The 54,762-nt window shown below is 68.0% G+C and carries 56 protein-coding genes, 2 tRNA genes and 1 riboswitch (2 of these 59 only partly in view); of the genes, 20 read left to right on the top strand and 38 right to left on the bottom strand.

Annotated features, from left to right (window positions below; genetic code table 11):
* The 4 genes from Ga0609869_RS05960 to Ga0609869_RS05945 form a co-directional block, all read right to left on the bottom strand.
* A protein-coding gene (locus Ga0609869_RS05960; protein WP_125405615.1) for an efflux RND transporter periplasmic adaptor subunit crosses the window boundary here: on the bottom strand, positions 1-581 show its 5' end (the start). 886 nt of this gene lie to the left of the window's left edge; the window shows 581 of its 1,467 coding nt (coding positions 1-581); its start codon is at positions 579-581; its stop codon lies beyond the left edge, outside the window.
* Positions 582-678: 97 nt separating this feature from the next.
* Entirely contained in the window at positions 679-1,221 is a 543-nt protein-coding gene (gene moaB / locus Ga0609869_RS05955; protein WP_125405618.1) for a molybdenum cofactor biosynthesis protein B, read from the bottom strand.
* Between the two features lie 3 nt (positions 1,222-1,224).
* On the bottom strand, positions 1,225-1,848 hold the full coding sequence (locus Ga0609869_RS05950) for a LysE family translocator (protein WP_125405621.1): 624 nt from the start codon (positions 1,846-1,848) through the stop codon (positions 1,225-1,227).
* 3 nt (positions 1,849-1,851) lie between these two features.
* On the bottom strand, positions 1,852-2,631 hold the full coding sequence (locus tag Ga0609869_RS05945; protein ID WP_125405623.1) for a uracil-DNA glycosylase: 780 nt from the start codon (positions 2,629-2,631) through the stop codon (positions 1,852-1,854).
* Between the two features lie 102 nt (positions 2,632-2,733).
* Between Ga0609869_RS05945 and Ga0609869_RS05940 the strand changes: the two genes are divergently transcribed.
* The 4 genes from Ga0609869_RS05940 to plsY are packed head-to-tail and all read left to right on the top strand — an operon-like array spanning position 2,734 to position 6,003.
* Entirely contained in the window at positions 2,734-3,690 is a 957-nt protein-coding gene (locus Ga0609869_RS05940; protein WP_125405625.1) for an aspartate carbamoyltransferase catalytic subunit, read from the top strand.
* Positions 3,683-4,117, top strand: a complete 435-nt coding sequence (locus tag Ga0609869_RS05935; protein ID WP_125405628.1) for a hypothetical protein — start codon at positions 3,683-3,685, stop codon at positions 4,115-4,117. Before Ga0609869_RS05940 ends, Ga0609869_RS05935 begins: the two co-directional genes overlap by 8 nt.
* Positions 4,114-5,391 (top strand): dihydroorotase, encoded by a 1,278-nt coding sequence (pyrC, locus tag Ga0609869_RS05930; RefSeq protein ID WP_125405631.1) that lies wholly within the window; start codon positions 4,114-4,116, stop codon positions 5,389-5,391. The genes Ga0609869_RS05935 and pyrC overlap by 4 nt, the downstream gene beginning before the upstream one ends.
* Before the next feature lie 3 nt (positions 5,392-5,394).
* Positions 5,395-6,003, top strand: a complete 609-nt coding sequence (plsY, locus tag Ga0609869_RS05925; protein WP_125405634.1) for a glycerol-3-phosphate 1-O-acyltransferase PlsY — start codon at positions 5,395-5,397, stop codon at positions 6,001-6,003.
* A gap of 7 nt (positions 6,004-6,010) precedes the next feature.
* Here the strand turns inward: plsY and Ga0609869_RS05920 are convergent, their stop codons facing one another.
* From Ga0609869_RS05920 to Ga0609869_RS05905, 4 genes are all read right to left on the bottom strand, one after another.
* Entirely contained in the window at positions 6,011-6,262 is a 252-nt protein-coding gene (locus Ga0609869_RS05920; RefSeq protein WP_125405637.1) for a hypothetical protein, read from the bottom strand.
* A 129-nt stretch (positions 6,263-6,391) separates the two neighbouring features.
* The gene (locus tag Ga0609869_RS05915) at positions 6,392-7,762 is read right to left on the bottom strand and encodes a glutamate--cysteine ligase (protein WP_125405640.1); all 1,371 of its coding nucleotides are present in this window, start codon (positions 7,760-7,762) and stop codon (positions 6,392-6,394) included.
* Between the two features lie 63 nt (positions 7,763-7,825).
* The gene (locus tag Ga0609869_RS05910; RefSeq protein ID WP_125405643.1) at positions 7,826-8,347 is read right to left on the bottom strand and encodes a hypothetical protein; all 522 of its coding nucleotides are present in this window, start codon (positions 8,345-8,347) and stop codon (positions 7,826-7,828) included.
* On the bottom strand, positions 8,344-9,081 hold the full coding sequence (locus Ga0609869_RS05905; protein WP_125405646.1) for a 16S rRNA (uracil(1498)-N(3))-methyltransferase: 738 nt from the start codon (positions 9,079-9,081) through the stop codon (positions 8,344-8,346). Before Ga0609869_RS05905 ends, Ga0609869_RS05910 begins: the two co-directional genes overlap by 4 nt.
* A gap of 13 nt (positions 9,082-9,094) precedes the next feature.
* On the opposite strand from Ga0609869_RS05905, the gene ubiA reads away from it, so the two are divergent.
* From ubiA to Ga0609869_RS05890, 3 genes are all read left to right on the top strand, one after another.
* A complete protein-coding gene (ubiA, locus tag Ga0609869_RS05900; RefSeq protein WP_125405649.1) occupies positions 9,095-10,060 on the top strand; it encodes a 4-hydroxybenzoate octaprenyltransferase in 966 nt (321 codons plus the stop codon).
* Positions 10,061-10,125: 65 nt separating this feature from the next.
* Positions 10,126-12,066 (top strand): OmpA family protein, encoded by a 1,941-nt coding sequence (locus Ga0609869_RS05895; protein WP_125405652.1) that lies wholly within the window; start codon positions 10,126-10,128, stop codon positions 12,064-12,066.
* A complete protein-coding gene (locus tag Ga0609869_RS05890; RefSeq protein WP_125405655.1) occupies positions 12,063-12,389 on the top strand; it encodes a hypothetical protein in 327 nt (108 codons plus the stop codon). The genes Ga0609869_RS05895 and Ga0609869_RS05890 overlap by 4 nt, the downstream gene beginning before the upstream one ends.
* A 129-nt stretch (positions 12,390-12,518) precedes the next feature.
* On the opposite strand, the gene Ga0609869_RS05885 is transcribed toward Ga0609869_RS05890, so the two are convergent.
* From Ga0609869_RS05885 to aroC, 10 genes are all read right to left on the bottom strand, one after another.
* Positions 12,519-12,965: a molybdenum cofactor biosynthesis protein MoaE gene (locus Ga0609869_RS05885; protein WP_125405658.1), complete on the bottom strand. Its 447-nt coding sequence runs from the start codon at positions 12,963-12,965 to the stop codon at positions 12,519-12,521.
* Position 12,966: 1 nt separating this feature from the next.
* Positions 12,967-13,215, bottom strand: a complete 249-nt coding sequence (moaD, locus tag Ga0609869_RS05880) for a molybdopterin converting factor subunit 1 (RefSeq protein ID WP_125405660.1) — start codon at positions 13,213-13,215, stop codon at positions 12,967-12,969.
* Entirely contained in the window at positions 13,212-13,775 is a 564-nt protein-coding gene (gene pgsA / locus Ga0609869_RS05875; RefSeq protein WP_125405663.1) for a CDP-diacylglycerol--glycerol-3-phosphate 3-phosphatidyltransferase, read from the bottom strand. The genes moaD and pgsA overlap by 4 nt, the downstream gene beginning before the upstream one ends.
* Before the next feature lie 17 nt (positions 13,776-13,792).
* Entirely contained in the window at positions 13,793-15,682 is a 1,890-nt protein-coding gene (uvrC, locus tag Ga0609869_RS05870) for an excinuclease ABC subunit UvrC (RefSeq protein ID WP_125405666.1), read from the bottom strand.
* A 306-nt stretch (positions 15,683-15,988) separates the two neighbouring features.
* Positions 15,989-16,783 carry an SDR family oxidoreductase gene (locus Ga0609869_RS05865; protein WP_125405669.1) on the bottom strand — a complete coding sequence of 265 codons (795 nt, stop codon included), beginning with the start codon at positions 16,781-16,783 and terminating at the stop codon, positions 15,989-15,991.
* Complete coding sequence (locus Ga0609869_RS05860; protein WP_125405672.1) at positions 16,780-17,745, bottom strand: calcium/sodium antiporter; 966 nt, start codon at positions 17,743-17,745, stop codon at positions 16,780-16,782. The genes Ga0609869_RS05865 and Ga0609869_RS05860 overlap by 4 nt, the downstream gene beginning before the upstream one ends.
* Before the next feature lie 9 nt (positions 17,746-17,754).
* A complete protein-coding gene (locus Ga0609869_RS05855; protein WP_170168819.1) occupies positions 17,755-17,931 on the bottom strand; it encodes a hypothetical protein in 177 nt (58 codons plus the stop codon).
* 3 nt (positions 17,932-17,934) lie between these two features.
* Entirely contained in the window at positions 17,935-18,738 is an 804-nt protein-coding gene (locus Ga0609869_RS05850) for a S49 family peptidase (protein WP_125405675.1), read from the bottom strand.
* Between the two features lie 73 nt (positions 18,739-18,811).
* On the bottom strand, positions 18,812-21,037 hold the full coding sequence (locus Ga0609869_RS05845; RefSeq protein ID WP_342772226.1) for a glycosyltransferase family 2 protein: 2,226 nt from the start codon (positions 21,035-21,037) through the stop codon (positions 18,812-18,814).
* A 94-nt stretch (positions 21,038-21,131) separates the two neighbouring features.
* The gene (aroC, locus tag Ga0609869_RS05840; protein WP_125405678.1) at positions 21,132-22,235 is read right to left on the bottom strand and encodes a chorismate synthase; all 1,104 of its coding nucleotides are present in this window, start codon (positions 22,233-22,235) and stop codon (positions 21,132-21,134) included.
* Positions 22,236-22,328: 93 nt separating this feature from the next.
* Positions 22,329-22,431, top strand: a riboswitch (TPP riboswitch).
* Between the two features lie 39 nt (positions 22,432-22,470).
* Here aroC and Ga0609869_RS05835 point away from each other — a divergent pair.
* From Ga0609869_RS05835 to thiQ, 4 genes are read left to right on the top strand one after another with little or no spacing between them, the layout of a single operon-like run.
* Positions 22,471-23,454: a thiamine ABC transporter substrate-binding protein gene (locus Ga0609869_RS05835; RefSeq protein WP_125405681.1), complete on the top strand. Its 984-nt coding sequence runs from the start codon at positions 22,471-22,473 to the stop codon at positions 23,452-23,454.
* Positions 23,455-23,469: 15 nt separating this feature from the next.
* Entirely contained in the window at positions 23,470-24,462 is a 993-nt protein-coding gene (gene thiB, locus Ga0609869_RS05830) for a thiamine ABC transporter substrate binding subunit (RefSeq protein ID WP_125405683.1), read from the top strand.
* The gene (locus Ga0609869_RS05825) at positions 24,438-26,009 is read left to right on the top strand and encodes an ABC transporter permease family protein (protein WP_125405686.1); all 1,572 of its coding nucleotides are present in this window, start codon (positions 24,438-24,440) and stop codon (positions 26,007-26,009) included. Before thiB ends, Ga0609869_RS05825 begins: the two co-directional genes overlap by 25 nt.
* A complete protein-coding gene (gene thiQ, locus Ga0609869_RS05820; protein ID WP_125405689.1) occupies positions 25,996-26,688 on the top strand; it encodes a thiamine ABC transporter ATP-binding protein in 693 nt (230 codons plus the stop codon). Before Ga0609869_RS05825 ends, thiQ begins: the two co-directional genes overlap by 14 nt.
* A 59-nt stretch (positions 26,689-26,747) precedes the next feature.
* Here thiQ and Ga0609869_RS05815 read toward each other — a convergent pair whose 3' ends face one another.
* From Ga0609869_RS05815 to petA, 3 genes are read right to left on the bottom strand one after another with little or no spacing between them, the layout of a single operon-like run.
* A complete protein-coding gene (locus Ga0609869_RS05815; RefSeq protein ID WP_125405692.1) occupies positions 26,748-27,539 on the bottom strand; it encodes a cytochrome c1 in 792 nt (263 codons plus the stop codon).
* Positions 27,540-27,556: 17 nt separating this feature from the next.
* Positions 27,557-28,900 (bottom strand): cytochrome b, encoded by a 1,344-nt coding sequence (locus Ga0609869_RS05810; protein ID WP_125405695.1) that lies wholly within the window; start codon positions 28,898-28,900, stop codon positions 27,557-27,559.
* 11 nt (positions 28,901-28,911) lie between these two features.
* Positions 28,912-29,469 (bottom strand): ubiquinol-cytochrome c reductase iron-sulfur subunit, encoded by a 558-nt coding sequence (petA, locus tag Ga0609869_RS05805; protein ID WP_125405698.1) that lies wholly within the window; start codon positions 29,467-29,469, stop codon positions 28,912-28,914.
* 292 nt (positions 29,470-29,761) lie between these two features.
* Here petA and Ga0609869_RS05800 point away from each other — a divergent pair, with 292 nt between their 5' ends.
* On the top strand, positions 29,762-30,385 hold the full coding sequence (locus Ga0609869_RS05800; RefSeq protein ID WP_245972286.1) for an outer membrane protein: 624 nt from the start codon (positions 29,762-29,764) through the stop codon (positions 30,383-30,385).
* A gap of 3 nt (positions 30,386-30,388) precedes the next feature.
* Here Ga0609869_RS05800 and Ga0609869_RS05795 read toward each other — a convergent pair whose 3' ends face one another.
* Genes Ga0609869_RS05795 through dapF form a run of 5 tightly spaced genes read right to left on the bottom strand, consistent with a single transcriptional unit; the run spans position 30,389 to position 34,061 of the window.
* Positions 30,389-30,994, bottom strand: coding sequence for a glutathione S-transferase (locus Ga0609869_RS05795; RefSeq protein ID WP_125405704.1), 606 nt, complete (start codon positions 30,992-30,994; stop codon positions 30,389-30,391).
* On the bottom strand, positions 30,994-31,284 hold the full coding sequence (locus tag Ga0609869_RS05790) for a hypothetical protein (protein ID WP_125405707.1): 291 nt from the start codon (positions 31,282-31,284) through the stop codon (positions 30,994-30,996). The genes Ga0609869_RS05795 and Ga0609869_RS05790 overlap by 1 nt, the downstream gene beginning before the upstream one ends.
* Before the next feature lie 57 nt (positions 31,285-31,341).
* Complete coding sequence (locus tag Ga0609869_RS05785) at positions 31,342-31,953, bottom strand: FMN-binding negative transcriptional regulator (protein WP_125405710.1); 612 nt, start codon at positions 31,951-31,953, stop codon at positions 31,342-31,344.
* A 3-nt stretch (positions 31,954-31,956) separates the two neighbouring features.
* Positions 31,957-33,225, bottom strand: a complete 1,269-nt coding sequence (gene mtaB, locus Ga0609869_RS05780) for a tRNA (N(6)-L-threonylcarbamoyladenosine(37)-C(2))-methylthiotransferase MtaB (protein ID WP_125405713.1) — start codon at positions 33,223-33,225, stop codon at positions 31,957-31,959.
* Positions 33,225-34,061, bottom strand: a complete 837-nt coding sequence (dapF, locus tag Ga0609869_RS05775; RefSeq protein WP_125405716.1) for a diaminopimelate epimerase — start codon at positions 34,059-34,061, stop codon at positions 33,225-33,227. The genes mtaB and dapF overlap by 1 nt, the downstream gene beginning before the upstream one ends.
* Positions 34,062-34,170: 109 nt before the next feature.
* On the opposite strand from dapF, the gene Ga0609869_RS05770 reads away from it, so the two are divergent.
* The 5 genes from Ga0609869_RS05770 (at position 34,171) to Ga0609869_RS05750 (ending at position 37,392) form a co-directional block, all read left to right on the top strand.
* Positions 34,171-34,246: transfer RNA gene (locus Ga0609869_RS05770), tRNA-Lys, on the top strand.
* Positions 34,247-34,660: 414 nt separating this feature from the next.
* Positions 34,661-34,737: transfer RNA gene (locus Ga0609869_RS05765), tRNA-Met, on the top strand.
* Positions 34,738-35,014: 277 nt separating this feature from the next.
* Positions 35,015-35,437, top strand: coding sequence for a hypothetical protein (locus Ga0609869_RS05760; RefSeq protein WP_125405719.1), 423 nt, complete (start codon positions 35,015-35,017; stop codon positions 35,435-35,437).
* A 122-nt stretch (positions 35,438-35,559) separates the two neighbouring features.
* Positions 35,560-35,988 (top strand): hypothetical protein, encoded by a 429-nt coding sequence (locus Ga0609869_RS05755; protein WP_125405721.1) that lies wholly within the window; start codon positions 35,560-35,562, stop codon positions 35,986-35,988.
* A gap of 705 nt (positions 35,989-36,693) precedes the next feature.
* Complete coding sequence (locus Ga0609869_RS05750; protein ID WP_125405724.1) at positions 36,694-37,392, top strand: sugar transferase; 699 nt, start codon at positions 36,694-36,696, stop codon at positions 37,390-37,392.
* A gap of 843 nt (positions 37,393-38,235) precedes the next feature.
* Here the strand turns inward: Ga0609869_RS05750 and Ga0609869_RS05745 are convergent.
* From Ga0609869_RS05745 to Ga0609869_RS05735, 3 genes are all read right to left on the bottom strand, one after another.
* Entirely contained in the window at positions 38,236-39,015 is a 780-nt protein-coding gene (locus Ga0609869_RS05745; protein ID WP_125405727.1) for an ATP-binding cassette domain-containing protein, read from the bottom strand.
* Positions 39,012-40,091: an ABC transporter permease gene (locus Ga0609869_RS05740; protein ID WP_125405729.1), complete on the bottom strand. Its 1,080-nt coding sequence runs from the start codon at positions 40,089-40,091 to the stop codon at positions 39,012-39,014. Before Ga0609869_RS05740 ends, Ga0609869_RS05745 begins: the two co-directional genes overlap by 4 nt.
* Before the next feature lie 110 nt (positions 40,092-40,201).
* Positions 40,202-41,224, bottom strand: coding sequence for a sugar ABC transporter substrate-binding protein (locus Ga0609869_RS05735; RefSeq protein ID WP_125405731.1), 1,023 nt, complete (start codon positions 41,222-41,224; stop codon positions 40,202-40,204).
* Between the two features lie 205 nt (positions 41,225-41,429).
* Between Ga0609869_RS05735 and Ga0609869_RS05730 the strand changes: the two genes are divergently transcribed.
* Complete coding sequence (locus Ga0609869_RS05730; RefSeq protein WP_245972288.1) at positions 41,430-42,662, top strand: ROK family transcriptional regulator; 1,233 nt, start codon at positions 41,430-41,432, stop codon at positions 42,660-42,662.
* 127 nt (positions 42,663-42,789) lie between these two features.
* On the opposite strand, the gene Ga0609869_RS05725 is transcribed toward Ga0609869_RS05730, so the two are convergent.
* From Ga0609869_RS05725 to Ga0609869_RS05715, 3 genes are all read right to left on the bottom strand, one after another.
* The gene (locus tag Ga0609869_RS05725) at positions 42,790-43,398 is read right to left on the bottom strand and encodes a ferric reductase-like transmembrane domain-containing protein (protein ID WP_125405734.1); all 609 of its coding nucleotides are present in this window, start codon (positions 43,396-43,398) and stop codon (positions 42,790-42,792) included.
* A 20-nt stretch (positions 43,399-43,418) separates the two neighbouring features.
* Positions 43,419-43,907, bottom strand: coding sequence for a peptidase associated/transthyretin-like domain-containing protein (locus tag Ga0609869_RS05720; RefSeq protein ID WP_125405737.1), 489 nt, complete (start codon positions 43,905-43,907; stop codon positions 43,419-43,421).
* A gap of 325 nt (positions 43,908-44,232) precedes the next feature.
* Positions 44,233-45,288, bottom strand: a complete 1,056-nt coding sequence (locus tag Ga0609869_RS05715; protein ID WP_125405739.1) for a glycosyltransferase family 4 protein — start codon at positions 45,286-45,288, stop codon at positions 44,233-44,235.
* Between the two features lie 131 nt (positions 45,289-45,419).
* On the opposite strand from Ga0609869_RS05715, the gene mdoH reads away from it, so the two are divergent.
* Positions 45,420-47,219: a glucans biosynthesis glucosyltransferase MdoH gene (mdoH, locus tag Ga0609869_RS05710; RefSeq protein ID WP_125405742.1), complete on the top strand. Its 1,800-nt coding sequence runs from the start codon at positions 45,420-45,422 to the stop codon at positions 47,217-47,219.
* A gap of 16 nt (positions 47,220-47,235) precedes the next feature.
* Here mdoH and Ga0609869_RS05705 read toward each other — a convergent pair whose 3' ends face one another.
* Genes Ga0609869_RS05705 through Ga0609869_RS05690 form a run of 4 tightly spaced genes read right to left on the bottom strand, consistent with a single transcriptional unit; the run spans position 47,236 to position 51,800 of the window.
* A complete protein-coding gene (locus Ga0609869_RS05705) occupies positions 47,236-48,432 on the bottom strand; it encodes an OpgC family protein (protein ID WP_125405745.1) in 1,197 nt (398 codons plus the stop codon).
* Entirely contained in the window at positions 48,429-50,018 is a 1,590-nt protein-coding gene (locus Ga0609869_RS05700; protein ID WP_125405748.1) for an ABC transporter permease, read from the bottom strand. The genes Ga0609869_RS05705 and Ga0609869_RS05700 overlap by 4 nt, the downstream gene beginning before the upstream one ends.
* The gene (locus tag Ga0609869_RS05695) at positions 50,015-50,812 is read right to left on the bottom strand and encodes an ABC transporter ATP-binding protein (RefSeq protein WP_125405751.1); all 798 of its coding nucleotides are present in this window, start codon (positions 50,810-50,812) and stop codon (positions 50,015-50,017) included. Before Ga0609869_RS05695 ends, Ga0609869_RS05700 begins: the two co-directional genes overlap by 4 nt.
* Positions 50,802-51,800: an ABC transporter substrate-binding protein gene (locus Ga0609869_RS05690; protein ID WP_125405753.1), complete on the bottom strand. Its 999-nt coding sequence runs from the start codon at positions 51,798-51,800 to the stop codon at positions 50,802-50,804. The genes Ga0609869_RS05695 and Ga0609869_RS05690 overlap by 11 nt, the downstream gene beginning before the upstream one ends.
* A gap of 234 nt (positions 51,801-52,034) precedes the next feature.
* Between Ga0609869_RS05690 and Ga0609869_RS05685 the strand changes: the two genes are divergently transcribed.
* On the top strand, positions 52,035-52,571 hold the full coding sequence (locus Ga0609869_RS05685; RefSeq protein ID WP_125405756.1) for a cytochrome b: 537 nt from the start codon (positions 52,035-52,037) through the stop codon (positions 52,569-52,571).
* A gap of 265 nt (positions 52,572-52,836) precedes the next feature.
* On the opposite strand, the gene Ga0609869_RS05680 is transcribed toward Ga0609869_RS05685, so the two are convergent.
* The gene (locus Ga0609869_RS05680) at positions 52,837-53,973 is read right to left on the bottom strand and encodes an iron-containing alcohol dehydrogenase (RefSeq protein WP_170168825.1); all 1,137 of its coding nucleotides are present in this window, start codon (positions 53,971-53,973) and stop codon (positions 52,837-52,839) included.
* Between the two features lie 5 nt (positions 53,974-53,978).
* Positions 53,979-54,762, bottom strand: partial view of a glycerol kinase GlpK gene (glpK, locus tag Ga0609869_RS05675; RefSeq protein WP_125405761.1) — the 3' portion only. It continues 704 nt past the right edge of the window; only the last 784 of its 1,488 coding nucleotides appear in the window; its start codon lies beyond the right edge, outside the window; its stop codon occupies positions 53,979-53,981.

Genomic DNA, 54,762 nt, shown 5'->3' with positions numbered 1-54,762 from the left:
GAGACCACCGCCTGCCGGGCCGAAACCGCGGCGAGTTCAACCTCGTCCACGGCCGCGTCGGTGCCAAAGCCGCGCGCCTGCAGATCCTTCTGCCGCTCAAGCGCCCGCTCGCGCAGCGCGGCCTGCGCCTCGGTCGCGGCCAACTCGTCGCGGGCAAGCTCCAGCGTGCGGCGGGCATCGCGCAACTCGGCCTCGGCATCGGCCAGATCGGTGCGCGCCAGTTCCAGCGCCGATTGCGCATCGGCCGGATCGACCCGAAGCAGCAGATCGCCCTTGTCCACATGCCCGCCTTCCTCAAAGGCCGGGTGCAGCTCGACCACGGTGCCGGTGGCCTTGGCGCGCAACTCCAGCGTGCGGCGGCTGCGCACCTCGCCAAAGGCGGTCAGCACCGGCACCACCCGCCCCGGCTGAACGGTGACGACATTGGCCGCGAAGACGCGCTCGCGTGCGGGGCGCTGGGGCGACTCTTCGGACAGCCGCGCCTGGATCGCCGAATAAACCGATTGCCCGGCATAGGCGAAAATGCCCAAAGTCACGGCGATCAGGAACAGCCCCACCAGGCTGCGGCGCAGAAATCGCATGTTTCGTCATCCTTCCCGGCCGGGAAAAGCAAGCCTGCTAGGTAGATAGGGTTACACGCCCCATCCTCCAAGCACGGTGCTGTTACGCGCGGCCCGGCTATTTCCGTCGCTGATGCTCGTCCAGCCGCGGAAATATCTCGACGAAGTTGCATGGCCGGTGGCGGTAGTCGAACTGCCATTTCAGGATCTCGTCCCATGCGTCGCGGCAGGCGCCGGGGCTGCCGGGCAGCGCGAAGAGGTAGGTGCCCAGCGCGACGCCCCCCGTCGCGCGGCTCTGGACCGCCGAGGTGCCGATCTTTTCCATCGACACCAGGGTAAAGACGGTGGCGAAGGCCTCGATCTCTTTTTCGTAGACGTCGCGGTGGGCCTCGACGCTCACGTCGCGCCCGGTCAGCCCGGTGCCACCCGTCGAGATGATGACATCGACATTCGGATCGGCGCACCACGCGCGCAGGCGTTCGGCGATGGTGTCTCGCTCGTCGGGCACGATCTGGCGGGCGGCGATGACATGGCCCGCGCCCTCGATCCGCTCGACCAGGGTCTGGCCCGAGCGGTCGTCCTCGATCTGGCGGGTATCCGACACGGTCAGCACGGCGATGCGGACCGGCACGAATTCCCGGCTATTGTCGATGCGCGACATCTCTCAGCTCCTCTGCAAAAGGGCCAGCCGCAGGGCCAGCCCGGTAAAGATTGCGGCCGTGACATAGCCCAGCCCGCGCTGCACCGCGCGCGAGCCTGTGAGCAGCCGCCGCGCGCCCCCGGCGAAGACGCCCACCGCACCGTTGACGATCAGCCCGCCCAGCGCCAGCACGGCGCCAAGGGTCACGAACTGCGCCAGGACCGCGCCGTTGGCGGGGTCGATGAATTGCGGCAGGAAGGCGAGCACGAAGAGGATCACCTTGGGATTGGTCAGGTTGACCGCCAGCGCCTCGCGGAACGCGCGGGCCGGTGCCACGGCCGGCAGGTCGGGCGCGGCGGGGCCTTGCCTGAGCGTAGCGGCCGCCAGCCACAAAAGATACGCCACCCCCGCCCAGCGGATCGCATCGAAGAGCCAGGGCCGCCCGGCGATCAGCGCGGCCAGCCCCAGCCCCGCAAGCGCCCCATGCACCAGCACCCCCAGTGCGATGCCCGCATCGGCCGCCAGCGCCGCGCGGGGCCCGCCGCGCAGCCCCTGGCCGAGGCAGAACATCATGTCCGCCCCCGGCGTGAGGTTCAGCGCCAGCGCGGCGGGCACGAAGGCGGCGAGCGTCAGCAAATCGACCGGCACCGCTCAGCCCCCTCTCAGCCGGGCCTGCACCATCAGCAGGTCGTGCCACGCCTCGCGCTTGGCATGGGGGTTTCGCAGCAGGTAGGCCGGGTGGAACATCGGCAGCGCCGGGCGGCCCAGCGCCTCGGCCCAGTGGCCCCTCAGCCGGGTGATGCCCTTGCGACCCAACAGCGCGCCGCAGGAATGGTTGCCCATCAGCACCAGCACCTCGGGGTCGGCCAGTGCCACGTGCCGTTCGACAAAGGGCAGCATCATCGCCGCCTCTTCGGGTTTCGGGTCGCGGTTCTGGGGCGGGCGCCAGGGCAGGACGTTGGTGATGTAAAGCGCGTGCGCCGGGTCTTGGGCGGCGCGGCTCATGCCGATGGCGGCGAACATCAGGTCCAGCAACTGCCCCGCCCGGCCGACGAAGGGCTTGCCCTGGATGTCCTCGTCGCGCCCGGGCGCCTCGCCGATGATCATCACCCGCGCCGCGGGGTTTCCGTCGGCGAAGACCAGGTTTTTCGCGCCGCGCTTCAACTCGCACATGTCAAAGGCGCCCAGCGCGGCCGCCAGCGCGGGCAGATCGGGCGCGGCCGCGGCCGCGTCGCGGGCCAGCGCCACCGCGTCTGCCGCGTGCGGGGCGGCCGGAGGCGGCGGCGCGGGGGGCCTTGGCGCGCCCGCCCGTTCGGGCACGCCCGCGGCAAAGCGGTCGATCGGCTCATCGCCGATCGCCTCTGTCGCGCCCAGCTCGATCTGCCATTCCAGCAGGGCAAGGGCGGTTCGGGAATCCATCTCCGGCTGCATCGCTTCAGACTATGCGCCCCACGGGGGCGCGGCAATGCCATGCCGCGCCTTGCCCGCCCGCCACGCCCTGCCTATAAGCGAGCCGACCAGGTCGGAGGCCCCATGACATTCCGCGCCCGCCATCTTTTGGGGATCGAGCACCTCAAGCCGGACGACATCCGCTGCATCCTGGACCTGTCCGAGCATTACGTCGGGCTGAACCGCCAGCCGGTGAAACATGCCGACGCGCTGGAAGGGCTGACCCAGATCAACATGTTCTTCGAGGCCTCGACCCGCACCCAGGCCAGTTTCGAGCTGGCCGGCAAGCGGCTGGGCGCGGACGTGATGAACATGGCGATGCAGGCCAGTTCGCTGAAAAAGGGCGAGACGCTGATCGACACGGCGCTGACGCTGAACGCCATGCACCCCGACCTCTTGGTGGTGCGCCACCCGCAGTCCGGCGCCGTCGACCTGCTGGCGCAAAAGGTGCATTGCGCGGTGCTGAACGCGGGCGACGGCCGGCACGAACACCCCACACAGGCCCTGCTGGACGCGCTGACCATCCGTCGCGCCAAGGGCCGGCTGCAACGGCTGACCGTGGCGATCTGCGGCGACATCGCGCATAGCCGTGTGGCGCGGTCCAACATCCTCTTGCTGGGCAAGATGGAAAACCGGGTGCGCCTGATCGGGCCGCCAACGCTGATACCGGCGCGGGCCGCCGAGTTCGGGGTCGAGGTCTATGACGACATGAAAGAGGGGCTGGCGGGGGCCGACGTGGTGATGATGCTGCGCCTTCAGAAAGAGCGGATGGACGGCGCCTTCATCCCGTCCGAGCGGGAATATTATCACCGCTTCGGGCTGGACGCCGACAAGCTGGCCTTTGCCAAGGACGACGCCATCGTGATGCACCCCGGCCCGATGAACCGCGGGGTCGAGATCGACGGGACGCTCGCCGACGACATCAACCGTTCGGTCATCCAGGAACAGGTCGAGATGGGCGTGGCCGTGCGCATGGCGGCGATGGACCTTCTGGCGCGCAACCTGCGGGCGACCCTCAGCCAGGGTGCCGGCCATGTATGAGACCAACGTCCGCGCCCCGCTGGAACCCGGCGAAACCGTGCTGGAAAGCTTTCACGCCGACCGGCGCGTCTATATCCGCGACCATGTCATCCTCGCCGCGATCGGCGCGGTCGGCACGATGGGGGTACTGGCCCTGATGGGCAATCCCGACTGGTGGGTGGGCAGCATCGCAGCGGTGGCGGCCATCGCGGTGCGTGGCTTTTACCTGGCATCGGAAGATGTGCACGCCCGCTGGGATCTGACCCAGGATCGGCTGCTGGGCCCCCAGGGCCGCGCGGTACGGCTGGATCAGGTCGCCAAGCTCAACAGCCTCGGCAGCGCGATCCAGATCGTGACCAAGGGCGGCGACAAGCACCTGATGAAATACCTCGCCGACAAGCCGGCGGCCAAGGCCCGACTCGAGGCGGTGACGGGGGTGGCGCGGTGAGCGTTCTTCTGACCAACGCAAGGCTGATCGACCCCGAGGCCGGGACCGAGACCAAGGGCGCGCTGCTGATCGAGGACGGGCGCATTGCCGCCTTGGGCCCGCAGGTCGATGCGCCCGCGGGAGCCGAGACCGTCGATTGCGCGGGCATGTGCCTTGCCCCTGGCATCGTCGATGTCGGGGTGAAGGTGTGCGAGCCGGGAGAGCGGCACAAGGAAAGCTTTCGCTCGGCCGGGCTGGCCGCCGCCGCCGGGGGCGTGACCACGATCGTCACGCGGCCCGACACGCTGCCGGCCATCGACACGCCCGAGGTGCTGGAATTCGTCACCCGCCGCGCGCGCGAGGCGTCGCCAGTGCGGATCAAGGCCATGGCCGCGCTGACCAAGGGCCGCGAAGGGCGCGAGATGGTCGAGATCGGCTTCATGCTGGATGCCGGCGCCGTGGCCTTCACCGATGGCGACCGGGTGGTCGAGAACACCAAGGTTCTCAGCCGCTGCATGACATATGCGCGCGGTTTGGGCGCGCTGGTCATGGCCCACCCGCAAGACCCGGTGCTGTCGGCCGGCGCCGCGGCGACCAGCGGAAAATTCGCCTCGCTCAAGGGTCTTCCGGCGGTCTCGCCGATGGCCGAGCGGATGGCGCTGGACCGCGATCTTGCCCTGGTCGAGATGACCGGGGTGAAATACCATGCCGACCAGATCACCGCCGCCCGCGCCCTGCCGGCGCTGGAGCGTGCCAAGGCCAACGGTCTGGACGTGACCGCGGGCGTGTCGATCCACCACCTGACGCTGAACGAGCTGGATGTCGGCGACTACCGCACCTTCTTCAAGGTCAAGCCGCCGCTGAGATCCGAGGACGACCGCAAGGCGCTGGTCGCCGCCGTGGCCTCGGGGCTGATCGACGTGATCTCGTCGATGCACACCCCCCAGGATGAGGAAAGCAAACGCCTGCCCTACGAAGAGGCGGCCAGCGGCGCGGTGGGGCTGGAAACCCTGCTGCCGGCGGCGATGCGGCTCTATCATGCCGGGGGCATCGGCCTGCCACAGCTCTGGCGGGCGCTGTCGCTGAACCCGGCGCGGCGGCTGGGGCTGGAAACCGGGCGGCTGGGCGTCGGCGCCCCGGCCGACCTGGTGCTGTTCGACCCCGACGCGCCCTTCGTTCTCGACCGTTTCACCTTGCGCTCCAAATCCAAGAACACGCCCTTTGACGGGGCCAGGATGCAGGGCCGCGTGCTGGGCACATGGGTCGCCGGCCGGCGTGTCTTCGGCGGGGTCTAGGCGATGCCTCCGTTCGACACCCCTGTGCTGTTGCTCGCCCTTGCGGCGTTTTTGGCCTACCTCCTGGGCGCGGTGCCCTTCGGCATCGTCATGGCGCGGCTCTTCGGGCTGGGCGATCTGAGGAAGATCGGGTCGGGCAATATCGGGGCCACCAACGTTCTGCGCACGGGCAACAAGCTGGCCGCGGCGCTGACGCTGGTGCTGGACGCTGGCAAGGGCGGCATCGCGGTACTGCTCGCCCGCGCCCTGCTGGCTGAGGACGCGGCGCAGATCGCGGGGCTGGCGGCGTTTCTGGGCCACCTCTTTCCGGTCTATCTGGGATTCAGGGGCGGCAAGGGGGTCGCCACCTTCCTGGGTACGCTCCTGGCGCTGGCCTGGCCCGTGGGGCTGGCCGCCTGCGGTAGCTGGCTCGCCGTGGCGCTGGCCTTGCGCTATTCCTCGCTCGCGGCACTCGTGGCCGCGGCGTCTGCACCGGTCTGGGCCCTGGCGCTGGGCCGGGCAGAGACGGCGGTGCTGACGCTGTGCCTGGCGGTGCTGATCTACATCCGCCACGCCGCCAACATCCGCCGCCTCTTCGCCGGCACCGAACCGAGGATCGGGAAAAGAGGCTGAGGCCCCGTTATTTCGCCAGCAGTTTCTCCACCGCGTCAGCGGTGCGTTTGGTGTTTTCCTGGATCCCGAGGAAGAGGTAGAGAACCCCCGCGGTCAGGATCACATAGGCGCCGCCGAAGATCAGCATGCCGATCCCCGAGAAGAACCCGCCATCGGCGCTGAACATCGTGGCGATGGACGCGATCAGCACCAGTAGGCCCAGCACTGCGACAAGTACGGAGACCAGCGTCTCCAGCGACTCGATGAAGAAGTTGCGCATCGTTATGCTCCCTGTTGCCGGCCCGTCGAAGGGGCCTGCGCAAAAAGGTGCATGCCGCGATTGAGTCGGGCAACAGTCAGCCTGTCGCGGCGGCAATCCCGCCGTCCCGCGGCGCCGGTCCGGGGCGCCCTAGTAACTGTATTCCTCGTAAATCTGCGACAGATCGCCCCGCCAGTCGCCGTGGTAGCGTTCCAGCAACTCGTCGGCGGGCGTCTTGCCGGTCTCGACGGTGTCTTCGAGCGCGTGCAGGAAGTGGCGCTCATCCTGCACCATGCCGCCGAGCCCCGGACGCGCCCGCGCCTTGAGTCCCGAGCGGGCGATATTGACGACCTCGGTGGCGAGCGATTGCATCGACCGGCCGTCGACCTCGGCCTGAAGCCCGTCCTTCGAGGCGGCGACGCGCCAGGCGTCGCGGGTCTCGGCATCCCAGCCCTTGACCAGGTCCCAGGCCGCATCGAGGGCGCCCTGGTCGTAGGTCAGTCCCACCCAGAACGCGGGCAGCGCGCAGAGCCGCCGCCAGGGGCCGCCGTCGGCGCCGCGCATCTCGATGAATTTCTTGATGCGAGCCTCGGGGAAGATCGTGGTCAGATGGTCGGCCCAGTCGCTGAGCGTGGGCGTCTCGCCGGGCAGGGCGGGCAGGCGTCCGGCCATGAAATCGCGGAACGACTGGCCCAGTGCATCGATATACCGCCCGTCGCGGTAGACGAAATACATCGGCACATCGAGCGCGTATTCGACCCAAGCCTCGAACCCGAACCCGTCTTCGAAGACGAAGGGCAGCATCCCCGTGCGCGCCGGGTCGAGGTCGCGCCACACGCGCGAGCGCCAGGACTTGAAGCCATTGGGCTTGCCCTCAAGAAACGGCGAATTGGCGAAAAGCGCGGTGGCCACGGGTTGCAGCGCCAGCGCCACGCGCAGCTTTTTCACCATGTCGGCCTCGGAAGCGAAGTCGAGATTCACCTGCACCGTGCAGGTGCGGTACATCATCGTCTTGCCCATGGTGCCGACGCGGTCCATGTAATCGGTCATCAGCCGGTAGCGCCCCTTGGGCATCATCGGCATGTCCTCGTGGCGCCAGATCGGCGCGGTGCCCAGCCCGATAAAGCCCACGCCGATCTCGTCGGCGACGCCTTTCACCTCGCGCAGATGTTCGTTCACCTCGTCGCAGGTCTGGTGGATGGTCTCCAGCGGCGCGCCGGACAGCTCCAGCTGCCCGCCCGGTTCGAGGCTGACATTCGCGCCGTCCTTTTCCAGCCCGATGATGTTCCCGTCCTCGACGATCGGGACCCAGCCGTGCCGGTCGCGCAGCCCTTCGAGCACGGCCTTGACCGAGCGCGGCCCGTCATAGGGGATGGGCTTGAGGCTGTCCTTGCAATAGCCGAATTTCTCGTGCTCGGTGCCGATGCGCCAGGCGTCCTTGGGCTTGCAGCCCGATGCCAGATACTCGGCCAGTTGCGCGCGGTCCTCGATGGGGCCGCCGCCGGATTGGGGGATGGACATCGGAAAGGGCGCTCCGGGCTTGTTCGCGTTTTCGTGGCCGTTAGACGTGCGCCGGTGCCGGGCTCAAGTCAAGGCCGGGCGTGGCCGCCGTCGCCAGAGCGTGATGTCGCCCTTTGCGGCAGGCCGGTCTAGGGCGGCCAGCATCTCGCCCGGCCGCGCGCCGGGCAGCGCGGCGAAGGCGTCGAACAGCGCCTCGGCGCCGGTCGTGTCCACCGGGATATGCAGGGTCGGCAGCGGCGCCTGGGCCAGCCGCCAATGGGGCCGGCCCGCCCCGTCGAAGACCAGCGCGATCTCTTCAAGCTCGCTCAGCGCCACGAAACCGCCGCCCTCGGCCGCAAGATACGCGATCTGGCCTTCATCCACCTCGACGACCCCCGGTGCCATGCCGCCGCCGCGAAACCGCATCCGGCGCAGCGCGACAAAGGCCAGCCCCGCGCCAGTCAGCACGAAAACCAGGCCGAGGCCCTGGTAGAACAGCCCGCCGAAGCCGAAGACCCAGATACCGCAACCGGCAATCGCCACCGCGCCGAAGAGATCGCGCCAGCGCATCAGCGCGGCCAGAGCCTCGGGGCGGAACGGGCTCATGCCCAATCCCCCAGCGCCTGCTGCCAGACGGTGAGCGCGGCCACCGCGGCGGTGTCGGCGCGCAGAACCCGCGGCCCCAGGCTGACCGGGTGCGCGAAGGGCAGCGCGCGCAGCCTTGCGCGCTCGGCCTCGGAAAACCCGCCCTCGGGCCCGATCAGGATCGCCCACGGCCCGCGCGGCGCGTCGCCCAGTGCCCGGCCCTCGCCCGCCAGCGCCTCGTCGCAGAACATCAGCCGGCGGCCCTCGGGCCAGGTGTCCAGCACGGCGCCCAGCCGTTGCAGCTCGGACACCTCGGGCACGTAGGTGCCGCCGCATTGCTCGGCCGCCTCCACGGCATGGGCCTGCAACCGGTCGCGGCGAATCCGCTCGGCATTGGTGAAATCGGTCTGCACCGGGCAGATGCGCGCCGCGCCCATCTCGGCCGCCTTTTCCACGATGAAATCGGTGCGCGCCTTCTTGATCGGCGCGAAACAGAGCCAGAGGTCGGGGGGCACCTGCAACGGCCGCGTCCGGGCCTCGCAGACCAGCGCGCCGGCGCGCTTGCCCGCGTCGGCCACGCGGGCGCGCCATTCGCCATTCAACCCGTCGAACAGCAGCACGAAATCGCCGACCGTCAGCCGCATCACGCCGAAGAGGTAATGCGCCTGCTCCCGCGACAGAGGAACCGTTTGCCCCGCCCCCAGCGGGTGCTCTACAAAAAGCCTGATCTTCGCCGCCGAACCTGCATCGCTCATGGGGGCCATTGATATGTCCGACAGCATCCAAACGCCAGAGGCCGAGGGCCAGGTCTTCGACGCGGTCAAGGGAAACTGGGTCGACCGGCTGGCCCCGCCCTGGGCCCGGCCCTATCTGCGGCTGTCGCGCGCCGACCGGCCGATCGGCACCTGGCTGCTGCTGCTGCCGTGCTGGTGGGGCGTGACGCTGGCCGCGGCCGGCACCGGGTTTCGCTGGATGGATATCTGGATCTTCGTCGGCTGCGGCATCGGCGCCTGGCTGATGCGCGGAGCGGGCTGCACCTGGAACGACATCACCGACCGAAATATCGACGACAAGGTCGCGCGCACCCGCTCGCGCCCCATCCCCGCGGGCCAGGTGACGGTGCAACAGGCCATCGCCTGGATGGTGATCCAGTCGCTGGTGGCGTTCTGCATCCTTCTGACCTTCAACATCGCGGCCATTGCGCTGGGCATCGCCTCGCTGGGGCTGGTGGCGATCTATCCGTTCGCCAAGCGGTTCACCTACTGGCCGCAGATCTTCCTCGGGCTCGCCTTCAACTGGGGGGCGCTTCTGGCCTGGACGGCGCACACCGGCAGCCTGGGCTGGCAAGCGGTCGTGCTCTACCTCGCCGGCATTGCCTGGACGATTTTCTACGACACGATCTACGCCCACCAGGACAAGGAAGACGACGCGCTGATCGGGGTGAAATCCACCGCGCTGCTGTTCGGCGAACGGACCGGCGAGCGGCTGCGCCAGTTCATGATCGGGGCGGTGGGGCTGATGGCGCTGGCGGTGCTGGGCGCGCTGGTTCCGTCGGCAGGGGCGGTTGCGGTCATTCTGGGGCTGCTGGGCGTGGCGGGCTTTGCCGCGCATCTCTACTGGCAACTCGCGCGTCTGGATATCGACGACGGCGATACCTGCCTGACGCTGTTTCGCGCCAACCGCGATGCCGGGTTGATCCCGGTTGTCTTTTTCGTGATCGCGATGCTCGCCTGATTGCGCCGTCCGCGTCGAGGCCGTAGAGAGGGTCACCGCCGAGAGACGAGGATTTCTAACGCGCCATGCGCCTGTCTGCCAACCTGATCGCCGGCCTTGCGATCGCGCTCGCCGCGCTTTTGTCCTTTGCCGCCGCAACCGTTGCCGTGACCCAGATCGAAACGCGCAGCGCCGCCGCGGTCGAGCGTATCCTGCTGGCCGAGGGCATCGACTGGGCCGCGGTCGAGACCAACGGGTTGCGCATGACGCTGAGCGGCACCGCCCCCGACGAGGCCGCGCGGTTCAACGCCCTCAGCCTGGCCGGGCAGGTGGTCGAATCCAGCCGTCTGATCGACGCGATGGACGTCACCCCGAGCGAGCCGATCGCGCCGCCGCTTTTTTCGCTGGAGCTTTTGCGCAACGATCAGGGCGTCTCGATGATCGGGCTGATCCCCGGCGACGGTGCGCATGAGCGCATCGCCGCGGCGGTGCAAGAACGCAGCGCCGGCCAGCCGGTGACCGACATGCTGGACGTGGCCGACCATCCCGTGCCCGCGGCATGGCCCGACGCGCTCGAGTTCGGTCTCGCGGCGCTCGAACGGCTGGAGCGCGCCAAGATCTCGATCTCGGCCGAGCGGGTGGCGGTGACCGCCATCGCCGACAGCCTGCCGGAAAAGCGCAAACTGGAAACCGCCCTGGCGCGGCGGGCGCCCGAGGGGCTGGAGATCTCGCTCGACATCTCGGCGCCGCGCCCGGTGATCACGCCGTTCACGCTGCGCTTTCTCATCGACGAGGACGGCACGCGGTTCGACGCGTGTTCGGCCGACACCCAAGAGGCCGCCGACCGCATCATTGCCGCTGCCGTTGCCGCCGGGTTCGAGGGCAAGGTGAATTGCATCCTGGGCCTGGGCACCCCCAGCCCGCGCTGGGGCGCGGCGGTGGAGACCGGCATAGCGGCGCTGGCCGAGCTGGGCCGGGGCACGCTGACCTTTTCGGATGCCGACGTGACGCTCGTCGCCGCCGACGACGTGCCGCAGGCCCTGTTCGACCGGGTGGTGGGCGAGCTCGATTCGGCTCTGCCCGAGGTGTTCTCGCTGCATGCCGTGCTGCCCGAGCCGGTCAAGGTCGACGGCAGCGGCGACGAGCGCGGGCCGGCCGAATTCTACGCCACGCTCAGCCCCGAGGGCCTGGTGCAACTGCGCGGCCGCATCCCTGACGCGATCGCCCGCGGCGCGACGGAAAGCTATGCCAGGTCGCGCTTCGGGCCCGGCAACGTCTACGCCGCGATGCGCCTCGATTCCGACCTGCCCGAGGGCTGGCCGCTGCGGGTGCTGGCCGGTCTTGCGGCGTTGTCGGACCTGCGCAACGGCGTGGTGATCGTTCAGCGCGACTACCTGCGCCTCAGCGGCACCAGTTTGGACGAGAACGCCGGCGACCGCATCACGCGGGAGTTGTCCGACAAGTTGGGCGAGGCGCAGAATTTCGAACTCGACATCCGCTACGAAAAGCCGCCTGCCGAGCCCGAGGCCGCCGCCGCGATCGACCCCGAGACCTGCGTCGCCCGGATCAACGAGATCATCGGAACGGAAAAGATCACCTTTGAACCCGGGGCGACGACGTTGGGCCCCGAGTCGGTGGGCGTGGTCAACCGCATCGCCCGCGAAATGCGCACCTGCCCCGATGCGGAAATGGAAATCGGCGGCCATACCGACAGCCAGGGCCGGGCGGAGATGAACCTCGACCTCAGCCAGAAACGCGCCGAGGCGGTGCTGAACGCGCTGATGGCGCGGCGCGTTCTGGTGGGAAACCTGACCGCCCGCGGCTATGGCGAAACCGAGCCCGTGGCCGATAACGGTACCGAAGAGGGGCGCGAGGCGAACCGGCGGATCGAATTCCGCCTGATCGGCGACAACGCGCCGCCGGCCGAAGACGAGACCGCAGACGCCGGGTCCGAGGAAGATACCGCAGACGATGCCGCAGAAGACGCCGGGACAGAGGCCGAGGCGGCCACGGAGGGCAGCGAATGAACCGCACCGAATTCATCATCGTCACGACGATCGTCCTGTTCGTTGCTTTCCTTCTGGGCTGGTTCGCCTCGTGGCTGATCCACCGGGTGGCGCGGGTGACGCAGTCGGACATGGGCGAGCTTGACCAGATGGCCAAGGCGCTGCACGAGGCCGAAGAAACCCGCGACCAGGCGATCACCTACCTGCAACAGCGCGAGGCGGAACTGACCAACCAGATGACCCAGACCGAGGCCGAATTGCGCGCCGCGATGGACGGGCTGAGAGAGGCGCGCCAGGAGGCCGAGGAACTGCGCGCCTATGTGGAGCGGATCAGCGCCCAATAACGCGCGGGCCAGGTCCTGGCGCGGATTTCCTGAAAAGAACTTTGCCGTGACTTTTCGAAAGCCTCGGGCCGCCTGGCGGCGGCGGGCCTGCGGCCCGGTTGGGTATTTGGGCCAAGAAGAAGGGGCGGGCTAGCCCCCGCTCCAGCGGCCGAGCGCCTGTTCGTCCTCGTCCCGGGCCGCTACCCAGGCGGCGCCGTCGGCGTCGTATTCCTTTTTCCAGAAGGGCGCGCGGGATTTGAGGTAATCCATCAGGAACTCGGCCGCGGCGAAGGCGTCGGCACGGTGGCGCGCGGCGGTGGCGACCATCATGATCATCTCGCCCGGTTCCATGGGCCCGTGGCGGTGGACGATCATGCAATCGGCCAGCGCAAAGCGGGCCATCGCCTCGGCCGCGATCTTTTCCAGCGCGCGCTCGGTCATGCCCGGGTAGTGTTCGATCTCCATGCGGGCGAGGCCGCCGTCGCGGCGCACGATGCCGGTAAAGGTGACGACGGCGCCGGCATCGGTGTGGCCGGCGGCGAAGGTCCCGGCCTCGGCGCCGAAATCGAAGCGGGCGGACTGGACCCGGATATCCATCTCAGCCCCCGGTCATCGGCGGGAAAAACGCGATCTCGCGCACGCCGGCGAGCGGCGCGTCGAAATCGGCAAGCTCCTGGTCGACGGCGACGCGCAGCGCCGAGAGATCGGCGAAGGCGGCGGCGTAGCGGTCTTCGCGTGCCTTGAGTTCCTCGACCAGCTCGGCCACCGTGGCCGCCGAGGTCTCGACCCGCTCTTTCGGCAGGCCGATCCTTTCGCGCACCCAGGCGAAATAGAGGATGTCGATCATCGTTTGTCCTCCCGCAGATGGGGCCAGGCCTTGGCGAAGTAATCGGCCCCGGTGATCAGGGTCAGCCCGGCGGCGGCGACAAGCAGCAGCGTGCCCAGGGTTCCCACCGCGGCGTGCGGCACCAGGCCGTGGGCCAGCAGCACCGTTATCGCGACCATCTGCACCGTGGTTTTCCACTTGGCGAGCCGCGTGACCTTGAGCTGGCCCGCCGCCGCGCCCAGGAATTCGCGCAGCCCCGAGACGAAGACCTCGCGGAACACGATCACCCCGGCGGCGGCGGTGATCCACGGGGCCATCCCGTAGGCCGCGACGACCACCATCAGCGCGATCAGCACCATCGCCTTGTCGGCGATCGGGTCGATCATGGCGCCGAAGCGGCTGGCGAGGTTCCATTTTCGGGCGATATAGCCATCGACCCAGTCGGTGGCCGAGGCCCCGACAAACACGCCGAGCGCCACGGCATCGGCCGCGGGCCTGTCCCAGAGAACGAAGATCAGCGGGAACAGCGGCGCCGCGACGAGCCGCAGGATCGACAGGATATTGGGCAGGGTCCATCTCATTTGCGCGTCATAGCCCGTCAGCCGCGCTCATGGAAGAAGCCGTGGATGGTTTCGGCCAGGCTGTCGGAAATACCGTCCACCGCCTTGAGATCGGCCAGGCCCGCGCGCGCCACCGCCTTGGCCGAGCCGAAATGGGTCAGCAGCGCGCGCTTGCGGGTGGCGCCGACGCCCGGGATCTCGTCAAGCGGCGTGGCGCCCACGGCCTTGGCGCGCTTTTGCCGGTGGGCGCCAATGGCAAAGCGGTGCGCCTCGTCGCGCAGGCGCTGGACGAAATAAAGCACGGGATCGTTGCGCCTGAGTGCGACAGGGCGGGCGCCGGGGCGGTGGAACTCTTCCTTCCCGGCGTCGCGGTCGATGCCCTTGGCCACGCCCACCACGGGAATGTCCTCGACCCCGAGATCGCCCATGATCTGCGCCACCGCCGATATTTGCCCGGCGCCGCCGTCGATCAGCAACAGGTCGGGCCAGGTTTCGCCCTCGCGGTCGGGGTCTTCTTTCAACAGGCGCTGAAAGCGGCGGCTCAGCACCTCTTTCATCATGCCGAAATCGTCGCCGGGGGTGAGGTTGTCGCCCTTGATGTTGAACTTGCGGTACTGGCTTTTGACAAAGCCCTCGGGGCCGGCCACCACCATCGCGCCCACCGCGTTGGTGCCCTGGATATGCGAGTTGTCGTAGATCTCGACGCGCCTGGGCGGGGCGTCGAGCGCGAAGGCCTCGGCGAGGCCGGCCAGCAGCTTGCCCTGGGCCGCGCTCTCGGCCAGCTTTCGGCCCAGGCTTTCCTTGGCATTGCGGGTGGCGCCGGCAACGAGGTCGAGCTTTTCGCCGCGCCGGGGTACGGCGATCGCGACCTTGCGACCCGCGCGTTCCGACAGCGCCTGCGCCATCAGGTCGCGGTCCTCGATGTCGTGCGACAGCAGGATCAGCCGGGGCGGCTCCTTGTTGTCGTAGAACTGGCCGAGAAAGCCTTGCATCACCTCCTCGGGTCCGGCGCCGGCGCCGGTGCGGGGGTAATAGTCTCGGTTGCCCCAATTCTGGTGGGCGCGGATGAAAAAGACCTGCACGCAGGCCTGCCCACCCTCAAGGTGCAGTGCCACCACGTCGGCCTCGGCCACGCCGCGGGGGTTGATGCCCTGCACGGACTGGACCTGGGTCAGCGCGCGGATGCGGTCGCGCAGCGCCGCGGCGCGTTCGAATTCCAGCCGTTCGGCGGCGGCCTCCATCTCGGCGGCGAGGCTTTCCTGCACGCCGGTGCTGCGCCCCTGCAGGAAACGCTCGGCGTTGCGCACCGAGGCGGCATACTCGGCCCGGTCGATCCGGCCCACGCACGGGCCGCTGCACCGCTTGATCTGGTACAGCAGGCAGGGCCGGGTGCGGCTATCGAACATCGAGTCCGAGCAGTTGCGCAGCAAGAACACCTTTTGCAACTGGTTGAGCGTCCGGTTGACCGCGCCCGCGCTGGCGAAGGGGCCGAAATAGGCGCCCTTCTCGGCCTTGGCGCCCCGGTGCTTTCTGATCTGGGGGAAGGGGTGGCCGGTAGTGATCAGGATGTTGGGAAAGCTCTTGTCGTCGCGCAGCAGCACGTTGTAGCGCGGCTTGAGCTGCTTGATCAGGTTCTGCTCCAACAGCAGCGCCTCGGTCTCGGTGCGCGTGGTCAGAAACATCATCGACGCGGTTTCCGAGATCATCCGGGCGATGCGCGGGGAATGGCCCGAGGGCTTGGCGTAGCTCGACACACGCTTTTTCAGGCTCTTTGCCTTGCCGACATAAAGCACCCGCGCCTGCGCATCGAGCATCCGGTACACGCCCGGAGAATTGTCCAGCGTGGCAAGATACGACTGGATGCAGGCATGGCCGCGGGGCCGCTCGGGCGGCGGAGTGTCGGTCTCGTGCTGGGGCGTGTCGCTCATCGGTCGCGCCGGTTCGATTCCATCTGTGTCGCTGCACAGATAAGGTCGCATATCGCAAGAGAAAACCTGTCCACGCGTTCTGTGGATAACCCTGCGTGTAACCATTAGGCCAGTGGAATTTATCCTTGAATTCTGGCGATTTCGTCGTCTTGCCTAATATTTGGGCATGGTCATACACCTTTGATTTTAAAGAAGAACTTTTTGCGCCTACGCAAATCACTGAAAACGTTAAAAATTATCTAACGGAAATGTGACGGTCTGGTTTCTGGTGGACAAGTTTCGGCAAAATCGACCGCGATGGCCCTGTCACTCCAGCCCCTGCACGTCCGGAGTTTGCCAGTTGAGGTGCTGGCCACCATCGACGCAGATCAGTTGTCCGGTCACCGCGCGGGCCTCCAGCAGATATCCCAGGGCGGCGCAGATATCCTCGGCATCGGCGCCGCGGGCCAGCGGCGTGGCGGCGCGCTGGCGGGCGAAATGCGCCTCGCTCTGGCGCCCGCCGCGCAGGGTCGGGCCGGGGCCGATGGCGTTGACGCGCACCCGCGGCGCCAGCCCCTGCGCGGCGGTGCGGGTAAAGGCCCATAGCCCCATCTTGGCGATGGTGTAGCTCATGAACTCGGGCGTCAGCTTGCGCACCCGCTGGTCGATCATGTTGACCACCAGCCCCCCGGCCACGGGCTCGCCCCGCGGGTCGGGCAGCGGCTCGGGCACCTGGGCGGCGAAATGCTGGGTCAGCACGACCGGCGCGCGCAGGTTCGACTCGATGTGCCGGTCCCAGCTTTCGCGGGTGGCGGTTTCAATGCGGTCGTGCTCGAAAATCGAGGCGTTGTTGATCAGGACGGCCAGCGACCCGCCCAGCGCCTCGGCCGCGCGGGGCACCAGGGTTTCGGTCTCGGCCTCGGTCAACAGGTCGGCGCCCAGCGCCACGGCGCGCAGGCCCAGCGATTGGATCTCGGCCACCGTCTCTTCCGCCCCGGCGGCCGAGCTGGCGTAATGCACCGCCACGTCGAACCCGCGCCGGGCGAGATCCAGCGCCATGGCGCGGCCCAGACGCCGGCCCGCGCCGGTCACCAGCGCACGTCCTCGCGGCGCGGCGCTCATGTCAGCACCATCACGATGTATGCCGCATAAAGCGCGACAAAGGCGGTGCCCCATCGCTTGCCCATCGACCAGCCGGCAAAGACGAAGGGTGCCAGCAGAACCGACGCGGCCAGCATCACCCAAAGATCGAAGCCGAGCATCTCGCGCGGCACCTCGATCGGGCCGACGAGGCTGGCGATGCCGACGATGGCCAGCAGGTTGAACATGTTCGAGCCGATCACGTTGCCCAGCGCCACATCGGCCTGACGGCGTATCGCGGCCATCACCGTCGTCGCCAGTTCGGGCAAAGAGGTACCTATGGCGACCAGCGTCAGGCCGATCACCGTCTCGCTGACGCCGATCTCGCGGGCGATGTTGATCGAGGCGTCGACCAGCAGATCGGCGCCCAGCGGCAGCCCGATCAGCCCCAGCACAAGGAACAGCGCGATCTTGGGCCCCGAGATCGTCGGGTCGGCCCCCTCGATCTCGGTCGGATCGTCGGCCTCGGCCAGCCGGGCCCGCGTGTCGCGCCGGTGGTTGCGGGCGGTATAGAACGCATCGCCCAGCACAAGGCCCAGCGCCGCCAGCAGGATCAGCCCGTGCCACCAGGTGAACACGCCCCAGAAGGCGAGCCCTATGAACAGGACCGAGGCGGCGATCATCATCACGTAGGTCCGCCGCGTGTCGCATTCATCGGTACGTAGCCCGCTGACGATGGCCGGGATGCCGAGAACCAACAGCACATTGGCCGTGTTGGACCCGACGACATTGCCCAGTGCAATGCCCGGCGCGTTGTCCATCACCGCCTTGATCGCGATCAGCAATTCGGGCGCCGAGGTGCCGAAGGCCACGATGGTCAGGCTGACGATCAGCGCCGGAACGCCCAGCCTCAGGCTGAGATTGACCGCCCCCTTGACCAGCGCGTCGCCCGCAAGCAGCAGGATGACGAGCCCGAGGCAGGCGTAAAGCACGTCCAGCGCCATCTCGCGGACTTATCCCTTGCGGCAGGGGCAGTCGCCCTTGCCCAGAAGGTAGCGCCCGCAATGGGGGCATTTGCGCGGCTTGCCCAGGCGCAGGCTGCGGCCGCCGGGCCCGGGAATGCGCAGCTTGCCGAACATGGCCATAACGCCCATGGCGATCAGGAACAGCGTGACGATCTTGATAATCATCGGTCAGAGCCCATAGCGCGCCCAAAGCACGCGGCTTTCGACCTCGTCGGCGATGTCGGCCACGACGCGCGTGCCCAGCCGCGGGATCAGCCCGCGCCGGGCTCCGTGGACGGCAAAGCGCGTCTTGTCGCCGAACACCTCTTTCATCTTGGGCACCAGATGCGCGACCCCGTCGGCCAGCCCCAGTTTGACCGCCTCGCTGCCGACCCAGACATCGCCGGTGAAAAGCTCGGTCTCGGAGTCCAGCTTGGCGCCACGCCGGGTTTTGACATGCTCGATGAAGGTGGCGTGCACCTGCTCCTGCAGCTGCGTCAGGCGGGCCACGTCCTCGTCCTTTTCCGGCTGGAACGGGTCCAGAAGGCTTTTCGATTTGCCCGCGGTATGCACCCGGCGCTCGATCCCGTAGCGGGCGATGAAGTCGGGAAAACCGAAGCCCGCCGAAATCACCCCGATGGACCCGATGATCGAGTTGTCGTCGAGCCAGATCTCGTCGGCGGCGGACGCTATGTAGTACCCGCCCGAGGCGGCCAGGTCCTCGACGAAGGCGTAAACCGGGCGCTCATGCTCTTCGGCCAGGCGGCGGATGCGCCCCGCGATCAGCGAGGATTGCGAGGGCGAGCCGCCGGGCGAGTTGATGACCAGCGCCACCGCGTCGGGCTTGCCCCGGCGAAACGCGCGGTCGAGTACCGGTGCCATTGCCTGGTCGTTCAGCCCGCTGCCCAGCCGTGAGCCCGCGGCAATGGCGCCCGACAGGCGTACCACCGCCACCAGGGGCGGCTTTTTGACGAAGGGGATCCAGCGCATCATGGGAGGCATGTAGATCGGCCCCCGGCCGGGAACAAGGCGCAGCGGCAAATGCGGCGCCAGTGTTGCGCCGCTGCTAATGCGCGGCGTGGCCCTTGTCGACGGTGAAGAAGAAATCGGGCGCCAACTCGTGCTGCCATACCTCGTCGGGCACCACCTCGGGCCCGGCCAGGAACACGCCCGCGCCGAAATGGCCGTGCAGGCGCGACAGCCGTTCCATCCGCGGCCCGGTAAGTTCCTGGTAGAAGGCGGCGTAGTTGGGCGCGGCCTTCAGCGCGTCGATCTTGGCGCGGTGGGCGGCGACGCAGGCGTGGTGCGCCGCGGCGATCTCGGGGTCGGCCATCAGCCGGTCGTACTCGGCCCTGAGCAGCGGCAGCCGGGCGTGGATCGAGGCGTCTTCCTCGGCGTTGTTGTTCATCCGAAACCAGTAGGCGAGGCCCTGGTCGCGGTCGACATGGTTCACCCGCCCCCGGTCGCGTTTGACCAGAAAGCTTTCTGCCGAGCGCACGGCGTAATGGTTGAGCGTCACCAGGTCGTAGCCCACGCTGCCAACCGTCGAGCGCCAGGCGTTGCGGTACATCGTCTCCGGCAGCGGCCGGCCCGAGCCGTTGACCCAGTTGACCTCGTCCACCAGTTGCGGCCGCAGCCCCTTGGGTCGGTGCACCCCCATCTTCTTGAACAGCCCGATATTGCGGTGCAGCGTCTTGAAGCCCCACGCCTGGTGCGGCTTGCGCGCCATCTCGGGCGCGCAGCGGGTGAACGCCTCGGTGACAAAGCCGTCGCGGAATTCGTGGATGTCGGAATTGCCGTAAAGCCGCCAGGTCATCGAGATGAGGTTGGCGTCGGGCACCGCCGCGTGCAGATCGCCAAGCCGCCCCTCGCCCACATGGATGTTGATGAACTCGTCCACGTCCATGCAGACCAGCCATGCGGCCTTCTGGATCATCGGCTCGCCCTCCGCGGCCTGCAGCGCGGCGTGCTGGGGCTTCAGCCCGGTGTCGCGGAACGGGTTGTCGCGGTGCTGTACCAGCCCCTTTTGCTGCAACAGGTCCAACAGGGTGTCGGTGCCGTCAGTGCAGTCGTTGGTGTAGATCAGGAAATCGTCCACCCCGATGGCGCGATGATAGGCCAGCCATTCAAGGATGAAGGGCCCCTCGTTCTTCATCGTGGTGACGATGGCGGTGCGCTCTTGCGCGGCCTCCGGTTTCAGCGTCTGCGCGGGCACCCGGCGCGGCTTGTGGCCGAACCGCTCTTCGGCCAGCGCGACCAGGCGCGCGTCCTCGACGAGGCTGGTCTTGGGCACCAGGCGCGCGACCTTGTCCTCGCCGTGGCGCAGCGCCATGCAGCGGATGAAGGGCACCGCCTCTGGCGCCGGCGCCGCGCCCACCACACGCACCAGCCGCCAGACCGTTGCCGGGCCCGCCCGTGCGGGCGCGACGCACCACCGCCCGTTGCCGCCCGTCGCGTCGAACTGGCGGCAGATATGGTCGCCGAACCGCGCCTCGGCCCCCTTGCGGATCTGCCACGGGTAGACGCGCTGGCCGACAAGCTGGACCAGCCCCCCGGCTGCGGCCTCGGCCCGCTCAAAGACGGTGCCGCCGTCGATGGGCAGGACAAGGTCGTGGACATCGATATTGGCCACCGCGCGGGCGCGGGCCAGAAAGCGGTGGCGCATCCATTCATAGATCACCGTCTCGCCCAGCGGCGCGGTCCAGGGGTCGGGGGCCGGTACCTCCATCCGGTCCTTGCCGGGGGCGTCGGGGGCGTTGATCGGGTGCGCCTCGGGGGCGCTGTCGGCCTGGCCAAGGGGCACGTCGCAGGTGACCAGCATCGCCAGCGCGATGCCAGGCACCTCGGCCTTGGCCAGCGCTTGGGCAAGCGCAGTGTCGGCGCCGGGCGCGGCCCGGTCGACGATCAGTGCGGCCTCGGCGCCATGGCTGCGTGCATGGTAGCGCAGCCAGTCGACCACCGTCTCGGCGCTCTCGCCGTTGCGCACCGCGAAAAGCGTGGCCCGGCCGGCGAAGGGCGCGGTTTCGGCGGGGGCCGCGACGGTGGTCTCGGCGCAGCCGGCCAGGGGCAGTGGAACGGCGTCGCCCGTGCCCGAAACCCGGGCGAGCACCGACAGGCCCCCGCCGATGCTGCGCACGTCCTCGAGCAACAGCCCCGGTTTGCCGACGAGATCCTGCGCCGCAAGGCCCGACTTGAAGACATACCGCACCGCATCCTCGCCCGTGCGGATGCAGTCGAGCAGCGTGGCCCGGTCGTACCGGCGGACGGTCATGTTGCGTTCGATCAGCTTCACCGGCGGGCCTTGTCTGTCGGGGCGCGGGTCTGTGGACCAAGACCTATCAAGCGCGGTGCGCCAGGTCGAGTTGGCGCGACCGTCGGCCGCCGCCCTAGCCGATCTTGCCGCGGTTCTCGCCCACCTGCCCGCGATGCAGCAGAATGTGGTCGAGCAGCACGCAGGCCATCATCGCCTCGCCCACGGGCACCGCGCGGATGCCCACGCAGGGGTCGTGCCGGCCCTTGGTGACGATCTCGCTCGTCTCGCCGGACCGGGTGATCGTCCGCCGCGGCGTCAGGATCGAGGAGGTCGGCTTGACCGCAAAGCGCACCACCACGTCCTGCCCGGTGGAAATCCCGCCCAGGATGCCGCCCGCGTGGTTCGAGGAATAGACCGGCTGCCCGTCATTGCCCATGAAGATCTCGTCTGCATTCTCGACGCCGGTCAGCGTGGCGGCGGCCATGCCCTCGCCGATCTCGACGCCCTTGACCGCATTGATGCTCATCATCGCCGCCGCGAGGTCGGTGTCGAGCTTGCCATAAACCGGCGCGCCAAGGCCCGCGGGCACCCCGCGCGCCGTGACTTCGACCACCGCGCCGACCGAGTTGCCCGATTTGCGCAATTCGTCGAGATCGGTGGCCCAGTGCGCCGCGGCCTGCGCATCGGGGGCCCAAAACGGGTTGTTCCCGATCTCGTCCCAGTCGAAACGGGCGCGGTCGATCCCCTGCGCGCCCATCTGCACCATGTAGCCGGTGATGCGCAGCCCCGGTGCCAGCGTGGCCAGCGCGGCGCGGGCGATGCCCCCCGCGGCCACGCGCGCGGCGGTTTCCCGCGCCGAGGACCGGCCGCCGCCGCGATAGTCGCGGATGCCGTATTTCTGCCAATAGGTGATGTCGGCATGGCCGGGGCGGAATTTCTCGGCGATATCGCCGTAATCCTTCGACCGCTGGTCGGTGTTGCGGATCATCAACTGGACCGGCGTGCCGGTCGTCTGCCCCTCGAACACGCCCGAGAGAATTTCCACCGCGTCCGCCTCGCGCCGCTGGGTTGTGAACTTGCTCTGCCCCGGCTTTCGCCGGTCGAGCCAGTGCTGCAGCATGCCCTCGTCGATTGCCACCCCCGGCGGGCAGCCGTCGACCGTGGCCCCCAGCGCCGGCCCGTGGCTTTCGCCCCAGGTCGTGACGCGGAAAAGGTGGCCGAAACTGTTGAGGCTCATGGGGCGTGCTCCTGTGTCCTTCGGGGAATAGCGGCCGGCGCGCGCCCTCTCAAGTGCTTTCCCTTGCGGCGCCGGGCCCGCCGCGTTAGCGTGCGCCGTACCTCGGGGCGCCCTCGACAGGGCTGAGACGCATCCATGCGGACCCGTTGAACCTGAACCGGTTAGAACCGGCGGAGGGAAGGTGACTGGACATTCTCCACCCCTATCCCGGCCGCCCCGTGTACGGAGGATGCCCATGAAGACCCTGATCCTCGCCGCGGGAGCCCTCACTGCCAGCATGGCAGCGGCGGACACCCCCGTGCTGACGGTCTATGCGCCCGACTATTTCGCATCGGAATGGGGCCCTGGCCCCAAGATCGAAGAGATGTTCGAGGCGCGCTGCGGCGGCTGCGACCTTGTCTACCGCATCGGCGATCTGCTGCCGCGGCTGCTGCTGGAAGGCGCCCGGACCGAGGCCGATGTCGCCATCGGGCTGAACACCGATATTACGCTCAAGGCCCGTGCCTCGGGTCTGTTCGCACCGCACGGGCAGGACAACAACGCCCTGACCCTGCCGATCGAATGGACCGACGACATCTTTCTGCCTTTCAACTACGGCTACACGGCCTTCGTCTACGACAAGACCCGGCTCGCCGAGCCGCCCGCGAGTTTCGACGCGCTGCTCGACGCGCCCGACGAGTTGGCCCTGGTGATCCAGGACCCGCGCACCTCGATCTCGGGACTTGCGCTGCTCTTGTGGGTCAAGGCCGTCTATGGCGACGAGGCCGGGGCCGCGTGGGAAAAGCTGGCGCCCAAGGTGCTGACCGTGACCAAGGGCTGGTCGGAATCCTACGGCATGTTCACCAGCGGCGAGGCCGACATGGTGCTCAGCTACACCACCTCGCCCGCCTACCACCTGATCGCCGAGGGCGACGACACCAAGGCCGCCGCGATCTTCCCCGAGGGGCACTATTTCATGGCCGAACTGGCCGCGAAAATCGCCCGAACCGACCAGCCCGAACTGGCCGACGCCTTCATCGGCTTTATCCTGTCGGACGCGTTCCAGGCGATGATCCCGACGGCGAACTGGGCCTACCCGGCGGTGATGCCCGAAGACGGGCTGCCCGAGGGCTTTGAAAGGCTGGGCGTGCCCGACCGCGCGATTTTCTTCGATGAGACCGAGGCCGCGACGCTGCGCGAGGTCGCGCTGGCCGAATGGCTGGCCGCGTTCGGCCGCTGAAACAGGGAGGACGACATGAGATTTCCGATGATCGCCGCGGCGGCGCTGGCCGCCGGCCCCGCGCCGGCCCAGACGCCGGTGCTGACCGTCTATACCTATGACAGCTTCGTCACCGAATGGGGGCCGGGCCCGCAGGTCGAGGCGGCGTTCGAAGATGTTTGCGGCTGCGACCTGCGCTTTCTGGCGATGGGCGACGGCGCGGCGCTGTTGGCGCGGCTCCAGCTCGAGGGGGCGCGCACCGAGGCCGATATCGTGATGGGGCTCGATACCAACCTGACCGCGCGGGCGGCCGACACCGGCCTCTTCGCACGGCACGGGCGCGACGATGTCAAGCTGGACCTGCCCGTGGGCTGGGACGACGACATGTTCCTGCCCTATGACTGGGGTTATTTCGCCTTCGTCTACGACAAGACGAAACTGGCCACCCCGCCCGGCAGCTTCCAAGAGCTGATCGCCGCGCCCGAGGATCTCAAGATCATCATCCAGGACCCGCGCTCTTCCACTCCGGGGCTGGGCCTGCTGCTGTGGGTGCAGGCGGCCTATGGCGAACGCGCCGGCGAGATCTGGCAGGGGCTCGCGCCGCATGTGCTGACCGTGACCAAGGGCTGGTCCGAGGCCTACGGGCTGTTTGTCGAGGGCGAGGCCGACATGGTGCTCAGCTACACCACCTCGCCCGCCTATCACCTGATCGCGGAGGGCGACGACACAAAGGCCGCGGCGCCCTTCGCCGAGGGGCATTACATGCAGATCGAGGTAGCCGGCCGCATCGCGTCGTCCGACCAGCCGGAACTCGCCGAACGGTTTCTCGACTTCATGCTGACGGACGCGTTCCAGTCGGTCATTCCGACGACCAACTGGATGTACCCGGCCGTCACCCCCGAGGGCGGGCTTCCGCAGGGTTTCGAAACGCTGATCTCGCCCGATGAGGCGTTGATCTACGCCGCGGGCGAGGCGGCCAAGGTGCGCGACGCGGCGCTTGAGACATGGCGCGCCGCGCTCGCCCGCTAGGGCCCGCGGTCGCGGCCGGCGCCGCGGCGGCGGCTCTGGTTCTGGCACTGGCGCTTGTGCCGTTGGGCGCCGTGGCCTGGCGTGCCGAGGCCGGCGCCGGGCTGGGGCCGGCCGACTGGGCCGCGGTGCGCTTTACCCTGTGGCAGGCGTTCTTGTCGGCGGCACTGTCGTGCCTGCTGGCGGTGCCGGTGGCGCGCGCGCTGGCGCGCCGGAACTTTGCCGGCCGGGGCGTTCTGATCACGCTGTTGGGTGCGCCGTTCATCTTGCCGGTGATCGTGGCGGTGCTGGGCCTGCTGGCCGTCTACGGGCGCAGCGGGCTGATCTCCGACGCGCTGGGGCTGCTGGGCCTCGGACCCATCGACATTTACGGGCTGACCGGCGTGGTGCTGGCGCATGTGTTCTTCAACCTGCCGCTCGCCACGCGGCTGGTGCTGCAGGGCTGGCTGGCAATCCCGTCCGAACGGTTCCGGCTGGCCGCCTCGCTGGGCTTTGCGCCGTCCGACGTCGCCCGCGTTCTGGAACGTCCGATGCTGCGCGCCACCCTGCCGGGCGCCTTTTTGGTGATCTTCCTGATCTGCATGACCAGCTTTGCCGTGGCGCTGACGCTGGGCGGCGGCCCCCGCGCCACCACGGTCGAGCTGGCGATCTACCAGGCCTTCCGCTTCGAATTCGACCTTGGCCGCGCGGCGCTGCTGGCGCTGGTGCAGTTCGCGCTGTGCGCGGCGGCGGCGGTGCTGGCCTTTGCCGTGGCGCTGCCCACGGGGATGGGCGCCGGACTCGACCGTCCGGTCGCGCGGTGGGACGCGACCGGCCGTGCGCTGCGGCTGACCGACGCCGCCTGGCTGGCCTTCGCCGCGCTCTTTCTGATCCTGCCGCTCGGCATGGTGGTGGCCAAGGGCCTGCCGGGGATGGCCGGGCTGCCGGCCAGCGTCTTTGCCGCGGCGGCGCGCTCGGTGCTGGTGGCGCTGGGCTCGGCCGCGCTGACGCTGGCGCTGGCCCTGCCGCTGGCGCTGGCCGCGGTGCGGCTGGGCGGCGCTGGGGGCGCGGCGTTGCAGGCGGCGGGCACCCTTTCCATCGCAACCTCGCCGCTGGTCATCGGCACGGGTCTTTTCATCCTGCTGTTCCCGGTGGCCGACCCGGTGGCGCTGGCCCTGCCCGTCACCGCGCTGGTCAATGCCGCGATGAGCCTGCCCTTTGCGCTTCGTGCCCTCGTCCCGGCGGTGGCCGAGGCCGAGGCGGGGTTCGGCCGGCTGGCCGACAGCCTGGGCGTGGCCGGCCGGTCGCGGCTGCGGCTGGTTCTGCTGCCCCGGCTGCGCCGGCCCGCCGGATTTGCCCTTGGGCTGTCGGCGGCGCTGTCGATGGGCGATCTCGGCGTCATCGCGCTTTTCGCCGACCCCAGCCAGGCCACGCTGCCGCTGCAGCTTTACCGGCTGATGGCCGCCTACCGAATGGAGGACGCCGCCGGCGCGGCGCTCTTGCTGCTGATCCTCAGCCTTGCCCTGTTCTGGGTGTTCGACAGGGGAGGGCGCGCCCATGCTGCGGCTTGAGGGCCTGATGCTTCAACAGGGCCGGTTTCGCCTGATCGCCGATTTCGGTGTCGAAGAGGGGCATATCGTGGCGTTGCTGGGCCCGTCAGGGGCGGGCAAGTCGACGCTTCTGGATGCGATTGCAGGGTTCTTGCCGCCCGCGCGGGGCCGCGTCCTGTGGCGCGGGCAGGATCTGGGGCCGCTGGCGCCCGGCGCGCGGCCCGTCTCGATGCTGTTTCAGGACAACAATCTCTTCCCCCATCTCAGCGTGGAGCAGAACGTCGGGCTGGGGCTGCGCCCCGACCTGCGCCTCGGCGCCGACGACCGCGCGGCCGTCGCGGCGGCGCTGGACCGGGTCGGGCTGGCGGGGTTCGAGACGCGCAAGCCCGCCGCGCTGTCGGGCGGGCAGCGCAGCCGCGTGGCGTTGGCGCGGATGCTGCTGCGCGGCCGTCCGCTCGTGCTGCTGGACGAGCCGTTCGCGGCGCTGGGCCCGGCGCTGAAACGCGAGATGCTGACCCTCGTGGCCGAGCTTGCGGGCGAGACGCGGGCGACGGTGCTGATGGTCACGCACGATCCCGCCGATGCCCGCGCCGTGGCCGACCAGGCGGTGCTGGTGGCCGACGGCCGGGCCGAGGCGCCGCGCCCCACCGAAGCGATCTTTGCCGACCCGCCGCCAGCCCTGCGCGCCTACCTGGGCTGACAAACGAAAAACGCGCCCCGTAGGGCGCGTTTCACTGGTCTGGGCGCAAGGGGCCCCGATCAGATTTCTTTCTTCTTCTTGTAAGGCGCCCAGAGCCGCTTGTTGGTCAGGTACAGCAGCACGGTCAGCACGGTGAGGAAGATCACCGAGACGAAACCGGCCTGCTTGCGCGCCATCATCTTGGGCTCGGCCGTCCACATCAGGAAGGCCGAAACGTCCTTGGCCTGCTGCACCGGGGTTGCCTCGGTGCCGTCGGCATAGACCACGTCATCGCCGTAAAACTGCGGCGGCATCGCGCTCCAGCCGCCGGGAAAGACGTCGTTCGCGTAGTAGATGGTGCCCGCTTCTTCCTTGGTCTCTTCGGAGAAGCCGGTCAGGTAGGACGCGATGTATTCCGGCCCGCCGATGCCGCGGAAGAACTGGTTCAGACCCAGGCCCGACGGCCCGTGGAAGCCCGCGCGCGCCTTGGCGATCACGCTGAGGTCGGGCGCCCCGGGATAGGTGCCGGCCGGGAAATGGTCGACCGGCTTGGCGGGGCGATAATCCTCCAGCTCGGGATCGTAGATCTCGAACTGGGCGGTGTATTCGCGCATCGCCGCGTCGCTCAGGCTGGGCCCGCCGGGATCGGCGAGCGTGCGGAAGGGCACCAGTTCCAGCCCGTGGCAGACCGAGCAGATCTCGGTGTAGACCTGCAGGCCGCGCTGAAGCTGGGCCTGGTCGTACTTGCCGAACGGTCCTTCGAACGGGAACTGGTAGTCGGTCACGTGCCCGCCTTCCGCGGCCATGGCGCTGCCAGCGCCAAAGCTGAGGGTCAGGGCCGCGGCGGCGGCGATGGTGAGTTTCTTGAACATCTGTCTCGTTCCTTCTCTCACTCGGCCGGGCTCGTCTGCGCCGAACCGGCTTTCGGCTTGCCGCCGTAATGCGCGTTGAAATCTTCCTCGATCGTTTCGGGCTGCGGCAGCGGTTTTTCAAGCGCGCCGAGCGCCGGCAGGATCAGCAGGAAGTAGGCGAACCAGTAGGCCGACCCGATCAGCGCGACGGTGGTGTAGATGCCTTCTGCCGGCATCGCCCCCGCCCACATCAGCACGAAGAAGTCGACCACGAGGCCCCAGAACGCCCATTTGAACATCGGGCGATAGCGGCCCGAGCGCACCGTCGAGGTATCCAGCCACGGCGTCAGAGCCAGCACGATGATCGAACCGAACATCGCCAGCACGCCGAAGAACTTGGCATCCACCACGCCGAGGGTCAGCCAGTCGGTCAGCATCACCGCCCAGACTTCGCCGTCGAAGGCGCGCAGGATGGCGTAGAACGGCAGGAAGTACCATTCGGGCACGATGTGGGTCGGCGTCACCATCGGGTTGGCCGGGATGTAGTTGTCGGGGTGGCCCAGGTAGTTGGGCATGAAGCCCACGATCGCGAAGAACACGATCATCACGATGCCCAGCGCGAACAGGTCCTTGATGACGAAGTAGGGCCAGAACGGCAGGGTGTCGCGCTTGACCTCTTCCTTCGACCCGCGGCGCACCTCGACCCCGGTGGGGTTGTTGTTGCCGGTGGTGTGGAAGGCCCAGACATGCACGATCGAGAGCCCGAGGATCACGAAGGGCACAAGGTAGTGCAGCGAGAAGAACCGGTTGAGCGTCGCGTTGCCCACGGCGGGCCCGCCCAGCAGCCAGGTCTGGATCGGCTCGCCGACCCACGGGATCGCACCGAACAGGCCGGTGATGACCGTGGCGCCCCAGAACGACATCTGCCCCCAGGGCAGCACGTAGCCCATGAACGCGGTCGCCATCATCGCCAGGTAGATCAGGATACCGATGATCCAGGTCACCTCGCGCGGGGTCTTGTAAGAGCCGTAGTAGAGCCCGCGGAAGATATGCAAATACACCGCAACGAAGAACAGCGACCCGCCGTTCGAGTGCAGGTAGCGCAGGAAGTGCCCGCCGTTCACGTTGCGCATGATATGTTCGACCGACTGAAAGGCCATGTCGACATGCGGCGTGTAATGCATCGCCAGCACGATGCCGGTGACGATCTGCAGCATCAGCGCGAAGAACAGCACGATCCCCCAGATCCACATCCAGTTGAGGTTCTTGGGGGTGGGAATCATGATCGTGTCGTAGATCAGGCCGACGATCGGCAGACGCCGATGCAGCCACTTCTCAGAGCCGGTCTTCGGCTCGTAGTGATCGTGAGGAATACCGGACATCGGGTGCTCCCTTAACCGAGTTGGATGGTCGTCTCGTCCACGAAGGACGCGACCGGGATGTGGAGGTTTTCAGGCGCGGGACCCTTGTGGATGCGACCTGCCGAATCGTAGTGCGAACCATGGCAGGGGCAGAACCACCCGCCAAAATCACCCGACTGGTTGCCGATCGGAACGCAGCCCAGATGGGTGCAGACGCCGATCATGACCAGCCATGTACCCGCGTCGTCCAGCGTCCGGTTGGCATCGGTCGCGGGGCCGGGCTTGTTGGGGTTGCGCGAGTCGGGGTCGCGCAGTTGGTCGACGTCCCAGTCGCGCGCCAGCTCGATGTCTTCGGGCGTGCGCTTGCGGATGAACACGGGCTTGCCGAGGAACTTAACCGTAAGCTGCTGGCCTTCGACCACCGAGGCCACGTCCACCCGGATCGAACTCAACGCCTGAACGTCCGCCGAGGGGTTCATCTGGTCCACCAGGGGCCAGACCATCGCCCCAGCCGTCACCGCACCAGCCCCCGCAGTGGCGTAGTAAAGGAAATCGCGGCGGGAGCTGTCGTGATCTTCTGCGTGCGACACGAGAATTCTCCTTTGCATGACCGTCGGTACGGTCGCTTCGTCAAAAAACGGGCCGGGGTGCTCCCGCGGCCTCTTGCGCGAGTTAACTAGACCTCGCAACGACTTGCGTCCAGCGGACATACCCGCGCAGGATGCCCGCCAGCCAGATATAGCACCCGGTCGACAGTGGTATACCCGTGACCTTCTGATGCAACTACAAAAAATTGTATCTGGACAGGAAATTTGGGAATACCTGAGGTGGAACAAAACCGCATTGGATCGATCCATGACACGTCTTTTTCACGCCCTTTTGATGCTTCCTCTTCTGGCCCTTCCCGCCGCCGCGCAAATCGAGCTCAGCGTCTATACCGGCTACCAGACCGCGCCGCACAGTGACGTGTCGGGCAGCGATCCCGGCGGAGTGGGCGATTTCGATTTCAACGCCGAATGGAAGGGCAAATCGTTCGACATTCCGCCCTACTACGGCATCCGCGCCACCTGGTGGCGGACCGAGCGTTTCGGCCTCGGGCTCGAATTCAACCACGCCAAGGTCTATGCCAGCGACGATACGCTGGCCGATAACGGGTTCGACCGGCTCGAGTTGACCGACGGGCACAACCTCGTGACGCTCAACGCCTTCTACCGCTGGCCCCAGCCCGACCGGCGCTGGACGCCCTATGTGGGGGGCGGTCTCGGCGTGGCGATTCCCCATGCCGACGTGATGACCGCGGGTGGCAAGACCTTCGAATACCAGCTGACCGGCGCCGCGGTGGTCTGGATTGCCGGGCTCAGCTACGAGTTGAATGAAGAATGGGCGATTTTCGGTGAATACAAGGGCAGCTACAGCCAGAACGATATCGACCTAGACAACGGCGGGTCGATGGACGCCAACATCGTCACCAACGCTCTGAATATCGGCATCAGCTACCGATTCTGACGCTCAGGCCGGGGTCGTCGCCACCATCGACGGGCGCTGCACGAAATCGGCGTACCAAGAGGCCAGCCGGTCATGCCCGGTGCGCCAGTCCCGCGTGCCATGGCGAAAGTCGAGATAGCCCAGCGCACAGCCCAGCGCGATCTGGCCGATATCGACGGGACCCGCCAGATAGGCCATCCAGCGCCCGTCCAGCGTTGCGAGGCTGCGGGAAATCTTGTCCCACTGGGCCTCGACCCAATCGGGGGAGCGTTTCGATTCGGGGCGCGAGCGGGTCTCGTAGATCATCAGCACCGCGGCATCCATCATGCCGTCGGCGGTCGCCTCCAGCGTCAGCGCCTCCCACAGGCGCGGGGCGGACGGGTAAAGCCGCCCGCCGGCCCGGTCGTCGAGAAAGCGGCAGATGACCCGGCTGTCATAAAGCGCGGGTCCGTCGGGGCGGATCAGCGACGGGATCTTGCCCAAAGGGTTGTGCGCCAACGGCATTGCCGAGCATTCGGTCGGATGGCCAGCGACGGGTATCGGCTCGACATCGGCCTCTTGGCCGGTTTCGCGCAGGACGACCTTGACCTTTCGGCAGAAGGGCGAGGCCGGATTGTCGAAAAGCTGCATCACACGCGGCGGATACGCAGCCGGCCCAGGGCGCTCGCGTCGATCTCGACGCCGGGGCCGTTATGGCCGACGCGGATGGTCCGCTTCAGGCGTGCAGTGCCGTTCATCTGCTCGTCGTCGCGGCGGAATTGCATACCCTCATGCACATCGTCCATCGCGTCTTCGGCGCGCTGGTCGCGCGGTGCGGGCTCCATGCTGCGGCTGATCGCATAGGTTGCCAGCGCGATGGCGCCGTAGCGGACGCCGACACGCAGGGCCACACCGGCAATCGGGGCGATGGGCAAAGGCATGGGATCACTCCTTGATCGGTTGACTTAAGAATAGGCAATGCCGGCGGGTCTGTCCATTCACGTGTCGGACAGGGCCCGCATCAGGTCGGCAAGCATCCGTGCCTCCGGCCCGGCAAGGTCCAGCCCCGCAGCCGCGCCCAGCCGGGCGGCGGGGGGCTTGTTCTGGCTCAGTTTCCAGGTGCCGTCGACATCCGCGACCCGCATCCGGCAGGGCACGATCGCGCGCATCAGCCGCTCCATCGCCGCCTCGGGCATCTTGGCGGTGGTCCAGGGCGGCTTGGGCGCGAGCCCTGCCTCGAACAGCGCCGATTGCCGGTCGAGCAGGTCGCGCAGCGTATCGGGCGGCGCGGCCTCCAGCGTGCCGCGCAGATGCACGGCGACGTAATTCCATGTCGGCACCTGGTCGGGCACGCCGTACCAATCGGGCGAGATATACCCATCGGGCCCCGCAACCGCCATCAGCGCGGGCGCGGGCAGGGACCGGGCCAGCGGCGTGGAACGCACCAGATGGGTTTCCAGAAGCGTGCCATCCTCGGACAAGAGAAACGGCACATGGCTGGCAAGCGGGCCGTCGGCCCCGTTCACCGTCAGAACGCCAAAACCGCGCGCCCGGGCGAAGGCCACGTTCCTGTCGTGGGGTTCGCTGCGAAAGGCGCGGTTGGGATGCATCGCTCAGCCCGCCTTCAGCCGGCCCTCGCCGTGCCCCGCCATGGTCGCGGTCACGATCCCGCCAACCGGGCGGTCGGTGGCAAAGTCGACCTCGGTGAACTGCTCGGTCCGGCCCATGCGGGGGCTTTCCATCAGCACGCGATGGGTGCGGCCCACCTGGTCGGCCAGATGGCGTTGCACCCGCGCCGTGCCCGCCGCCCGCAGCCGCGCCGCGCGATCCTTGATCGCGTTGCCGTCCACCTTGGGCATCCGTGCCGCCGGCGTGCCCGGCCGGGCCGAGTAGGGAAAAACGTGCAGCCAGGTAAGGCCGCAGTCCTCGACCAACCGCAGCGAGTTCTCGAACATCGCCTCGGTTTCGGTCGGGAAGCCGGCGATGATGTCGGCGCCGAAGGTGATGTCGGGGCGCAGCCTTCGGACCTCGTGGCAAAAGGCGACGGCATCGGCGCGTGAATGCCGCCGCTTCATGCGCTTGAGGATCAGGTCGTCGCCGGCCTGCAGCGACAGGTGCAGATGCGGCATCAGCCGCTCTTCCTCGGCGATGGCGTGCATCAGCGCGTCATCTGCCTCGATCGAATCGATCGAGGACAGCCGCAGCCGCGGCAGCGCAGGCACCAGTCTCAGGATGCGCCGGACCAGATCGCCCAGCCGCGGCGCCCCCGGCAGGTCGGCGCCCCAGCTCGTGAGATCGACCCCCGTCAGCACCACCTCGTTATACCCCCGCCCGACCAGCCGGCCGATCTGCTCGACCACCACGCCGGCGGGGACCGAGCGCGAATTGCCCCGCCCGAACGGGATGATGCAAAAGGTGCAGCGATGATCGCAGCCGTTCTGGATCTGCACATAGGCGCGGCTGCGCGTGCCGAACCCGTCGATCAGGTGGCCGGCGGTCTCGGTCACCGACATGATGTCGTCGACTTGCACCTTTTCCGTCTCGCCGACGAAGTCGGGGCCCCCCGCCAACCCCGCCCACGTCTCGGCGCGCATCTTCTCGGTATTGCCGATCACCAGGTCGACCTCTTCCATCTCGGCAAAGCGTCCGGGGTCGGTCTGGGCCGCGCAGCCGGTGACGACGATCCTGGCGGTCGGGTTCTCGCGCCGCAGCCGCCGCACCTCCTGGCGCGCCTTGCGCACCGCCTCGGCGGTCACGGCGCAGGTGTTGACGACCTGAACGTTCTCGACCCCGGCCGTGCGTGCGAGTTCTTTCATCGCCTCGGTCTCGTAGGCGTTCAGCCGGCAGCCGAGCGTGGTAAAGCGGGGCGCGGGCCGGTCCATCACGTGCCCTCCAAAAAGGCCGGGGTGAAAACGCCGTCGAAGACATGGGCGGTCGGCCCGGTCATCCACACCCCGTCGCCGCGCCAGTCGATGTCGATCTCGCCGCCGTCCAGCACGATGCGCACCCGGCGCCCGGTCAGCCCGCGCCGCGCCGCGGCCACGGCCACCGCGCAGGAGGACGAGCCCGAGGCCAGCGTGATGCCGGTGCCCCGCTCCCACACCCGCATCCTCAACCGGTCGGGGCCGATGACATGGGCGACCTGCACATTGGTGCGTTCGGGGAAAAGCGCGTGATGCTCGTGCGCCGGGCCGAACCGGCCCAGGTCGACCGCCTCGGCATCCGCGACGAAAAAGGTGCAATGCGGGTTGCCCATCCCGGTGGCCACCGGATCGCCCTCGATGGGCAGGTGCAATGTGTCCACCGTCTCGGCCAGCGGGACGCCCGCCCAGTCGACAATCGGCGCCCCCATGTTGACCGAGGTCAGGCCGCCGCCGGCATCCTCGGCGCGCAGGGTCCCCCTTTCGGTGACGAGCGTCAGCGCCACTTGCCCGGTCTCGTCCATCAGGTGCCGGGCGATGCAGCGCGTGGCGTTGCCGCAGGCGGCCGAGGCCGACCCGTCGGCATTGTAGAAGGTCAGCCGCGCGTCGGCGCCCTCGGCCGGTTCGATTACCGCCAGTTGGTCGAACCCCACGCCCCGGTGCCGGTCGGCAACGGCCGCAACAAGACCCGCGGCAAGCGGTCCCCCGCCGCCCCGCCGGTCGATCACCACAAAGTCGTTGCCCAGCCCATGCATCTTCATGAAGGCCAGGCCGTCGGAGCCGGCCATTTTGCGCATGGCAGGTGCTATACAGCGGCCGCAAACGCGAATCCAGCAGCCTCGTCAAGTTTCCGATGTTTTGCCCTTGACCGTGTGAGCGGCTTTTTCTAACTAGCAACCCTCAAGTGGGCCGTTAGCTCAGTTGGTAGAGCAACTGACTTTTAATCAGTGGGTCGCAGGTTCGAATCCTGCACGGCTCACCACTGAAACCAAGGGCTTAGCCGAGGCCGGCTGAGCCCTTTGTGTTTCTGGCCTGCCACCGGACCGGCATGAGACGCAACCCTGCCAAACGGCGGCCCTGCCCGGGCAGATGGATCAGGGCATCCCGACCACCGCCTGTGAACCGCCTGCGCAGGAACGGGCGCCCAGCCGGACGCGATGCGATTCTTTCGCCTTCGACAGGCTTCGACGCAGACTTGCGGATAGGGCGACGCCTTGGGGTGAAGATGGCCACTAGAGCGCCCCGCGCGCGCCGCGGCTCGCCCCCTCAAACTACGTCATGTTCCTGCAAGCCGAACGCTCCCGACCCCGCGTGCGTACACCCTTTCAAAACGGTCATAAAAAGTCCTATGGGCTGTTGAAGTCCCCCGCGGCTTGTCATATCTACGTCGCACTGTCGCGGGGTGGAGCAGCCCGGTAGCTCGTCAGGCTCATAACCTGAAGGTCGTAGGTTCAAATCCTACCCCCGCAACCAAAATATCATGCAAGATATCAAACACTTAGGCCGCCCTCTGGGCGGCTTTTGCGTGTCGCGTCGTGTTCCAAGCCCGTCCCGAACGCTCCCCTAAGATTCCAAAGGCTTACGACCAGCCCCGATTCCTCCGTGCAACACGGATGCGACACGGGACGGAGCCGATGTTCTGCAGACCGAGTTCGGATTTCACGAGTTCACCACGAGCCTTGCGTCGAGCTATGATCGCTGGACCAACAGCGATTTCGTTCGCCACTACTATAATGGCGGCGGGCGCGCGGTGACCCTGCTGGAGATCGGACACCTGCGAGAGATTGCCGAGCAATACGCCTATGGCGATGGGGCCGAGGGCGCGTTCCGCCGCCTCGCGGACCAGATCGCGCACAAAGCGCGCGAGTCGGGCGAGGGGTGGCTCACCTACGACTTCGGCGATGCATATGATTTCGGTGATGTCGCCTTCTCGCACGGTTATGGCGAGGTACGTGGCATCTTCGTCGGTCGCGTCGACGACCGTGGCGCGACGCTTCGGATCACTGGGGAAACCAGCTCCGAGTTCCGTGACAGCTTCGAGGACCCGCTTGATATCGGTATCGAGGCAGGCGGTACGCCGTATCCTATCACCGGCGACTGGACCGCGCGATTCTCTGCCGCGGTCATCAAGGACGCCGGTGCCAGCCAGTATGGCGCGGTCGATGCGCGATGACGTTGAGGCGGCGATCTTTTGCAGGCACGCTCGCCAGATACGTTCTGTTCGGTCTGACCGGGTTGTTCCTACTCTGGGCGTTGGTCGCAGGGTCTCTGTGGGCGATAAGCTTCCACGAGTCCGTGACCCTGCCGAGTGGGATGCAGTTGGGCCGAGAGTTCGACTGGAACCGCTACGGTCGCTGGGATCTGTTCGCGACGAACGGCCGGACCCGGCTGGCACGCGATGTCGAGTTCGTCTGCTTCAACGACCGCTATGTTTTCGTTCACTCAAAAAACCGCGAATTCACGGGCCTCTATGACGCCGAGACCGACAGCAGGGTGCCGGTGGACTACTCTGATGCGATGGACATCAGCGGCCTCGACAAACCCGGCGGCAGCTGCAACGGATACTTCACGGGCTGGGTCGGGCCCGGCCTGTTGCTTGATGATGGGCGTCCGCCGTTCGTTCCGCCGTGTGCATGGCGAAACGTCGACAACGAGGCGTTGCGCGACCGGGCGTGGTTCGAGCGCCCCTGTGCGCCGGGCCCGTGGCCTCCTGAGCGGCAATGAATACTCCGAAAATCGGATTCCCGTTCCTTCTCAATACCTTGCGTCTGCTCCGTGCGACACGCTGCCGACGTTTGGCACCCGAATTTCGCCTAACCGTCTGAAATCAAAAAGGTATTCTGGGCGCTAGGGTAGCCCTCATAACCTGAAGGCCGTAGGTTCAAATCCTACCCCCGGCAACCGGTCTTAGCGAATTCTGAACGAGATCCCGCAGCGCGCCTGGCTGGGCAGCGTCTATCATGTCGGTCAGGCGCACGTTCGGTCGCGCACCCTGGTCGAATCCGACCGGCATCCTTCGATCGGCGACATGCTACTCGTTCGTGGGCCGATCCGGTTCGATGGACACCCACCGGCAACGAGCCGCCGACCAGGTCTGCACGGGCGAAGACACCGTCGAAGTACTGACCTCCGTCCGCGAAGGCCGGCAATCGGCAGGAGGCCGCGTCGGCGTGGTCGCCGCTGTCAACGGCTGCGCCACAGGGGCGCCCGGTGGGCGGCAGTCTTGGCGCAGCGTAGCCGCGGCGCAGCATCGCGCCCTGCCAGCGCCCGACAGGGCAGAGGGCCCCCAAAGGCATCTATCTGGAAACAGTTTGTGCACGAATTGGAAACAAAATAAATTCAATTATAATAGCTCGTTAACGTGTACCCTCTCCAAGTACGAGATTCGTGTGTTTTGGGGCGGGGGGTTGCTTGAGCAACTAGGTTGCCATGCTTTTTCGAAACGATTTTGACACGATTGCCCTGGTGCGCGGCATCGAACAAAATCTGCACCTGCAATCATCGGTGGCGCGGCAGAGGTCGCAGCTTCAAAAACAACTCTTCGACAGGGCGTTCGCGGCGCTTGCGCTGCTTTTCCTGCTGCCGTTCTTCGTGGTGATCACGCTGCTGCTGCTGATCGCGGACGGGGGACCGGTGTTGTTCTCACAAGAGCGGATCGGCCAGCACGGCCGACCATTCAAATGTCTGAAGTTCCGCACCATGGTGCGTGACGCCGAGGCCCGCCTCGACGAGCTTTTGCAGGCTGATCCCGAGGCCCGGCGCGAATGGCAAACAATCCGCAAGCTGACCAATGACCCCCGCATCCACTGTATCGGTGTGATCCTGCGCAAGACCAGCCTCGACGAGCTGCCGCAATTCCTGAACGTGCTGCGTGGCGATATGTCGGTGGTGGGGCCGCGGCCGATCCTGATGGAAGAGGCCGTCTATTACGGCGCCAATTTCAAGGAATACATGTCGGTCAAGCCTGGTGTGACCGGTGCATGGCAGGTCAGCGGCCGATCCAACACGACCTTCGAAGAACGCGTCGCAATGGATGTGGACTATGTCCACAACCGGACCTTCTGGTGCGATCTCAAAATCATCTGGCGCACCATTGCCGTCGTGCTCAAGCAGCATGGCGCGCGGTAGCGACGATCTTTCAGGCGATTGCGAGGGCGGCGAGTCCGATCCAGCACAATGCGCAGCCGACCACGACAACCCGCCAGATCGTCGCCGGTCTTGCCTCGCTGGCCAGCCGCCGGCAAGGTTCCGAAGCAGTGTTCGTTTTTGCCTTCCGGTGCATTCTGCCCCGTCCAATCGTCGTCTGTGTCGCTCGCCGCAACTATTCCAACCAACCAACGGATCGCCCGCGAGCTGCTACATTAAACCTATGGCACGGTGAACTACTTCCTGATCTGTCCACAATGTGTGCACAATTAGCCCCATTGTATCAATCGTGTCTTCGGGGCATAGGCCGATCCTTGCCGAACCGCCCGCCATATCGCGCCGCAGGACCGCCAGCGCGACCCGGGCGGCGTCACGTTGAGGTCCGCGGGCGGCAATCTACCTGCAGTCCGACGTCTGCCCGGCCACTCCACGCGCGGCGCGGCAGGTCGGTGTCGAACCGGAGGATGCGTTCTGCATCGCCAAACCCGTCGACATCTCAATCACAGACGAGCGGCAAAAGCCGCGCACCCTCGGAGAGTGATCACTCGCCCCGCGCACGCGAACAACGGCTCAGCCGGATCGGCGAACTGCCCTGTGCGTTTGCGCCTGACGCGTCCAAGGCGCGCCTCGCTCGTCCGGCAGGGCTGCGGCAGACCGGGCTGCGCGCGCATCGAAGACGGGTGTTCCGCGCAAGCCGGACCTCGATGGCGGCCTTGTGGTCTTTGATCTTGTCCCGCCGCTCTTTCAGGCCGAAGGGCCACAAGGGCGCTGCGTCGTCGGCACCGAGCGCGCGCAGCGCGTATCAAGGGCGCGCCGTCATCGGCATCAGGCGGCCTCTGCCCCCTCGGGCGCCTTCGCGCCGGTCATGTAGGCGACCGCGTCGTTCATCGTGTGCTCCTTGGGGTCGATCACGCAAAGGCGCCGGCCCAGACGGTGGACATGGATGCGGTCGGCCACCTCGAAGACGTGGGGCATGTTGTGCGAGATCAGCACGATCGGCATGCCCTTGGCCTTGACGTCCCGGATCAGGTCCAGCACGCGGCGGCTTTCCTTCACGCCGAGCGCGGCGGTGGGCTCGTCCATGATGATGACCTTGGAGCCGAATGCGGCCGCCCGCGCCACGGCGACGCCCTGCCGCTGGCCGCCCGACAGTGTCTCGACCGCCTGGTTGATGTTCTGGATCGTCATCAGCCCGAGGTCAGAGAGCTTTTCGCGTGCCAGCTCCTCCATTTTTTTTTGGTCGAGCATCTTGAGGTAGCGACCCATGAAGTTGTCCTTACGGATCTCGCGCCCGACGAACATGTTGTCGACGATCGAGAGCGCCGGAGACAGGGCGAGCGTCTGGTAGACCGTTTCGATGCCGGCGTCGCGCGCGTCGAGCGGCGAGGCAAAGTTCACGGGCTGTCCCTCCAGCTCGATATCGCCCTCGTCGATCTGGATGGCGCCCGACAGCGCCTTGATGAGGGAAGATTTTCCCGCGCCGTTGTCGCCGATCACGGCAAGCACCTCGCCGGGATAGAGATCGAAGTCGCAGCGGTCGAGGGCGGTGACGCGGCCGTAGTGCTTTACCAGACCGCGGCCGGTTAGAATGGGTTTCTGTGTCATGCCGAGACCTTTCTGATCCACTGGTCGATCGCGACCGCGATGATGATGAGCCAGCCGATGGCAAAGACCTGCCAGAGCACATCGACCCCCGCCAGGCGCAGGCCCGACTGGAACACGCCCACGATCAGCGCCCCGAAAAGCGCGCCAAGGATCGAGCCGCGACCGCCGAACAGCGAGATGCCACCGATCACCACGGCGGTGATGGATTGCAGGTTGCCCTCATAGAACGCTTGCGGACTGATCGAGCCGACCCGCCCGATCGAGGCCCAGGCGGCGATGGCGCAGACCAGGCCGGCCAGCCCGTAGACCGACAGCAGGGTCCGGTCGGTGCGGATGCCAGCGAGTTCGGCGGCCTCCTTGTCGTCGCCCACGGCATAGACGTGCCGGCCCCAGGCGGTCTTGTTCAGCGCATACCAGAGCGCGACGAAGACCAGCACCATCAGGATCGAGCCGAAGGTGATGCGCGCCCCGCCGATCTCGATGACGTTGCCGAAGAACTTCAGGAACGGCGCCTGCTCGTCGAGGTCGGACGATCGGATGGACTGCGCACCCGACAGCCAGAGATTGAGCGCGTAGAAAATCGACCACGTGCCGAGCGTCGTGATGAACGGCGGCAGCTTGGCCTTGGTGACGAGAAAGCCGTTCAGAAGCCCCGCCGCGGTTCCGCCCGCGAAGGCGACGAGCAGCGCCAGCGGCGCGGGCACGCCCATCTCGATGGAAAGCTTGCCGGCGATCACCGACATCAGCACCATGATCGCGGCGACCGACAGGTCGATCCCCGCCGTCAGGATGACGAGCGACTGCGCCGCCGCCAGCATTCCGATGATCGAGACCTGCTGGATGATCAGCGTGAGGTTGAAGGCCGAAAAGAAGCGCTCGCCCGCGATCAGCCCGAAGATCCCGACCGAGACGATCAGGACGATCACCGGCACCAGCGTCGGATTGCCATGCAGGACGTGCTGAAGCGTTTCGATGGGCGTGTGGCTTCGGGCAAAGCTTGCGACGCTGCGGTCGCTCTTGGCGAGGCTTTCCTCGTAGTCCTGCCCGCCGTCCGGGGGGCTGCCGGTGTCGGTCATGATATCCTCCCTCGCCTCGCGGCACGGACGAGGCGTTCAGGTCGAGTGTAGCATGTTTGGGTCTGGTCCGGCGGGCGAGGCGCGCTTGCGCGCCCCGCCCGGTGCTCGGTTCAGCCCCAGCACTGCTCCAACGCTTCGTCAGAGCCGATCGACTCCAGCCCTTCGACCGGCTGGTCGGTGACGAGTGTCACGCCAGTGTTGAAGAAATCGAGCCCGTCGGTCGGCTGCGGCACGCTGCCGTCCTTGGCGTACTGGGCGATTGCCTCGACCCCGAGCGAGGCCATGCGCAGCGGAAACTGCATCGACGTGGCGCCGATGATGCCGGCCTTCACGTCCTCCACGCCCGGGCAGCCGCCGTCGACCGACACGATGGTCGCCTGGTCGGCGAGGCCGAAGGATTCCAGCGCCGCGTAGGCGCCGGCGGCCGCCGGCTCGTTGATCGTGTAGACGACGTTGATGCCCGAATCGACCTGGAGCAGGTTCTCCATCGCCTCCCGGCCGCCCTGCTCGTTCCCGTCGGTCACGTCGTGGCCGACGATACGGGGGTCGTCCTCGTCGCCGATATCGGTGGGGTCCTTCACGTCGATCCCGAAACCGGTCATGAACCCCTGGTCACGCAGGTAGTCGACCGAGACCTCGGACGCGTTGAGGTCGAGCAGCGCGATCTTCGCATTCGCGGGGTCGTCGATCGTCGCCCGTGCCCACTGGCCGATCAGCTCGCCGGCCTTGAAGTTGTCGGTGGCGAAGGTGGCGTGGGCGGCGTCGGCGGGCTCGAACGGTGTGTCTAGTGCAATGACGAGCAGCCCCGCATCCTTGGCCTGCTCGATCACCGGCACCAGCGCGCGGCTGTCGGACGGCGTGATCAGGATACCCGAGGCGCCTGCTGCGATGCAGCTTTCTACCGCGGCGATCTGGGTTTCCACGTCGCCGTCCAGCTTGCCGGCATAGGTGTTAAGCTCGATCCCGAGCTCGCCGGCCTTTTCCGAGGCGCCTTCCTTCATCTTCACGAAAAAGGGGTTGGTGTCGGTCTTGGTGATCAGGCAGGCGAGCACGTCGTCCTGCGCGCTTGCGCCGCCGGCGCCGAGCGTCAGGGCGAGCGCGGCGGTGCTCGCAAGCGCAATGGTCCTGGTCATTTCTTGTCTCCTCCCATGGGGCGCCCGTCTTTCGGGCGCGCGCATTGTCGATCTCGCGTCGAGGTGCCGCGCATGTTTACGCCGGCCCTGAGCGCAAGAGTGACGCACGGAACGGGAGCTGTCAATAAATAACTCACTCTTATTTACTATTGACCGCCGAGCCCGCTCGGAGCAGGATCACCCTTGCCGAGGACGGGAGGCGCCGATGAACCGACAGGAAGATGCTACCCGAGAGGCCGATCTTCCGCGCGCCGGGATTCGCGGCACGAACCAGAGCGGCATGCGGGCGCATAACGAACGCCTGGTGCTGACCCTCCTGCGCCGCAACGGGCCGCTTGCCAAGGCCGAACTCGCCCGCCTCACCGGCCTGTCGGCGCAGACCGTTTCGGTGATCATGCGCGCGCTTGAGGCCGACGGCCTGATCGCCCGCGGCGAACCGCGCCGCGGCCGCGTCGGCCAGCCCTCGGTGCCGATGCATCTGGTCCCCGATGGCGCCTACTTCCTCGGCCTCAAGCTGGGGCGGCGCAGCCTGGAGCTTGTCCTCGTCGATTTCCTCGGCCAGGTGCTGGGGGCGGAGTACGAGAGCCACCGCTTTCCCACTCCGGCCAGCGCCGTTGCCTTCATACGCCGCGCGGTGCCCGCACTGACGGACGGAATGTCCCGATTGGAACGCGACCGGATTTCGGGGCTGGGCATCGGGCTGCCCTTTCACCTTTGGGACTGGGCCCAGCCTCTCGGCGTCCCGCCCCGCGAGATGGCGGTCTGGCGCGACGCGGATCTGCGCGCCGACATCGCCGCCGAAGTGCCCTTCCCGGTCTTTCTGGAAAACGATGCCTCGGCGGCCTGCAACGCCGAAATCGTGTTCGGCAACCTCACCGGCCCGGACGGGCTGCGGGACTTCGTCTACGCCTATATCGGCTATTTCGCCGGCGGCGGCCTCGTGCTCAACGGCCGGCTTGTCACCGGGCGCACGGGCAATGCAGGCGCGCTTGGGTCCATGCCCGTGCCCGCGATGGCCGGCGGCAGCGTCCAGTTGCTGGAGGTCGCCTCGCTCTCTGGCCTCGAAGCCATGCATGTGGCACGGGGGCAGGCCGCCGCGGCGATGTGGGAGACACCCGAGGACTGGGAGATGGCCCCGGACGTTCTGGCGCTCTGGATCCGCAACGCCGCTTCGGGCCTCGCCCATGTCGCGGCCTCGGGCGCCGCCCTGCTCGATCTGGAGGCGCTGGTGGTCGATGGCTGGATGCCGGCAAGCCTCCGGCATCGGCTCATCGCCGAAACCGAGGTCGCGCTTGCCCGCATCGACCTGTCCGGCACGACGGCGCCCGACGTTGTGGCAGGCACGATCGGCCCCGGCGCACGGGCGCTCGGCGCGGCATCGGTACCGCTTTCGATGCGGTTTCTCGTCGATCCCGCCGCGCTCGGCACCACCGGCTGACGATTTCAACAGCGACGCCCGCAGGGCGATATGCGTCTTCCTGGCGGGAGCGGGGTATTCCTCGGTGCCGGCGGCTTTGACGCGCCCCAATCGCCTCGGCGACGAGGGCCTGTCCCGTGGGGGGCCGTCACCGCGATGCCGCTCGCCCTGACCACACCCTCAGGTGCGCCAGGGCCTTTACCGTCGCCGCGAGGACCAGTCCGCAGAGCACCGCCTTGGACAGCGTTTCCATCGTCCCCTCGATCAGAAGCGCATGCACCACGCTGCCCAGCACGATCACCAGTGCCAGCGACGTATGCGCGACACGCCACGTTCGCCAGCGCAGGCGCACCCGGCGGCGGAGCCCGGCCAACAGCGCCGTGGCAAAGAGTGCCCACATGGCGATCACGCCCCATGCGGAGAACGGCGTCGGCGATCTGAAAAGTAGCACGTCGACCACATCCGGCGGGCTGGTGATCCAGAGGCCCGCAACATGGATGACGACGGCCGCAACGAGCATTGCGCCGATCCAGCGATGGACGCGCCGCCCGCGCAGAGCAGCGAGGCCCGGCAGGTATCCGGCGGCCAGCAGCGGCTGCACCAGCAACAGCGCCATTGCCACGATCCCGGCAAAGCCGGCGGTGATATAGACCGGATCGCGCCAAGCCAGCAGGGGGCTCATCGCAGCCGCCGCGATCGGCACGGCCAGCGCGATCGACAAGGCGGCCCAGATCAGCGCCGCCCGGACCCGGCGCATCGGTTTCGTCGCCAAAACGGTCAGGCCGGCTGAAGGACGAAATGCGCCTCGAGGCTGGTGTCTTTCGAGCTTGCCATCACGGGGCGCAGGAAGACCGTTTCGAACTCGCCGCTGTCATAGGCAAGGTGGCCGTGCGCCTGCCCGAAGGCGGGCACGATCTGCGGCATTTCCAGGCGGAACACGCCGTTTGCGTCGGTCAGCGTGGCGCCGTGGCTGTGCCAGTCGCGCTCGTGCCCCTCGGTCGTGTGCGCCCAGATCTGGATGCGTTGCCCGGCAAGCGGTGCGCCATCGCCCGCGCGGCGCACGGTGCCCGACATCCAGAAGCCGCCGCCGCCGATCCGGTCCACGATGGGCGCGTCGGGACGGTAATTGTTCGACCCGCCCCGCATCGAGCCCGTCGGCGCAAGCCCCCGCGCCCGGGCAGGGACAAGAAGACCGGACATCACGGTGGCCGCGGCGGCGCCGCCAGCGGCAATCAGGGTTCGGCGATTGAACAGAAAGGACGTCATCTGAATTTCTCCCATCGCGCGTGCAGGCGCTCGTTCGACAAGGACCGCATCGGAAACTTAACACGGACGATGGAGTGCCCGCGACCAAAGCCAACCCGAAAGAGGCGGAGGACGCAGTAAACTGTGCCCACGATGTCGTGAGGAAGCGGGCCAGCGCCGGCCTTGTGGCGCCACGGCAAACGGTGTTTCCGAGACCGGGCGCAACACGGTGGCACCCTCGGCCGATGCGCCGGCCGGGTTTGCGAAAACAGGCATTTCTGGGCGGTCATTGCCCTCTAATCGGACGGGCGGCTTCCCGGCGCCGGCCTTGGTGCGCCACGGCCCGTCACCCGCAGGCGATGCGCGCCAGCACCTGCGCCACGATCCCGGCGGTCTCGTCCCAGGTCGGAAGCATGGCCCCGTGACGTGCCGATGCCGCCGCGATCCTGGCGCGGGCATTCGGGTCGGCCAGCACGCGGCGCAGGGCCCAGGCCAGGCCGGCGGCATCGTCGGGCGGCACCAGCAAGGCGGCCTCGGCCGGGACGGTGTCGGCGACGGCACCGCCGCTGCATCCCACGATCGGCAGGCCATGGACCAACGCCTCGGCAAAGACCATGCCGTAGCCTTCGTACCGTGTCGCCAGCGCGAAGACCGCCGCCTGAGAGAAATGCCGCCCTAGGGTGTCCTCCGCCACCTGCCCGGCGAAGCTGACGCGCCCGTCCAGCCCGAGCGCGGTTTGCAGGGAGCGAAGATCGGCCGCGCAGGCGGGATCGGGCGAACCGCCGACGATCACCGCGCGCCATGGCAGGTCCGCGACCTCGGCCAGCGCCCGCAGCAGCACGTCATGCCCCTTGCGAGGGACCAAGAGGCCGACCGACAGGATGAGGGGCGGGCCCGGCGCGGCCGCCTCGGGCCCCGCCTCGGGGCGCGTCACGCCCGGCGGGGCCACGGTGATGCGCGCCGCCGGTACGTCGTAGTCGGCGGCCAGCGTCCGGGCTGTCTCGGCGCTGGGCACGATGACATGGGCCGCGCGGGCGAGATTGGCCCGCTCGACCCGGTAGAGATGGGCCGCACGCCCCGGCGCCAGCCCGGTCTCCAGCGCAAGCGGATGGTGCGTCACGGCGACGAAGGGTGCGCGAAGGCGTGCAAGCTGCGCAGGATCGGTCGCGCCGGGCAGGAATCCGTCCAGCAAGACCGGCGTTTGGGGGGCGAGCGCGGCGAACGCGTCGCCGGTCACCTGCATGTCCTTTGGCGTCGGGTCCGGAAAGCTGCCCGGAAGCGCCAGGTGCGCCACGTCCCAGCCGGCGCGCCGCAGCCCCAGCAAAAGCTGCTTTTCATAGATGTAGCCACCGGTGACGCTATCGAGGTCGCCGGGGACCGCGAAAACAGCCTGTCGGCTCATTTCCGCTGTATCCTTGAGCAATGCGCCGCCGACCAAGGGCCCGGTCTGCCGAGACACGAAGATTTCACTGGACCTCCGCCCGTTTGAAGCCAATTCCGCGTGTTGATAAATTAACCAGAGGCCCAACGCCAATGCTGCGCAATCACCATCTTTCCGCGCCGAGATTCCCGACCGTGCTGGCGCAGCATCGCCCGGCCCCGGAGGCGCGCCGCCTCGTTCGTCGCCGCCTGCTTGTCCTCGCGCTGAACCTCGTGACCATGGCGGCGCTGATCGCGGGCATGGCCGCGATCCTGTCCCATGGCGGCCTGCTGGTTGCAGAGTGGGTCATGCTGGCGGCCTTTGCCGTGACCCTGCCGTGGCTCACCATCGGGCTGTGGAACGCGATCATCGGCTTTGCACTCGACCTGCGCCACGGGGCGCGCGCGGCCGAGGTCGTCGCCCCGGCGATCGGCCGGATCCGGGGCGGCGAACCTGTCGCCGCGCGGGTCGCCCTGGTCATGCCGCTGCGCAACGAGGACCCCGCCGAGGCGCTGGACCGGTTCCAGGCGATCCAGGCCGATCTGGGCAGCACGCCCTGGGCGGGGCGCTTCGATTTCCACGTGCTGAGCGATACCGACTGTCCCGAGACCGCCCTGCGCGAAGAGGCGCTGGTGGCGCGCTGGCGGCAGGCCGCGCCCGGGGTCGCCATTGCCTATCGCCGGCGCAGCGACAACGCCGGCTTCAAGGCCGGCAACATCGCCGAATTCGTCCACCGGACGCAGGGCGATTACGACTATTTCCTGCCGCTCGATGCCGACAGCACGATGGGGGCGGACACGATCCTGCGCATGGTCCGCATCATGGAGGCCAGCCCCGAGATCGGCATGCTGCAAAGCCTGGTCACCGGCCTGCCGTCGCAGAGCTTTTTCACCCGCGCCTTTCAGTTCGGGATGCGCCACGGGATGCGGTCCTACACCCTCGGCTCGGCCTGGTGGCAGGGCGATTGCGGGCCCAACTGGGGCCATAACGTTCTGATCCGCATGACGCCGTTCGGCGACCACTGCATGTTGCCGGTGCTGCCGGGGCGCGGGCCGCTGTCGGGCCACATCCTCAGCCACGACCAGGTCGAGGCGGTGCTGATGCGGCGCGCGGGCTACGAGGTGCGCGTCCTCGCCGAAGAGTCCGAAAGCCACGAGGAAAACCCGCCCAGCCTCGTCGATTTCATCCGGCGCGATCTGCGCTGGTGCCAGGGCAACATGCAGTATTTCCGCCTGCTCGGGCTGCCGGGTCTCAAGCCGCTGAGCCGGTTGCAGCTCTACCTCGCGATCCAGATGTATCTGGCCGCGCCGGCCTGGATGGCGTTCATCTTTCTCGGCGCGGGGCTGGCCGCCTGGCCGCAGCAATTCTCGGGCGTCTCGATCTGGCTCGGCCTCGGCTTCTTCGCGCTTCTGATGAGCATCAACCTTGCGCCGAAGTTGATGGGGCTTGGGCAGATCCTCGCGCGGCGGAACCGCGCAAGCGCCTATGGCGGCCGGGCCCGTGTCGTGGCGGGCGGCCTTGCCGAAATACTGTTCTCGATGCTCATCGCGCCCGCGGTGGCACTGGCGACAACGCGGTTCATGGCCGGGCTTGCCTTCGGCCGGCGCGTCGGCTGGCCGGCGCAGCAGCGCAGCCGCGCGCGGCTGACCTGGGGCGAGGCGGCGCGCACCCTTTGGCCGCAAACCGCAGTCGGGGTCGCGCTCGCCGCTTGGCTTGCTGCCCTGGCCCCGTGGGCGCTGTGGTTCGCAGCACCTTTCCTGCTGTCGCTGACCGGCGCGATTCCCGTTGCCGTCATCTCGACGTGGCCCGGTCTCGGGGCGTGGTCGCGGTCGGTGGGGCTGTTCGACATTCCCGAAGACCGCCAGCCCGAGCCCCCGGCGGCGCCGCGCGGGGTTGTGGAGACGGCCGCCTGACAGCGGCGGGCGTGGCTCAGGCCCTTGGCGTTTTCCAGGGCTGCGACTTGACCCAGCCGATGCCGTAGGCCGCGCCGACAAGCGCGGCCAGCCCGGCCAGGTTGGCGAGGGCGATGCTGGCCGCCGTCCGGCCGCCGAGGTCGAGCGTAAAGCCGATCAATGGCGCCAGCGCCATCGAGAAAACGAAGATCGCCAGCGACTGCTGCCCCACCCGCGCCGTCACCGCCACGATCCCCCGCCATGCGCGGGCCGGCACGCCATGTCCCGACGGAGACAGCCGGGCGCCGCGCGGCCCCACGGCGACCCAGGCCAGGTAGGCCAGCGCCAGGAAATGCAGGTAGCGCAGGATGCCGAATTCCGTCTTGCGCCGGAACTCGAAGATCTTCGGATAGGTCTCCATCGCCCAGTCGGCGGCGGGCATCCAGAGCTGCTTGAGCAGCGTCACCATGTGGGGCGAGGATAGCGGGCTGGTCAGAACCAGAAAACCAACCGCCCCCCAGACCAGCCCGCGCCGGACGGGTGGGGCGGGCAGCCAGCCGGCAAGAAACGCAAAGCCGGTGAAGAACAAAAGCTGCCACCCAAAGGGGTTGAAGAACCATTCCCGGTCAGACCAGGGCTCGGCCGGCAGCCCGAGAAACCCGAAATTGCAGGCCAGCCAGAGCCCCGCGCTTGCGCCCATCGCCAGCCGGGGATGGACACGTGCAAGCGCCACGATCACCGGCATCAGCGCAAGGATGCCCAGATACATCGGCAGGATGTCGAAATAGTTCGGCACGTAGGTCAGGGTGAATAGGCCGACGATCTGCGGGATCGGGTCGTCGAAGAACGGCCAGAGGTTCAGCCGCCCGACATAGGATTTGTCGACCGCGCCGATCAGGTCGAACGCCGCCATCATCATCGCCACGAAGATGAACAGTCCGATATGCGCCCAGTAAAGCTGCCAGATCCGGTAGGCCGTCCGCGCCGCGCCCATCGGCCAGCCTGCGCGTTCGAAGGTGCGCCCGAAGGACAGCGCCGAGGCCATGCCCGAGCAGAACACGAAGATCTCGGTGGCATCCGAGAAGGTGAACCGGCCGATCGTCCAGCGCCCCCAGGCGTTTCCGGGGATGTGGTCGATGAGGATGATGAACATTGCCAGACCGCGGAACAGGTCGATCCGGATGTCGCGCCCGCCCGCCGGACCGGGCCGAGCTGTGTTGCCGGACGGGCTCATGCCAATTGCTCGCTGGCATAGACCGACAGTACGCGGCGCTCTGCCGCCGCGACCGCCGCGTAGCCCGCGCAGGACAAGAGCGCGAGCAGGACAAGCGCGCTCCACAGCATGCCGTAGTCGGACACCGAGGCCGACAGCGCCATCAGGCTGCCGATACCCGCCCCGGTGGCCAGCCACTCGACCACGGTCACGGCCAGCACTGCCGCCGGCACCGCCATCCGCGCCGCGGCAAAGAAGGCGGGCAACATCGCGGGCAGCTGGACGTGGATCAGCCGGTCGAGCGGGCCGGCGGCATAGCTGTCGAACACGTCCAGCACCTGCCCGGGCGCCTGGCGCATCCCGTGCAAGCAGGCCACGAAGGTCGGAAAGAACACCATGATCGCCACCAGCGTGACCGTCCCCGCCGCGCCGCGCCCCAGCAGCAGAACCACCAGCGGCGCGGTGGTCACGATCGGCACCGAGCGCAGCGCGATGGCGACGGGCATGGCGATGCCGGCAAGCGCGGGCCGCAAAACGAGGATCGCGGCCAGGCCGGCCCCGAGCGCAAGCCCGGCGAGATAGCCCGGCACCGCGTAAAGCGCCGTCTCGGCCAGCGCCGCGCCCAGCGTTACCCGGTGCATCGCAGCGTGCGGATCGGTGAAAAGGAAAGCCAGCACGTCGCCCGGCCGCTTGCCGAAAAAGGGCGAAACCCCCGCAGCCTCGAACGCGCCCCACCACAAGATCACGGCCAGCCCGCCGACGGCGGCGGCATTGGCCAGCGCCGCGTGCCAGCCATTGCGCGGCCGCCCCGCCGAGTGCCGCGGGGGCGCGAGGATCAGGGGTGGCGGGTCGCGCAGCACCATGCGGGCGATCCGGCGCACGGCGGCATAGACCAGGATCGAGACGGCGGTGGCCACACTCGCCAGCGCCCAGGTCGCCTCGACATCGAGCGCGCGCATCGCCCGGATCGCCAGCACGCCCATGCCGCGCTCGGCCCCGGTGAACTCGCCCACCATCGCGCCCAGCACCGCGGCGGGCGCGGCGATCTGAAGGCCCGCGAACAGGTAGGGCAGCGCCGCCATCGCCCGGACATGGACCAGCATCGCCATCGGTCCGCGCCCGTAGCTGCGCACGAGGTCGAACCATGTGGCCGGGGCGGCGCGCAGGCCCACGAGCAGCGGGATGAGCGTGGTGTAGTAGACGGCCAGCGCGGCCAGCGTGATCTGCGGGCCCAGACCGGGGCCGAAGAACACCCTGAGGATCGGCCCGGTGGCGACGATGGGCAGGCAGAAGACGAGAAGCGCCAGCCCCGAAATCGCGCGCTCGGCCCGAGGCAGGATCAGCGCCAGCGCGGCCAGCGCGATGGCGGCGAGATTGCCGATGACGAAGCCCGCCGCCGCCTCGGTCAGCGTCACTTTCAAAGCCCGCCACATGAGCCCGGCATTTGCAGCAAGATAGGTCAGCACATCGGTCGGACCGGCCAGCAGATAGGCGCCCGCCAGCGCGCGGGCGGCAAGCTCCCAACCCAGGATCACGAAGAAGATGCCGAGGGCCGTCCGGCGCCCGCCGGCCGGTGCGCTCGTTGCCGTGGAGGCGGGCGCGCTCATTGCGCCGCGAGAGTGTCGGGGGCCTCGGCGATGCCGCGGGCGAGCGCGCCCGAGACCGTCTGGGCCAGGTCAAGGAAATCGGCGCTTGCCGTCATCGCAACGCTCCGCGGCTGAGGCAGGTCGACGGCGATATCCGCGACCAGCGCGGCTGGCCGGGGCGAGAAGACCAGGACGCGGTCCGACAGCAGGATCGCCTCGGTTACCGAGTGGGTGACAAGAAGCGTGGTCGTGCCGCGCGCTTGCCATATCCGCGGCAGGTCCTCGGCCAGTTGCCGCCGGGTGAGTTCGTCCACCGCCCCGAACGGCTCGTCCAGCAACAGCAGTTCCGGCCCGGTGACGAGGCAGCGCGCGATGGCGGCGCGCTGGCGCATCCCGCCCGAGAGCGCCGCGGGCCGGGTATCGGCAAACCCCTCAAGGCCCACCAGCCGGATCAACCGGTCGACGGCGTCCGCATCGGCGGGCTTGTGCGCCAGTCGCAGCGCAAGGCGGATATTGCCGCGCACCGTGCGCCAGGGCAAAAGGGACGCGTCCTGAAAAGCGATCGCCAGCCCGGCCCGGCGGCGGATCTCGGCCGGGGGCGCGCCGCCGATGGTCACCTCGCCGCCGGAGGGCGGCTCCAGCCCGGCGATCATCCTGAGGATCGTCGACTTGCCGCAGCCCGACGGGCCCACCAGCGCCGTGGTGCGGCCGGCCTCGAAAACCGCATCGAGCGGGCGCACCGCCTCAACCCCGCCGGGGAAGGTTTTGGCGAGACCGCTACAGCGCAGCTCGGGCGGGCTTGTGTCAGCCGCCATGGACCTCCTCGAGGATCGACCGGTCCCACAGGTCCGGCGTCACGTCGTGGCCGAGCAGCGCCAGCGTCTCGGTATTCTCGGCGACGGTCTCGTCGGTCCACCAGCCGAAACCCTGTCGGTCGGTCAGATCGGAAAACATCAGCGGCACCTGCCGTTGCGCCTGCAGCCTTTGCGTTTCCAGATCCAGCCCCGCATCGGGAAACATCTCGACCGTCAGCGCCGCCGCGGCATCGGTATCGGCCTTGTAGGTCTCCCACCCCCGGACCTCGCCCGCCATGAGCGCCACCAGGTCGCCGCGCCGGGTGGCGAGGCTTTCCTCGGTGGCGATGTAGGTCTGCGAATGCAGCGCGTAGCCGTGATCGGCCATCAGCATGGTCTGGCTTTCGACGCCCTGCATCGCCATCGCCACGGGCAGATCGGTTTCCCAACACAGCAGGCAGTCGACCTCGCCGGCCAGCAGGGGCGCGGCGGAATACTGCGTCGGCACGATCTCGATGGTGTCGATGTCGACACCGTTGAGCTGGCACAGCGCGCTCAGCACCGGCGTGTTCGCAATGGCCATGCCCAGCCGCTTGCCCGGCAGGTCGGCGGGGGCATTCACCGGGTTGCCGGGCAGCGAGGCGATCACGAAGGGGTTTTTTTGCATCGCCACGGCGATGATCCTGAACGGCGCGCCCTGCGCGACCGCTGCGGCGGTGTAGTCGGCCGCAGAAATGCCCACCAGCGCGGTGCCCGAGACCACCGGCGGTTCGACCGGCGCGTTCGGGCCGCCGGGCGCCAGCGACACGTCGAGGCCGAGATCCTGCCACCAGCCGTTTTGCCGGGCGATGTAGCTGCCCGCGAATTGCACCGAATGCAGCCAAGAAAGCTGCAACGTCACGGCCGTCTGCGCCTGCGCCCGTCCGGGCAGGAACCCGGCGGCCAAGGCGCCGAGCCCCGCCGCTCCGGCGCTCAGCGCCGCTCGTCGGGTCAGAAATCCTCGTGTCATCAACGATCTCCCAATTTCATTTACATCTTAGGCGAAGCGCCGCCACGAACAAGGCGCGGCCACGGGCGACGGCGCGTTCACGCCGGATTGCGCGACGGATGGCGCAAATATGGGCGATGCCCTGACACAAGCCGTTTGTGCCCCTCTTGCCCGGCGGGCGAGGGCCGCCGCTGATCTGCATTTTGAAGTGCCCGGAGAGGATGCTACGCTGGATGGAAAGAAGAAGGGCTCGACATGCAAGACGAAACGGCACGCCACGGCTTCCTGACGCGGTTCTTTCACTGGGCCGTTGCTCTACTGGTGTTTCTGATGATCCCGGCGGGGTTCGTGATGATCCAGGACGGGTTGCCGCAATCGGTGCAGAACACCCTGTTCTTGTTTCACAAGAATACGGGCATCCTGATCTTTGCCTTGATGATCCTGCGCCTTCTGTGGCGCAGCCTCCGGCCTCCGCCGCCGCTGCCCGAAAACGTACCGGGCTGGCAGGTGTGGGCCGCGAATCTCACCCATCGCCTTCTATATGCCCTGCTGCTTCTCATGCCCATCGCCGGTTATGTCCGGGTGAAGGCGGGCGGTTTCCCGATCGAGACGCTCGATGCCTGGGGCGTCCCCGCGCTGGTGCCGGAATCGGAAATGCTGGCAGGTATCGCAAAGACCCTGCACTTCTACGGCGCACTCGCCATTAGCGCGTTCATCGCTTTGCATGTGCTTGCGGCGGTCTACCACGGCGTCGTCCGGCGCGACGGCGTGGTTGCGCGAATGTGGACCTGACGGCTGCACGCGCACCACGCGGCACGGGGTGTGACCCATGTCTTCCAAAGGCTTGGCCGCTGCATCGGCCTGCGTCTTCGGACTGATTTGAGGTGCGCCGGCGCAATCAGCCCGCCACGGGACGTTCGCAGCTCAGTGCCTGCACAAGGCACGGCGCCATGGGGGCCCGCGCATGGGGCGGCACGTTTGGCCGCCAAAGTCCAGATCCCGGCCCCGCAAGCCGGGTAAGACACCGGGCAATCTCGCGCAGCGCCTCTGCCGCCGGTCAGCCCCAGCCGGCATCCGACAGGACGCCCGCCAGCGTGGCGGCCGAGAGGGCCACCGGGTTTGCCTTCATCGAGGAACTGGCGGCCGAACGCGTGGCGATGTCGGCCAGTGCCTCCGGCGCGAGGCGTTGGTCGGGCGGGGCGAGGCCACGCGCCGCGGCCCAGCCTTCCATCCCCGCGATGCCGCAGCCGAGCGTTTCGCGGCACCAGTGTTCGATATGCCCGAACCGGTCCGTGCGGAGCGCATCGCCGATGCAGGCGGCGCGGTTGGCCATCAGCACATGGGGCAACAGCCGTCCGCAGATGACGCCATGCGCCTCGCCCGTCTCACCGCCCAGAACGCCGGCCAGACCGTGCACCGCGCCCAGCCCCGCATTGGTCAGGGCAATACCGCTGACATGGGCGACATAGGCCATCGTATCGCGGGCGGCGGGGTTTTCGCCCGCGCCCAGCGCAGCCAGCGCGGCCAGCCCCCGTGGGATCGCATCATGGCAGAGCGCATTGGTGAACGGCGTCGCACGCGCCGAGAGATAGGGCTCTATCACTTGCGTCAGGGCGTCCAGCCCGCTGGCTAGCGTCACCTCGCGCGGCGCACCGTCGGTGAGCGCGGGGTCGATGACCGCCAGCCGCGACACCAAACGGTCATCGCGCAGGCTGACCTTGCGGCGATGCGCAGGCACCCCGATCACCGCGTTCCTCGTGGCCTCGGAACCGGTGCCGGCTGTGGTGGGGATGGCGACGAAGGGCAGGGGGTCGGCCGATAGCGGCAGGCCCTGACCCACAACCTCCAGATGGTCGAGCGGGGGCCGGTCCGCGGGCAGCAGCGCGGCGAGCGCCTTGCCGAGGTCGAGCGCGGCGCCGCCCCCGATGGCCACCACGCTGTCGGGGCGATGGGTCCGCGCCTCGGCCAGCGCGGCCTCCAGCATGTCGAGCGTCGGCTCGGCAGGACAGGAAAGCGGCAGCACGGTCGCGCCCGCCGCCGCGAGCGCGGAGATCAGGGGCGCGGCGCGCGCCGTGCTCTGCCCATGTACCAGCGCGATGCGCGTACCGAGGCGCGCGATTTCGGGTACCGCGTCCAGCGCCGCGCCGCGGCCGAACCGGACGCGGGCGGGCAGCACCAGCCCGAAGGCCGGAATGGGCCTCATGTCACGGTTTGGGTGGCGGCGATGGCAGCTTGCCAGCGGGCGTATTTCGCGTCGCGCGTGGCGTCGTCCATCGCCGGCTCGAACCGGCGGTCCAGCGCCCAGGTCTTGGCGAACTCGTCGCGGTCCGGATAGATACCGGCCTGCATCCCCGCCAGCCAGGCCGCGCCCAGCGCCGTGGTCTCTTTCACCTCGGGGCGGTCAACCGAGGCGCCCAGGATGTCGGCGAGGAACTGCATCGTCCAGTCCGACGCGCTCATCCCGCCATCGACGCGCAGGACGGCGTCATCCGCGCCCGACCAGTCCGCGTGCATCGCCTCCAGGAGGTCGCGGGTCTGGAAGCCGACGCTTTCCAGGGCGGCGCGGGCGAACTCCGCCGGGCCCGAATTGCGCGTCAGGCCGAAGACCGCGCCGCGGCAGTCGGGCCGCCAATACGGTGCGCCAAGCCCGGTAAAGGCAGGTACCAGCACCACGTCCTGCGCCGGGTCCGCGGCGTCGGCCAGGCCTTGCGTCTCGGGTGCGGCGCGGATGATCTTGAGCCCGTCGCGCAGCCATTGCACCACGGCGCCCGCGATGAAGATCGAACCTTCCAGAGCATAGGTCGGCGTGCCGTCCAGCTGATAGGCGATGGTGGTCAGCAGCCGGTTTTGCGAGGTCACCGGCTCGGGCCCGGTATTGAGCAGCGCAAAGCACCCCGTGCCGTAGGTCGATTTCAGCATTCCCTTGCCGAAACAGGCCTGGCCCACGGTCGCCGCCTGCTGGTCGCCCGCCACCCCGAGGATG

This window comes from Rhodovulum iodosum, from assembly GCF_041020385.1.
Lineage (GTDB): Bacteria > Pseudomonadota > Alphaproteobacteria > Rhodobacterales > Rhodobacteraceae > Rhodovulum > Rhodovulum iodosum.
This window is presented reverse-complemented; position numbering and strand designations above follow the sequence as displayed.

Excerpts from the sequence above, each read along its gene's own strand:
- Ga0609869_RS05690 (WP_125405753.1), bottom strand. The coding sequence starts at position 51,800 with ATGACACGAGGATTTCTGACCCGACGAGCGGCGCTGAGCGCCGGAGCG.
- Ga0609869_RS05890 (WP_125405655.1), top strand. The coding sequence starts at position 12,063 with ATGAACCGCACCGAATTCATCATCGTCACGACGATCGTCCTGTTCGTT.
- Ga0609869_RS05790 (WP_125405707.1), bottom strand. The coding sequence starts at position 31,284 with ATGCCTTTGCCCATCGCCCCGATTGCCGGTGTGGCCCTGCGTGTCGGC.
- Ga0609869_RS05945 (WP_125405623.1), bottom strand. The coding sequence starts at position 2,631 with ATGCAGCCGGAGATGGATTCCCGAACCGCCCTTGCCCTGCTGGAATGG.
- aroC (WP_125405678.1), bottom strand. The coding sequence starts at position 22,235 with ATGAGCCTCAACAGTTTCGGCCACCTTTTCCGCGTCACGACCTGGGGC.
- Ga0609869_RS05920 (WP_125405637.1), bottom strand. The coding sequence starts at position 6,262 with ATGCGCAACTTCTTCATCGAGTCGCTGGAGACGCTGGTCTCCGTACTT.
- pgsA (WP_125405663.1), bottom strand. The coding sequence starts at position 13,775 with ATGAGATGGACCCTGCCCAATATCCTGTCGATCCTGCGGCTCGTCGCG.
- Ga0609869_RS05695 (WP_125405751.1), bottom strand. The coding sequence starts at position 50,812 with ATGGCGGCTGACACAAGCCCGCCCGAGCTGCGCTGTAGCGGTCTCGCC.
- Ga0609869_RS05740 (WP_125405729.1), bottom strand. The coding sequence starts at position 40,091 with ATGACCGACACCGGCAGCCCCCCGGACGGCGGGCAGGACTACGAGGAA.
- plsY (WP_125405634.1), top strand. The coding sequence starts at position 5,395 with ATGCCTCCGTTCGACACCCCTGTGCTGTTGCTCGCCCTTGCGGCGTTT.
- Ga0609869_RS05725 (WP_125405734.1), bottom strand. The coding sequence starts at position 43,398 with ATGCGCCGGGTCCGGGCGGCGCTGATCTGGGCCGCCTTGTCGATCGCG.
- thiQ (WP_125405689.1), top strand. The coding sequence starts at position 25,996 with ATGCTGCGGCTTGAGGGCCTGATGCTTCAACAGGGCCGGTTTCGCCTG.
- Ga0609869_RS05700 (WP_125405748.1), bottom strand. The coding sequence starts at position 50,018 with ATGAGCGCGCCCGCCTCCACGGCAACGAGCGCACCGGCCGGCGGGCGC.
- moaD (WP_125405660.1), bottom strand. The coding sequence starts at position 13,215 with ATGATCGACATCCTCTATTTCGCCTGGGTGCGCGAAAGGATCGGCCTG.
- Ga0609869_RS05855 (WP_170168819.1), bottom strand. The coding sequence starts at position 17,931 with ATGATTATCAAGATCGTCACGCTGTTCCTGATCGCCATGGGCGTTATG.
- Ga0609869_RS05940 (WP_125405625.1), top strand. The coding sequence starts at position 2,734 with ATGACATTCCGCGCCCGCCATCTTTTGGGGATCGAGCACCTCAAGCCG.
- mtaB (WP_125405713.1), bottom strand. The coding sequence starts at position 33,225 with ATGGACCGGCCCGCGCCCCGCTTTACCACGCTCGGCTGCCGGCTGAAC.
- Ga0609869_RS05750 (WP_125405724.1), top strand. The coding sequence starts at position 36,694 with ATGCTTTTTCGAAACGATTTTGACACGATTGCCCTGGTGCGCGGCATC.
- uvrC (WP_125405666.1), bottom strand. The coding sequence starts at position 15,682 with ATGAGCGACACGCCCCAGCACGAGACCGACACTCCGCCGCCCGAGCGG.
- ubiA (WP_125405649.1), top strand. The coding sequence starts at position 9,095 with ATGTCCGACAGCATCCAAACGCCAGAGGCCGAGGGCCAGGTCTTCGAC.
- thiB (WP_125405683.1), top strand. The coding sequence starts at position 23,470 with ATGAGATTTCCGATGATCGCCGCGGCGGCGCTGGCCGCCGGCCCCGCG.
- Ga0609869_RS05800 (WP_245972286.1), top strand. The coding sequence starts at position 29,762 with ATGCTTCCTCTTCTGGCCCTTCCCGCCGCCGCGCAAATCGAGCTCAGC.
- Ga0609869_RS05835 (WP_125405681.1), top strand. The coding sequence starts at position 22,471 with ATGAAGACCCTGATCCTCGCCGCGGGAGCCCTCACTGCCAGCATGGCA.
- Ga0609869_RS05785 (WP_125405710.1), bottom strand. The coding sequence starts at position 31,953 with ATGCATCCCAACCGCGCCTTTCGCAGCGAACCCCACGACAGGAACGTG.
- Ga0609869_RS05705 (WP_125405745.1), bottom strand. The coding sequence starts at position 48,432 with ATGAGCCCGTCCGGCAACACAGCTCGGCCCGGTCCGGCGGGCGGGCGC.
- Ga0609869_RS05935 (WP_125405628.1), top strand. The coding sequence starts at position 3,683 with ATGTATGAGACCAACGTCCGCGCCCCGCTGGAACCCGGCGAAACCGTG.
- mdoH (WP_125405742.1), top strand. The coding sequence starts at position 45,420 with ATGCTGCGCAATCACCATCTTTCCGCGCCGAGATTCCCGACCGTGCTG.
- Ga0609869_RS05795 (WP_125405704.1), bottom strand. The coding sequence starts at position 30,994 with ATGCAGCTTTTCGACAATCCGGCCTCGCCCTTCTGCCGAAAGGTCAAG.
- Ga0609869_RS05815 (WP_125405692.1), bottom strand. The coding sequence starts at position 27,539 with ATGTTCAAGAAACTCACCATCGCCGCCGCCGCGGCCCTGACCCTCAGC.
- Ga0609869_RS05810 (WP_125405695.1), bottom strand. The coding sequence starts at position 28,900 with ATGTCCGGTATTCCTCACGATCACTACGAGCCGAAGACCGGCTCTGAG.
- Ga0609869_RS05735 (WP_125405731.1), bottom strand. The coding sequence starts at position 41,224 with ATGACCAGGACCATTGCGCTTGCGAGCACCGCCGCGCTCGCCCTGACG.
- Ga0609869_RS05715 (WP_125405739.1), bottom strand. The coding sequence starts at position 45,288 with ATGAGCCGACAGGCTGTTTTCGCGGTCCCCGGCGACCTCGATAGCGTC.
- Ga0609869_RS05860 (WP_125405672.1), bottom strand. The coding sequence starts at position 17,745 with ATGGCGCTGGACGTGCTTTACGCCTGCCTCGGGCTCGTCATCCTGCTG.
- Ga0609869_RS05905 (WP_125405646.1), bottom strand. The coding sequence starts at position 9,081 with ATGAGCGATGCAGGTTCGGCGGCGAAGATCAGGCTTTTTGTAGAGCAC.
- Ga0609869_RS05885 (WP_125405658.1), bottom strand. The coding sequence starts at position 12,965 with ATGGATATCCGGGTCCAGTCCGCCCGCTTCGATTTCGGCGCCGAGGCC.
- moaB (WP_125405618.1), bottom strand. The coding sequence starts at position 1,221 with ATGTCGCGCATCGACAATAGCCGGGAATTCGTGCCGGTCCGCATCGCC.
- Ga0609869_RS05850 (WP_125405675.1), bottom strand. The coding sequence starts at position 18,738 with ATGATGCGCTGGATCCCCTTCGTCAAAAAGCCGCCCCTGGTGGCGGTG.
- Ga0609869_RS05825 (WP_125405686.1), top strand. The coding sequence starts at position 24,438 with ATGGCGCGCCGCGCTCGCCCGCTAGGGCCCGCGGTCGCGGCCGGCGCC.
- Ga0609869_RS05915 (WP_125405640.1), bottom strand. The coding sequence starts at position 7,762 with ATGTCCATCCCCCAATCCGGCGGCGGCCCCATCGAGGACCGCGCGCAA.
- Ga0609869_RS05730 (WP_245972288.1), top strand. The coding sequence starts at position 41,430 with ATGAACCGACAGGAAGATGCTACCCGAGAGGCCGATCTTCCGCGCGCC.
- Ga0609869_RS05910 (WP_125405643.1), bottom strand. The coding sequence starts at position 8,347 with ATGAGCCCGTTCCGCCCCGAGGCTCTGGCCGCGCTGATGCGCTGGCGC.
- Ga0609869_RS05865 (WP_125405669.1), bottom strand. The coding sequence starts at position 16,783 with ATGAGCGCCGCGCCGCGAGGACGTGCGCTGGTGACCGGCGCGGGCCGG.
- Ga0609869_RS05720 (WP_125405737.1), bottom strand. The coding sequence starts at position 43,907 with ATGACGTCCTTTCTGTTCAATCGCCGAACCCTGATTGCCGCTGGCGGC.
- Ga0609869_RS05895 (WP_125405652.1), top strand. The coding sequence starts at position 10,126 with ATGCGCCTGTCTGCCAACCTGATCGCCGGCCTTGCGATCGCGCTCGCC.
- Ga0609869_RS05685 (WP_125405756.1), top strand. The coding sequence starts at position 52,035 with ATGCAAGACGAAACGGCACGCCACGGCTTCCTGACGCGGTTCTTTCAC.
- dapF (WP_125405716.1), bottom strand. The coding sequence starts at position 34,061 with ATGCGCAAAATGGCCGGCTCCGACGGCCTGGCCTTCATGAAGATGCAT.
- Ga0609869_RS05745 (WP_125405727.1), bottom strand. The coding sequence starts at position 39,015 with ATGACACAGAAACCCATTCTAACCGGCCGCGGTCTGGTAAAGCACTAC.